Source organism: Dysgonomonas sp. 25 (assembly GCF_010501075.1).
GTDB lineage: Bacteria > Bacteroidota > Bacteroidia > Bacteroidales > Dysgonomonadaceae > Dysgonomonas.
Genome location: NZ_QVMN01000001.1, coordinates 57672 through 115342, shown reverse-complemented (window position 1 = coordinate 115342; position 57671 = coordinate 57672). Strand labels below are relative to the sequence as shown.

General features: G+C 40.3%; 53 protein-coding genes, 2 tRNA genes and 1 other RNA gene (2 of these 56 cut by a window edge). 21 read left to right on the top strand and 35 right to left on the bottom strand.

From position 1 onward, the window contains the following. The 6 genes from D0T66_RS00475 to D0T66_RS00450 form a co-directional block, all read right to left on the bottom strand. A protein-coding gene (locus tag D0T66_RS00475) for a phage tail sheath C-terminal domain-containing protein (RefSeq protein ID WP_163355068.1) crosses the window boundary here: on the bottom strand, positions 1-34 show its 5' portion. The gene continues 1451 nt to the left of window position 1, outside the view; the window shows 34 of its 1485 coding nt (coding positions 1-34); the start codon lies at positions 32-34; its stop codon lies beyond the left edge, outside the window. A 22-nt stretch (positions 35-56) separates the two neighbouring features. Further along, positions 57-761, bottom strand: coding sequence for a hypothetical protein (locus D0T66_RS00470; protein WP_163355067.1), 705 nt, complete (start codon positions 759-761; stop codon positions 57-59). Further along, complete coding sequence (locus D0T66_RS00465) at positions 758-1078, bottom strand: Pvc16 family protein (RefSeq protein ID WP_163355066.1); 321 nt, start codon at positions 1076-1078, stop codon at positions 758-760. Before D0T66_RS00465 ends, D0T66_RS00470 begins: the two co-directional genes overlap by 4 nt. 101 nt (positions 1079-1179) lie before the next feature. Next, positions 1180-1569, bottom strand: coding sequence for a hypothetical protein (locus D0T66_RS00460; RefSeq protein WP_163355065.1), 390 nt, complete (start codon positions 1567-1569; stop codon positions 1180-1182). 272 nt (positions 1570-1841) lie between these two features. Beyond that, on the bottom strand, positions 1842-2870 hold the full coding sequence (locus tag D0T66_RS00455; protein ID WP_163355064.1) for a YafY family protein: 1029 nt from the start codon (positions 2868-2870) through the stop codon (positions 1842-1844). A 4-nt stretch (positions 2871-2874) separates the two neighbouring features. Continuing rightward, on the bottom strand, positions 2875-3804 hold the full coding sequence (locus D0T66_RS00450; protein ID WP_163355063.1) for a hypothetical protein: 930 nt from the start codon (positions 3802-3804) through the stop codon (positions 2875-2877). A gap of 232 nt (positions 3805-4036) precedes the next feature. On the opposite strand from D0T66_RS00450, the gene D0T66_RS00445 reads away from it, so the two are divergent. The 5 genes from D0T66_RS00445 to D0T66_RS00425 all read left to right on the top strand — a co-directional run bounded on the left by D0T66_RS00445 (position 4037) and on the right by D0T66_RS00425 (position 9263). Then, positions 4037-4768 (top strand): slipin family protein, encoded by a 732-nt coding sequence (locus D0T66_RS00445; RefSeq protein ID WP_163355062.1) that lies wholly within the window; start codon positions 4037-4039, stop codon positions 4766-4768. A gap of 6 nt (positions 4769-4774) precedes the next feature. Continuing rightward, positions 4775-6082 (top strand): RtcB family protein, encoded by a 1308-nt coding sequence (locus tag D0T66_RS00440; protein WP_163355061.1) that lies wholly within the window; start codon positions 4775-4777, stop codon positions 6080-6082. A 142-nt stretch (positions 6083-6224) separates the two neighbouring features. After that, positions 6225-7295 carry a hypothetical protein gene (locus D0T66_RS00435; RefSeq protein ID WP_163355060.1) on the top strand — a complete coding sequence of 357 codons (1071 nt, stop codon included), beginning with the start codon at positions 6225-6227 and terminating at the stop codon, positions 7293-7295. 382 nt (positions 7296-7677) lie between these two features. Then, on the top strand, positions 7678-8004 hold the full coding sequence (locus D0T66_RS00430; protein ID WP_163355059.1) for a helix-turn-helix domain-containing protein: 327 nt from the start codon (positions 7678-7680) through the stop codon (positions 8002-8004). Next, positions 8001-9263 (top strand): type II toxin-antitoxin system HipA family toxin, encoded by a 1263-nt coding sequence (locus D0T66_RS00425; protein WP_163355058.1) that lies wholly within the window; start codon positions 8001-8003, stop codon positions 9261-9263. The genes D0T66_RS00430 and D0T66_RS00425 overlap by 4 nt, the downstream gene beginning before the upstream one ends. 37 nt (positions 9264-9300) lie before the next feature. Here D0T66_RS00425 and D0T66_RS00420 read toward each other — a convergent pair whose 3' ends face one another. Together D0T66_RS00420 and D0T66_RS00415 are read right to left on the bottom strand one after the other, a co-directional pair. After that, a complete protein-coding gene (locus D0T66_RS00420) occupies positions 9301-10323 on the bottom strand; it encodes a YafY family protein (RefSeq protein ID WP_163355057.1) in 1023 nt (340 codons plus the stop codon). A gap of 19 nt (positions 10324-10342) precedes the next feature. Then, complete coding sequence (locus D0T66_RS00415) at positions 10343-11200, bottom strand: nitroreductase family protein (RefSeq protein WP_163355505.1); 858 nt, start codon at positions 11198-11200, stop codon at positions 10343-10345. A 121-nt stretch (positions 11201-11321) separates the two neighbouring features. Here D0T66_RS00415 and D0T66_RS00410 point away from each other — a divergent pair, with 121 nt between their 5' ends. From D0T66_RS00410 to D0T66_RS00400, 3 genes are read left to right on the top strand one after another with little or no spacing between them, the layout of a single operon-like run. Next, complete coding sequence (locus D0T66_RS00410; RefSeq protein ID WP_163355056.1) at positions 11322-12071, top strand: nucleotidyltransferase domain-containing protein; 750 nt, start codon at positions 11322-11324, stop codon at positions 12069-12071. Beyond that, positions 12068-13192, top strand: coding sequence for a DNA polymerase beta superfamily protein (locus tag D0T66_RS00405; RefSeq protein ID WP_163355055.1), 1125 nt, complete (start codon positions 12068-12070; stop codon positions 13190-13192). The genes D0T66_RS00410 and D0T66_RS00405 overlap by 4 nt, the downstream gene beginning before the upstream one ends. 58 nt (positions 13193-13250) lie before the next feature. Next, complete coding sequence (locus D0T66_RS00400; protein WP_163355054.1) at positions 13251-13931, top strand: recombinase family protein; 681 nt, start codon at positions 13251-13253, stop codon at positions 13929-13931. 1 nt (position 13932) lies between these two features. On the opposite strand, the gene D0T66_RS00395 is transcribed toward D0T66_RS00400, so the two are convergent. The 6 genes from D0T66_RS00395 to dnaB all read right to left on the bottom strand — a co-directional run bounded on the left by D0T66_RS00395 (position 13933) and on the right by dnaB (position 18843). Beyond that, positions 13933-15537, bottom strand: a complete 1605-nt coding sequence (locus tag D0T66_RS00395; RefSeq protein ID WP_163355053.1) for an IS66 family transposase — start codon at positions 15535-15537, stop codon at positions 13933-13935. 51 nt (positions 15538-15588) lie between these two features. Next, complete coding sequence (tnpB, locus tag D0T66_RS00390; RefSeq protein WP_370520749.1) at positions 15589-15951, bottom strand: IS66 family insertion sequence element accessory protein TnpB; 363 nt, start codon at positions 15949-15951, stop codon at positions 15589-15591. Then, complete coding sequence (locus D0T66_RS00385; protein ID WP_163355052.1) at positions 15944-16324, bottom strand: hypothetical protein; 381 nt, start codon at positions 16322-16324, stop codon at positions 15944-15946. Before D0T66_RS00385 ends, tnpB begins: the two co-directional genes overlap by 8 nt. Positions 16325-16377: 53 nt before the next feature. Further along, complete coding sequence (locus D0T66_RS16410; RefSeq protein ID WP_163355051.1) at positions 16378-16608, bottom strand: Arm DNA-binding domain-containing protein; 231 nt, start codon at positions 16606-16608, stop codon at positions 16378-16380. A 262-nt stretch (positions 16609-16870) separates the two neighbouring features. After that, positions 16871-17267, bottom strand: a transfer-messenger RNA (tmRNA) gene (gene ssrA, locus D0T66_RS00375). Positions 17268-17322: 55 nt separating this feature from the next. Beyond that, entirely contained in the window at positions 17323-18843 is a 1521-nt protein-coding gene (gene dnaB, locus D0T66_RS00370; protein WP_163355050.1) for a replicative DNA helicase, read from the bottom strand. 157 nt (positions 18844-19000) lie between these two features. On the opposite strand from dnaB, the gene queG reads away from it, so the two are divergent. The 5 genes from queG to pheT all read left to right on the top strand — a co-directional run bounded on the left by queG (position 19001) and on the right by pheT (position 24087). Beyond that, a complete protein-coding gene (gene queG, locus D0T66_RS00365) occupies positions 19001-19945 on the top strand; it encodes a tRNA epoxyqueuosine(34) reductase QueG (RefSeq protein WP_163355049.1) in 945 nt (314 codons plus the stop codon). A 797-nt stretch (positions 19946-20742) separates the two neighbouring features. Then, positions 20743-21282, top strand: coding sequence for a hypothetical protein (locus tag D0T66_RS00360; RefSeq protein ID WP_163355048.1), 540 nt, complete (start codon positions 20743-20745; stop codon positions 21280-21282). Positions 21283-21392: 110 nt separating this feature from the next. Next, positions 21393-21465, top strand: a tRNA-Gly gene (locus D0T66_RS00355). A 10-nt stretch (positions 21466-21475) separates the two neighbouring features. Further along, a tRNA-Leu gene (locus D0T66_RS00350) sits at positions 21476-21558 on the top strand. Positions 21559-21627: 69 nt separating this feature from the next. Then, a complete protein-coding gene (pheT, locus tag D0T66_RS00345; protein ID WP_163355047.1) occupies positions 21628-24087 on the top strand; it encodes a phenylalanine--tRNA ligase subunit beta in 2460 nt (819 codons plus the stop codon). A 74-nt stretch (positions 24088-24161) separates the two neighbouring features. Here pheT and D0T66_RS00340 read toward each other — a convergent pair whose 3' ends face one another. From D0T66_RS00340 to D0T66_RS00325, 4 genes are read right to left on the bottom strand one after another with little or no spacing between them, the layout of a single operon-like run. Beyond that, complete coding sequence (locus D0T66_RS00340; protein WP_163355046.1) at positions 24162-24554, bottom strand: hypothetical protein; 393 nt, start codon at positions 24552-24554, stop codon at positions 24162-24164. A gap of 39 nt (positions 24555-24593) precedes the next feature. Then, on the bottom strand, positions 24594-25292 hold the full coding sequence (locus D0T66_RS00335) for a hypothetical protein (RefSeq protein WP_163355045.1): 699 nt from the start codon (positions 25290-25292) through the stop codon (positions 24594-24596). Positions 25293-25295: 3 nt separating this feature from the next. Further along, positions 25296-26138, bottom strand: coding sequence for a lipoyl synthase (gene lipA, locus D0T66_RS00330; protein ID WP_163355044.1), 843 nt, complete (start codon positions 26136-26138; stop codon positions 25296-25298). A gap of 10 nt (positions 26139-26148) precedes the next feature. Further along, positions 26149-28308 (bottom strand): S9 family peptidase, encoded by a 2160-nt coding sequence (locus D0T66_RS00325; protein WP_163355043.1) that lies wholly within the window; start codon positions 28306-28308, stop codon positions 26149-26151. A 304-nt stretch (positions 28309-28612) separates the two neighbouring features. Here D0T66_RS00325 and D0T66_RS00320 point away from each other — a divergent pair, with 304 nt between their 5' ends. Beyond that, positions 28613-30100: a hypothetical protein gene (locus D0T66_RS00320; RefSeq protein ID WP_163355042.1), complete on the top strand. Its 1488-nt coding sequence runs from the start codon at positions 28613-28615 to the stop codon at positions 30098-30100. Positions 30101-30146: 46 nt separating this feature from the next. Then, positions 30147-30581: a hypothetical protein gene (locus D0T66_RS00315; protein WP_163355041.1), complete on the top strand. Its 435-nt coding sequence runs from the start codon at positions 30147-30149 to the stop codon at positions 30579-30581. 63 nt (positions 30582-30644) lie between these two features. Here D0T66_RS00315 and D0T66_RS00310 read toward each other — a convergent pair whose 3' ends face one another. The 6 genes from D0T66_RS00310 to D0T66_RS00285 form a co-directional block, all read right to left on the bottom strand. Beyond that, positions 30645-31127, bottom strand: a complete 483-nt coding sequence (locus tag D0T66_RS00310; RefSeq protein ID WP_163355040.1) for a DUF4252 domain-containing protein — start codon at positions 31125-31127, stop codon at positions 30645-30647. A gap of 3 nt (positions 31128-31130) precedes the next feature. Continuing rightward, positions 31131-31688, bottom strand: a complete 558-nt coding sequence (locus D0T66_RS00305) for a hypothetical protein (protein WP_163355039.1) — start codon at positions 31686-31688, stop codon at positions 31131-31133. After that, complete coding sequence (locus D0T66_RS00300) at positions 31685-32197, bottom strand: RNA polymerase sigma factor (RefSeq protein ID WP_163355038.1); 513 nt, start codon at positions 32195-32197, stop codon at positions 31685-31687. Before D0T66_RS00300 ends, D0T66_RS00305 begins: the two co-directional genes overlap by 4 nt. A gap of 12 nt (positions 32198-32209) precedes the next feature. Then, the gene (locus D0T66_RS00295; protein ID WP_163355037.1) at positions 32210-32677 is read right to left on the bottom strand and encodes a DUF4252 domain-containing protein; all 468 of its coding nucleotides are present in this window, start codon (positions 32675-32677) and stop codon (positions 32210-32212) included. A gap of 91 nt (positions 32678-32768) precedes the next feature. After that, positions 32769-33254, bottom strand: a complete 486-nt coding sequence (locus D0T66_RS00290) for a DUF4252 domain-containing protein (protein WP_163355036.1) — start codon at positions 33252-33254, stop codon at positions 32769-32771. A 227-nt stretch (positions 33255-33481) separates the two neighbouring features. Further along, complete coding sequence (locus D0T66_RS00285; protein WP_163355035.1) at positions 33482-34117, bottom strand: biopolymer transporter ExbD; 636 nt, start codon at positions 34115-34117, stop codon at positions 33482-33484. A gap of 188 nt (positions 34118-34305) precedes the next feature. Here D0T66_RS00285 and D0T66_RS00280 point away from each other — a divergent pair, with 188 nt between their 5' ends. From D0T66_RS00280 to D0T66_RS00265, 4 genes are all read left to right on the top strand, one after another. After that, the gene (locus D0T66_RS00280; protein WP_163355034.1) at positions 34306-35004 is read left to right on the top strand and encodes a DNA alkylation repair protein; all 699 of its coding nucleotides are present in this window, start codon (positions 34306-34308) and stop codon (positions 35002-35004) included. A gap of 5 nt (positions 35005-35009) precedes the next feature. Further along, entirely contained in the window at positions 35010-36230 is a 1221-nt protein-coding gene (locus tag D0T66_RS00275) for a pitrilysin family protein (RefSeq protein WP_163355033.1), read from the top strand. Between the two features lie 38 nt (positions 36231-36268). After that, positions 36269-36967 carry a porin family protein gene (locus D0T66_RS00270; RefSeq protein ID WP_163355032.1) on the top strand — a complete coding sequence of 233 codons (699 nt, stop codon included), beginning with the start codon at positions 36269-36271 and terminating at the stop codon, positions 36965-36967. Positions 36968-37070: 103 nt separating this feature from the next. Next, positions 37071-37382, top strand: coding sequence for a hypothetical protein (locus D0T66_RS00265; RefSeq protein ID WP_163354982.1), 312 nt, complete (start codon positions 37071-37073; stop codon positions 37380-37382). Between the two features lie 69 nt (positions 37383-37451). On the opposite strand, the gene D0T66_RS00260 is transcribed toward D0T66_RS00265, so the two are convergent. Together D0T66_RS00260 and D0T66_RS00255 are read right to left on the bottom strand one after the other, a co-directional pair. After that, positions 37452-39029: a flotillin family protein gene (locus D0T66_RS00260; protein ID WP_370520756.1), complete on the bottom strand. Its 1578-nt coding sequence runs from the start codon at positions 39027-39029 to the stop codon at positions 37452-37454. A gap of 46 nt (positions 39030-39075) precedes the next feature. Beyond that, a complete protein-coding gene (locus D0T66_RS00255; protein ID WP_163355030.1) occupies positions 39076-39651 on the bottom strand; it encodes an NfeD family protein in 576 nt (191 codons plus the stop codon). A 159-nt stretch (positions 39652-39810) separates the two neighbouring features. Between D0T66_RS00255 and rnpA the strand changes: the two genes are divergently transcribed. Both rnpA and yidD read left to right on the top strand, forming a co-directional pair. Continuing rightward, complete coding sequence (gene rnpA / locus D0T66_RS00250; RefSeq protein ID WP_163355029.1) at positions 39811-40209, top strand: ribonuclease P protein component; 399 nt, start codon at positions 39811-39813, stop codon at positions 40207-40209. Continuing rightward, complete coding sequence (yidD, locus tag D0T66_RS00245; RefSeq protein ID WP_163355028.1) at positions 40206-40427, top strand: membrane protein insertion efficiency factor YidD; 222 nt, start codon at positions 40206-40208, stop codon at positions 40425-40427. Before rnpA ends, yidD begins: the two co-directional genes overlap by 4 nt. Before the next feature lie 361 nt (positions 40428-40788). Here yidD and D0T66_RS00240 read toward each other — a convergent pair whose 3' ends face one another. The 9 genes from D0T66_RS00240 to D0T66_RS00200 form a co-directional block, all read right to left on the bottom strand. Continuing rightward, on the bottom strand, positions 40789-43452 hold the full coding sequence (locus D0T66_RS00240; protein ID WP_163355027.1) for an AsmA family protein: 2664 nt from the start codon (positions 43450-43452) through the stop codon (positions 40789-40791). Positions 43453-43715: 263 nt separating this feature from the next. Next, positions 43716-45911, bottom strand: coding sequence for an alpha-galactosidase (locus D0T66_RS00235; RefSeq protein ID WP_163355026.1), 2196 nt, complete (start codon positions 45909-45911; stop codon positions 43716-43718). 27 nt (positions 45912-45938) lie between these two features. Then, positions 45939-47837 (bottom strand): beta-galactosidase family protein, encoded by a 1899-nt coding sequence (locus tag D0T66_RS00230; RefSeq protein ID WP_163355025.1) that lies wholly within the window; start codon positions 47835-47837, stop codon positions 45939-45941. Positions 47838-47870: 33 nt separating this feature from the next. Further along, positions 47871-49310: an MFS transporter gene (locus tag D0T66_RS00225; protein WP_163355501.1), complete on the bottom strand. Its 1440-nt coding sequence runs from the start codon at positions 49308-49310 to the stop codon at positions 47871-47873. 8 nt (positions 49311-49318) lie between these two features. After that, positions 49319-50533 (bottom strand): glycosidase, encoded by a 1215-nt coding sequence (locus D0T66_RS00220; protein WP_163355024.1) that lies wholly within the window; start codon positions 50531-50533, stop codon positions 49319-49321. Between the two features lie 130 nt (positions 50534-50663). Further along, positions 50664-51845, bottom strand: coding sequence for a pilus assembly protein N-terminal domain-containing protein (locus tag D0T66_RS00215; protein WP_163355023.1), 1182 nt, complete (start codon positions 51843-51845; stop codon positions 50664-50666). A 12-nt stretch (positions 51846-51857) separates the two neighbouring features. Next, positions 51858-53372, bottom strand: a complete 1515-nt coding sequence (locus D0T66_RS00210; protein ID WP_163355022.1) for a glycosyl hydrolase — start codon at positions 53370-53372, stop codon at positions 51858-51860. 62 nt (positions 53373-53434) lie between these two features. Next, on the bottom strand, positions 53435-55069 hold the full coding sequence (locus tag D0T66_RS00205) for a RagB/SusD family nutrient uptake outer membrane protein (RefSeq protein WP_163355021.1): 1635 nt from the start codon (positions 55067-55069) through the stop codon (positions 53435-53437). Between the two features lie 39 nt (positions 55070-55108). Next, on the bottom strand, positions 55109-57671 hold the 3' portion of the coding sequence (locus D0T66_RS00200) for a TonB-dependent receptor (RefSeq protein WP_163355020.1). Its footprint extends 494 nt past the window's final position; the window shows 2563 of its 3057 coding nt (coding positions 495-3057); its start codon lies off the right edge, out of view; the stop codon is at positions 55109-55111.

The window sequence follows — 57671 nt, the reverse complement described above, 5'->3', positions numbered from 1 at the left end:
CAATATACACTCCGGGTGTTTTCATTGTACTCATGACTTAATTTTAAGTTATTGATTTATATATAATAATATGTCGTGACTGTATCAGAGGGACTTGAGATTGATGTTTCGTCCGGTCGTGGAAATGGGAGATTATTAGACAGAATACGCTCTCCATCGCTCCTTATTTCAACCAGTTGAAACATATAATTTCCATAGGCTTTTTTCATTTTCAATTTATCAATCGAAGTGATACGAAATCCTTTTCCTAATGATAAATCTTCCAAGACCTTGGGTTCTGTAAACTTTATTTGCTGCCGTTTTTCCTCCACTCTGATTTGTATATTATCTTTTTGATATCTGTTTATAATTACATATTCCAAATACTTTGATTTTGAATTGAATGATACATGAATATCCGGCATACTCTGTTGAATAGGGATAATCAATTCGATCCATTTATTTATTTCAGAACTACTTTTCAGTTCGTAGTTATTTGTTTGCAGATTATCTTCAATAATATCCGTGACATAGTAAAGAGTCATATCCTCCGGCCTCAATTCGAAATGTAGATTAACTGTATCTTCATTTTCTATCTCTAAAGATTTAACAAAGAATATCCATTGATTGACATTCATTCTCCGACAAAGAATATCATATTGTTTAAATAAGGAAGTTGTTTCATGTAATATATGCAATTGTACAGGGCAAGGTTCTGTTCCATAGTATTCATGCTCTATAGTTAATGAAAACCAGATTCTATATTTTTCAGAACTGCTCATATCGTTATATCTTTTCTGTTAATCACTCTTCGAAGCTGTTTTACTTCTTCGGAATTCACTTTCAACGTTCTTATTTCACATAAGATAGGCGGATAGTAACTACCTCCCATGAAGCTCCATAGATTTGATGATTCATTGAAAGATAAGTTTACAGGCTCTATGGAAAAACTTATGGATGATTGTGGGATGCCTATCGTATTATTGGATTGCCCTACATTGCTCAATGGTTGTATACAAACAATATCCTCATTCAGGTTGAATGTTGTTTTCAAAAAATCTGACAACAATGACGACAAATATGATAGTATTGTATACATTAAGTCTTTTTTATGTCAATTTTGGACTTGACAGTTTTTGAATCTTTTGTTTATGGATATTAAACTTAATACCATATAACGAAATTTTATTTCGCCATTAATTAAATTTCGGTTGTGGATATTTTTATTTTATCTATGATGTCTCTCAACAAGAAGTGATCGTCTTGGGATAATTTACCTTTCGTTAATATCAACAATCGTTGCAAAAAAAGTAGTTCTTTAGAGGAAAAGTGTAATGGAAATAATTGATAATCACGATCTGTATAATAATAAGCTTTTACTCGTTGATTATATTCTATCGGAGCAAAGTACCCAAGAAATGAATCATTTTTCATTGCGAATATATCCATTTGAATAGTACGTTGAGTAATATTACATCTCAAACGTCGTTGGCAAGTAGAAACAATATCCATGGTTTTCACATACTCATTTCTATGTAACAGACTGTCAATAAGGCAATATCGAGCTAAAGCATATTTATTTTGGGCCATTTGATAATTAGTTTAAGGTATTTTTACAATCTATAACTAACAAAAAGAAGGAGCTATAAATTTGGTCTAATACTATTTTCTGTATTTATCAAAAATAGTTCTTTTTAAATCAAATATCATATTTTTTATATTAAATATGCTTTGAAACAGATTTTATTATGAAAAAGCCCAATACTGATATACTAACAAAAGAAGATATTAAAAAAATATCTCCATGATTGTTAGCAATTCCAATTAATAGAAAAGGTTCTCTATTAGCTAATAATATAGATTTATATATCACTATCCTTCCCTATACAATACCTTTCCTTCGCCAACCTAAACTTCCAAGCCATGAAGTCTACAAGTGATTGTGGGGAAAGGATTTTGATGGTATCGGCATATCCGAAGAATTCACGTTGCAGTTCTTGGTTAATGACTACATGTAATTCGAATGTTTTGGAGCCATCTTCATGTTCTTTGATTAATGTTTGGCTCTTGTGAAAGGGTTTGGTTTGGACATAGGGGGCATTTGGTGCGTCTACCCAAAATCGGATGGTTTCGGCTTTCATGCCTATGTTTTTGGTGACTCCGACCAGGTCATCAAAGAAGGTTTGGGGGTCGAAAAGAGCGTTTTCGATATATTTTTCTTTTTCGGCTATTTCTATATGGTGTATTCTATCTAGTGCGAGGTTTATCAGGTTGCCTTTTCTTCTTCCAAATACGAACCAGCGGTTGCGATATTCCTTTAGCAAATAAGGATAAAATAAAAAAGTGCTGGCAGAACGAGCTTTGAATGAACGGTATTTTAAGTTTAAGACTTGTTTGTTGACAATGGCATGGTAAATAGTATCGAGATAGTCTAATCCTTTCAGGCTTTCATTCTTTTCGAAATCAATAACAGGTATTGTTTTTTGCTTGGCTGAGGTGACATGGTCTTCTAAGCGGCTGACTATATCTCCCATGCCTGAAAAGTAAGAGAATCCTTTAAATTGGCGAAGGACTTCTACTGCTTCGGACATGGTTTTGAGGTCTTGTTCGGATAAGGGGGTGTTGGTTATGCTGTAATCTTCGTCTTCGTATTTGTAATATTTATTGTCATATACTACGATGGGGGCATTATAGCCTAATTTTTCGCTGCGCATCATCTGGATGTCCATTTGGACGGTGCGTTTGCTGATGCCTTTGTCTATGCCTTCGTATTCGTAGAGGGCATCGGAGCAGGCGTCTATGAGGTCGTCGAGGGTCCATTGTCGGTATTTGTTGCGCAGACAGGTGTCTATGGTTTTATATCGTATTAGGGCGTTGCGGTTAACGGGCATGGTATCAATTATTAGGGGTTACAAATTTTTCGCCATCAAATTTTGATTTGAAAACGACGGCCGGATTTTGTTCGTCTTTCTGCGAATCATATTCTACTGAAAAATAGGTATAATTATGTTCTTTCAGATAGGTTTCATATGTTTCATCTTCATCCTTGTAAGGTAGAAAATCAATATAAATGGAAAGTATATTTTCTTCATCATCGAAGGTTATATCGCTATTGCACAGATAAAAGGCATATTTGCCATTAAATACAGGCTTGAATTGAGCTGTATCTTTACTGAAATCTATTGCAAAAACGGAATAGCCCCGACATATTCCTGATCCGGGAGAAGCACCGATACAGAGGTATAGTTCATTTTTTAATTGGTGAAATTCGTAAAAATAGGTTTCTGCTTCTATATTATATATCAAGGGTTTGTCTTTTGTATGTTTTATTATGATTGAATGAGGTATCCAGCCTGCTGATCCGCCGCAATGGTAGCCTACAATCAGTGTTTCGAACTGATTATTTTCAGTTTTTACGTGTTCTATCAACGGAAAGTCTTCTATTTTGAAGTTTGTAAATCCTTCTGATTTGAGATATTTTGTTATATCTGTGGCAACTACGCTTGATAAGCTATCCGGATCAAAATCTGCCCAATTGCCTTCATAAAGGGTTTGTGGGTAATGTGATAATAGCTCTAATTTTTTATTTATGGAGTCTTTGAAGGCTTCATAGCTATTCTGCGCATAGCTATTAGAAAAGCTCATTAGTACGAAAAAAAATAGAAAGATAATCTTCTTCATAGTCATTCTTTTTTCAAAAATAGCAAAAATATTTTTATCTACGCAAAAACATTGCGCATCCACTATCTTTCTTTGTGTAATAATTAATAACTGCTCTTGTTTTGAAAGAGAAACTTGCAAATAAAACAAGGCATTGCAGAGCAAGTTTCAAGAGGTTCGAATCCTCGGTGCTATTGGGAAGCATCTCCTTTATTTAGGTGGCATCAGATTGTAACTCTGACAAGAAGAAAAGAAAAACAGAACAAATTGTTCAAATCAGGCTGAAGCTTGTAAATCGGAGGATACCGTAAGATAATATTCTTACTCAATTAAATTTCCCTTCTGCCTGATGTTTTTCTTTTTGAATTAAGAAACAAGACTAAAAATAGATATGATTATGGGAATTTTCAGAAAAACATTTCAAGTAAAAGCAAATACCGAAGGATATTTGTTTAGAAAAAATGTATTTGAAGGTAAGCTTGAAGCCGGAATACATAAGATTCGTGATTGGGGCAATGAAGTTGAAGTTGTGACACTTCCATTGACAAGCAAATTATTGAATATCGTCAATCAGGAAGTACTTACAAAAGATAATATTGCTTTTAGGTTTTCTTTCTATCTTATATACAAGATTGCGGAAGGAGAAAAGTTTTTGAAACATTTTACGCTCGACCGTCCTATGAATTTTATAATAAACGAAGCCGAACAACATATTTGGACAATAGCTCAACTTCATGCTAAAAACATAATTGCAAATTATGATAGCGAAGAGTTAAACGAAAAACGTTCTGAATTGAGCGGATTGAGGAAAGAAGAACTCAACAGGCAGTTTGCTGAATATGGTATTGAAATAGAAGAATTGGAAGTGAAAGACTTAACTTTTCCTAAGTCGATACAAGATTTGTTTTCGAAACATTTGGAAGCCAAGATACGTGCCAAATCTGATTTGGAAAATGCAAGAACAGCTGTTGCTACTGCCCGAACACTGAAAAATGCTTCGGAATTGATGAAGGGTGATGAGAATATTCGCTTTTTTCAACTATTGGAAACTATATCTAAAATCGCAGAAAAAGGAAAACATACTTTCATGATTGGGGATTTAAACCAGATTGCCCAAATTAAAAAATAGACAACTATGATAGAATTAAAAGGAAAATATAACCAAGACTGTAAAATATTCTTGGAAGAAGTTGAAGAAGGAGCTATTGAGTTAGTCCAAAACATACTGAATCATGAAATATCGGAAGGGGTACAAGTTCGTATCATGCCTGATACCCATGTCGGGAAAGGAATTGTTATCGGCTTCACCATGCCGATGACTACTATGGTAAACCCTAACTATATTGGAGTAGACATTGGCTGTTCTGTTACAAGCTATAAATTAAATAAGCGTTTTGAGAGTGAAGATTTGCCTCGAATCGATAAAGTAATCCGAAAAGCAGTTCCGATGGGCCATGCTATCCGAAAGGGTAAGGATTTCAATTATTGGTGGGTGGATGAATATTTTCAGATAGTCACTCAGAATGTGAATAACTTTCAAAATGAATGGAATAAGCGTTTCTCCGATAATAAAGAAGCAATAATTATTGATAGAGAGTACATCGTTGAGCTTTGTAAGAAAATCGGTACAGGGGAACGAATGTTTTATAATTCGGTTGGTTCGCTTGGCGGGGGAAATCATTTTATCGAAATCGGGGAATCGGCAAAGGATGGTTCTCATTACCTGACTATTCATTCGGGTTCACGAAACTTCGGATTAAAGGTTTGCAACTACCATGCAAAAAAGATGACTGCTGCCAAATTCAGGCCGCAGGAGTATCACGACGAATTTAAGTATATCACACAAAATACTATTCCAACATCCGATATTCCGATAAAGTTGGAGGAGTTGAATGAGCGTTATGGTGTTGGTAAAAAGGAACTGTTATTGAAAGATGACGATATGTATGAATATCTTGTGGATATGGTGATTGCCCAAACTTATGCGGAGTTTAATCATCGGGCTATGGCTCATTCTATATTTGTGGGGTTGCGAGATGTGGAAGCTGTTGATATGGTTCATTCTATGCATAATTTCATTGATACGCGCGATTGGATTATCCGCAAAGGGGCAATACGTGCTTATAAGGGTGAAAGGATGATTATTCCGTTCAATATGCGTGACGGGTTGTTGATTTGTGAGGGAAAAAGCAATGCGGATTGGAATTGTTCTGCTCCACACGGCGCGGGAAGAATATTGGCTCGTAATCAGGCTTTCAAGACGCTGGATATGGATGTGTTCAAGAGTGAGATGGAGGGGATTTATTCTACTTCGGTGTGTAAGTCTACACTGGATGAAGCTCCTATGGCATATAAAGACAAAGATGTGATTATAAACGCTATTCAGGATACAGCTACCATTCTTGATACTGTAAAACCGATATTGAATATTAAAGCGAATTAGGTATTTACAGAGAGGGTTCAGAAAATAAAAACACATATTTTTTGAACCCTTTTTCTGATATGATAACTTTCAAAACTTGAGATCTCCAATTTTTATATATCTTTGACTACATACTGTGTAAAAACACTAAAAATGGAACAATATGAAAAAGATAATATTGTCAATCATACTCCTATCTTGTTTTCTTTTTGCCAATGCCACAGAACAAGTTCCGGATCAATTACTGCTTAACGATAAAAAACTTTCCCTATATACAGGCTGGGGACATCCATCTCCATTAGAGACTTACTTTCAACAAAAGGATATCAAATCACCATTTGCTATGCTTAGTACTGCCAATTACAGAGGACATATCGCAACATGGGAAATCAAGGATAACAAGTTTTTTCTTAAAGAAATAAAGGTTAGAAATGATGTATATAAACCTGAAAAATACGATATAAAATCCAAATCGGATACAACTATTCTGGACGGGAAAGTTTTTGCGGATTGGTTCTGTGGTGTTTTACAATGTTTTACTGATAAAGATTCCTATTATTTCTATATCAGATATGGAGAGGTTATTGACGAACAAGTTATCACAAAGAAGGATTATAAGAAGATACAAAATATTACGGAAAAAGATACAACTAATCATGAGTTGATGCGCAAATATTCAATGCTTTATCTTAATCAGAATTACATTGCTTATTATTTCAGACTATCAAGTGAGGACCAAATAACCAACGGGGATAAAAGCGGGCGCTTTATTACCCGACAAGGATTCAGTCCTATTTTGGGACATTTTGGAAATGATCATATGAAATGGCCTTATAACTGGGAGAATTTTGAGAAAAGTGGTGCTCCCAATTGTAAATGGATTATCGATGAGAATAAAGTATATCTGACAAGTGTTGGCTTACGGACTGGTACCGGTTTCTATGAAGTTAACCGATTTGATATACCATTAGATGAATTATTTTCATCAGAGTCTGACACTAACAGAATTTATGCAAATTGGTTAACAGGAATCTATATGATACAACATGGAGAAGAAAAGGAAGACACTCTCCTTCCTGGCTTTACCGAGTTTAAGATAGACAGTATAACTTATATGAAGATTATTGCAGGATTGATAGTTGAAGAATATACTGTCTCTGCTGATTATTTAAGGAATGGTATTCCGGAAGACGCTGAATCCGGATTAAAAAAGATGTTGGAAGAACTACAATAAAATGAGAATTATCTCATTTTTGGAATTGAAGCCTCTTTTGTGATACGAACTCTTGTCCTAAAAACAAAAATCCCTGTAAACGTCTAATTTACAGGGATAATCTACATTTTTCTTTTTCTATCAGTGGAGCTGGAGGGAACGATACCCTAAATATATCCAACTGATATTCAAATCATTGAATTATACCATTATTAGGCTGTCAGCGATTTTGCCCTTGCATTATTTCAACGTATCGCTTCTTTATTCGTATCCATAAAGATACAAAATTAATACCTAAACGAAAACTAAACGCATAATACATAGTAAATATAAAATAACAATCCCACAATAACGTTTCATATATTAAACAAAATATGTATATTTGCATTAAATATGAATCGTAATGAAAAAGACAAATGCGATATTGTTACCCAAACTTGTACAGCTCTTAGCCGGTATGGGCGAAAATATAAAGCTGGCCCGTTTGCGGAGAAAGCTGACTGCTGAGCAAGTTTCCGAACGCGCAGGGATATCCCGTTCTACGCTTTGGCAGGTGGAAAAAGGGGAATCAAGTGTTTCAATGGGCATTTATGCTCAAGTGCTATTTGTGCTTGGATTAGAAAAAGATTTGTCTCAAATTGCATCAAATGACATATTAGGACGTAAATTACAAGATGCAGAGTTACTTGTTGGCAAACGTGCTCCAAAGAATAAAAAATCGACACAATGAAGAACCAGAAGAAAGAGATATTTGTTTATGCTGATTGGCTTGAGTTAAATGGGCCTCAGTTAATGGGTAAATTGATTGTAGATTACTTAAGAGGTAAAGAGATTTTTTCTTTTGAATATAATAACGATTGGCTAAATTCAGGTAATGTTCAAATGTTAGATCCTGATTTAGCACTTTTCTCAGGAATGCAATATTTGAGAGATGAAAAATCAAATTTTGGATTATTTCTTGATTCATCTCCTGATAGATGGGGGCGAGTTCTAATGAAACGACGTGAAGCAATACTAGCTAAGGCTGAAAAAAGACCGGTAAACCCTCTTTTTGAATCGGATTTTTTACTCGGCGTATATGATTTACACCGAATGGGTGCTTTGCGTTTCAAGATAGATGAAGATGGTATGTTCTTAGACGACAATAAGGATTATTCTGCCCCTCCCTGGACTTCAATACGGGAATTGGAACATGCCAGCCTTGAGTTAGAGAAGAATATAGAAAAAGATAATCCCGAAATATTAAGATGGTTGAATATGCTAATGGCTCCGGGCTCTTCATTAGGAGGTGCCAGACCAAAGGCTAGTATTCAAAATACAGATGGCTCCCTTTGGATTGCAAAATTTCCAAGCAATAACGATGATAAAAATACAGGGGCTTGGGAAATGGTCGCAAGTGAATTAGCTAGAAAATCCGGAATTAATATGGCCGAAAGTGTTGTAAAAAAATACAACAGTAAATACCACACCTATTTGACAAAGCGTTTTGACAGGACAAATGAAGGGAAAAGAATTCATTTTGCATCTGCTATGACCTTGCTCGGATATACTGATGGAGCTGATTCTCAAGATGGAGTAAGTTATCTTGAGTTAGTTGAATTTATTATTCAGCATGGAGCTAATGTAAAAGAAGATTTGATTGAACTATTTAAGCGTATTGTCTTTTCAATAGCTGTGAGCAATACGGACGACCACCTAAGAAATCATGGGTTTATTTTGACAAAATCAGGCTGGGTATTATCTCCGGCCTATGATATCAACCCCAATCCTTATGGGACAGGATTGAAACTCAATATATCGGAAGATGATAATTCGTTGGATTTTGATTTGGTATTGAGCGTTGCAAAGTATTTCAGATTATCGAATGAGGAAGCAGAAAAAATAATTACAACTATAAAAGGAATCGTTTCCAATTGGAAAGATGTTGCAATAAAATATCAAATACCAAATTCGGGACAAGATATGATGAAATCCGCATTTAGATACTGATAGGGTGATTCATTAATTTCATCTATATTAATGAAGCTTATTGTTCTATATCCTTTTCATACCTTTCCTTTGCCAGCCTAAACTTCCAAGCCATGAAGTCTACGAGTGATTGTGGGGAAAGGATCTTGATGGTATCAGCATATCCGAAGAATTCACGTTGCAGTTCTTGATTGATAACTACATGTAATTCGAATGTTTTGGAGCCGTCCTTGTGTTCTTCAATTAATGTCTGGCTCTTGTGAAAGGGTTTGGTTTGGACATAGGGGGCGTTTGGTGCGTCTACCCAAAATCGGACGGTTTCGGCTTTCATGCCTATATTTTTGGTGACTCCGACTAGGTCATCGAAGAAGGTTTGGGGGTCGAAAAGGTGGTTTTCGATATATTTTTCTTTTTCGGCTATTTCTATATGGTGTATTCTATCTAGTGCGAGGTTTATCAGGTTGCCTTTTCTTTGTCCGAATACAAACCAGCGGTTGCGATATTCTTTCAAGAGGTATGGGTAAAAGATAAAGGTGTTGGCTGATCGGGCTTTGAAGGAGCGGTATTTTATGTTCAGGGTTTGTTGGTTTACAATGGCGTGGTAAATAGTATCGAGATAGTCTAATCCTTTCAGGCTTTCATTCTTTTCGAAGTCAATAACGGGTATTGTTTTTTGCTTGGCTGAGGTGACGTGGTCTTCTAAGCGGCTGACTATATCTCCCATGCCTGAGAAGTAGGAGAATCCTTTAAATTGGCGAAGGACTTCTACTGCTTCGGACATGGTTTTGAGGTCTTGTTCGGATAAGGGGGTATTGGTTATGCTGTAATCTTCGTCTTCGTATTTGTAATATTTATTGTCATATACTACGATGGGGGCATTGTAGCCTAATTTTTCGCTTCGCATCATCTGGATGTCCATTTGGACGGTGCGTTTGCTGATACCTTTGTCTATGCCTTCGTATTCGTAGAGGGCATCGGAGCAGGCGTCTATGAGGTCTTCGAGTGTCCATTGTCTGTATTTGTTACGCAGGCAGGTGTCTATGGTTTTATATCTTATCAGGGCATTGCGGTTGACGGGCATGGTATTACATTTAGTATGTTTAAAATACTGTAAGGTTTAATTCTTTACGGTCTGTATATTTCGGAAATTTGAAAGCGGGCATAGATAAAGCCATTCCTGCATGTATAGTGCCTTCGATATTTAATAATTTTGCTAATTTTCTTTTCTTATCCATATCAATGGCAATACATACATATCCTGTATAAAACTGTGATACTCCTAAACTTTCTGCCATAAGTGAAGCGTTTTGATAGGCTAAGTTAGCATCTTGTCTCCCGAAGTTACTTGTACTTGGTGTATGGATAAGTAAAACAGCTTTTGCCCCTCTTAATATAGCATCTGTTCCACTCCTATGTTTTGAGATAACGGCATTTAATTGAGGAACAGCTTCTTTTGCTCCCGGAACTATCAGATTAATGAAAGGGTTGATAAATGGATTCGTTATCTTTTTTACTGTAGCTTCGAATGTATTTATTGTTATCTCTGCTATTTGTTTTAATAATTCAGGGTTTGTAACGAGGGTAAAACTCACTTCTTGTCCGTTGCTTGCTGTTGGAGCAAGATGTGCCGCATCTACAATCTGATGTAGATATTCTTTGGGAACCGGTGATGAAAGGAATGCCCTGTTGGAGCGTCTGGCTCTACATAGTTCCATTACCTGATCGGGAGTTGGCAGTATATCTCTGTTCAGAGTATGTACTTTGTGTACAGGGAATTCTGAATGAATAACCGAATCGGTAGGACATATTGCTACACAGTGTCCACAGGCTATACATGTTTGAATATTTCTTAGTCCTATTTCATCTTTTGGGCTTTCTTGTGTCAGAATATAGGCAGGACATACTTTTACACATTTACCGCATTTTATACAGGTCTCTTTGTCAATATCTATTGTTATCATTCCGATCTTAGTTTTTAGTCAATCTTATATTATTTTTCAAAAGTATGAAAAATAATTTCAATTACGCAAAAAAGCTGCGCAACACATATATTTCTTTGTAGCATTAAACAAAAGAATTATGAAAGAGATAATACAAGATAAACTAACAGAAATAGAGAAAGAGCATGGAATAAAGATACTTTATTCGTGCGAATCGGGCAGTCGTGCATGGGGATTCCCTTCGCCTGACAGCGATTACGATGTACGGTTCATATATAAACGTAGCTTTGATGAACATTTGACTATACAAAGTAGAAAAGAGCATCTATCTTTTCCGATAAACGATGAATTGGATATATATGGCTGGGATATATCGAAAGTATTGCAATTGATAACTAAATCGAACACAACTCCTTTCGAGTGGTTGCAATCGCCTGTCATATACAGAGATGATAAAAAGTTTAAGGACGAATTATGGCAATTCTGCCAAAGTTATTTTTGTCCGAGAAGCAATATACATCATTATCTGGGTATAGCAAAGGGTGCATTGGGAACGATACAAGATGAAGACATCAAGATAAAAAAAATGTTTTATGTGCTTCGTCCTTTGCTTGCGGCTTTATGGTGTGTAGAACGCAAGGCAATAGCGCCTATGAGCATATATCCTCTGATGGATTTATTATCTGATGACTTACGTGAAAAGGTTTTATCTTTGATAGATTTGAAATCAACAGCTTCCGAAAGTTATTTGATAAAGATAGATGCAAATTTAAAGGAATGGATAGATAGGACTTATGATTATTGCCTAATATCATCACAAGATATGGAACGAAAATCTTTTGATAAAGAAAAGGCTGATATATTTTTTAGAAAAATGATATTGAAATGACTATACAAGAAATAAAGGATAAAGGATTACTACTTTTCGAATGTATAAGCGGCAGCAAAGCATATGGATTGAATACTCCTCAATCGGATACAGACTTGAAAGGTGTATTTTATCTGCCTAAAGAGCAATTTTATGGATTGGAATATATCCCTCAGGTGAGTAATGAAACTAATGATGAGGTTTATTATGAATTGGGACGTTTTGTTGAGCTGCTTTGCAAAAACAATCCGAATATATTGGAATTACTGGCTTCGCCCGATGAATGTATATTGTACAAGCATCCATTGATGGATAAGCTACTACATATAGATATATTCCTGTCAAAATTATGTAAAGATACTTTTGCAGGATATGCTTTGACGCAGATACGAAAAGCAAGGGGTTATAAAAAGAAGGTGGTAAACCCTATAGAAAAGGAACGTAAAAGCGTTTTGGACTTTTGTTATATCATGGATAACTTTCAATCTGTTCCTGTAAAGGAATGGCTTGATAAGAACGGATTAAAACAAGAATTATGCGGATTGAGTTCTATTCCTCATGCCAAAGGTATGTATGCTCTATTCTATGATGTGGATAATAAATTTGGCTATCATGGTATAGCTGTGAAAGATACCGCAAATGAGGTTTCGTTATCCTCTATACCTAAAGGTGAACAGGCAGTAGCTTATTTATTTTGGAATATGGAAGCTTATTCATTGTATTGCAAGGAGTATAAGGAGTATTGGGATTGGGTAGCGGAACGGAATGATGTACGTTATCAGACTAATTTGAATCATGGAAAGAATTATGATTCAAAGAATATGATGCATACGATACGTCTTTTGCAGGTTGCTGAGGAAATATTGCGTGATGGGAGATTGAATGTAAAGCGTCCAAACAGAAAAGAATTGCTGAATATAAAATCGGGCAATATGGATTATGATGATTTGTTGGCTATGGCTGATAGGTTAATGGAAAATATAGAATCGTATTATTTGACATCTTCATTGCCTGATGCTCCCGATAAGGAAAGGGCAGAAAAAGTATTGGTAAAAATGAGGGAGGAGTTATATGAATTGTATAGTAAGCATTCGGTCTCGGTCATCTTTTACAAGATTTATATAGGTTTTACCTTTGCATAGGTGAGAGTTAACGGTAATTTAACGAGCAATCAGTTTATGCAAATTTGACATCAATTGTATGAAAACCTATATATCATATCTTCGTCAAAGTACTATAAAACAACAGATCAGCGGACTTGGTATTGAAGCTCAGCGAGAGATTATAAATACATACGTGAAGGATAACTCAAAAATTCTCAAAGAGTATTTAGAAACGGAAACAGGTAAAAATAATCATCGTCCTAAATTAGCAGAAGCATTAGAACAATGTAGACAAACCGGTTCTATTCTAATTTGTGCCAAATTGGATCGTCTCTCCCGCAATGTAGCATTTACCAGTCGGCTGTTAGAAAGCGATGTTGAGATTGTTTTCTGCGATTTTCCCAAAGCCAATCGATTAATCCTGCATATCATTAGTTCAATTGCAGAGTATGAAGCCAACCTGATCTCTGAGCGTACCAAACAATCATTGAGGGCAAAGAAAGATAAGGGCATAAAGTTGGGCAAACCAGAGAATCTGTTAAATAATCATGCACGGGCAATAGCTAATAGTATCAAAACTAATAAAGCAAAAGCTTTAGCTAATGAAAATAACAAACGCGCCTTGGCTCTTATTATAATGATGAAAAAGGAGAACAAAACTTATTTGCAGATTACTTATGCACTCAACCGACAGGGATTCAAGACCAGTAGAGGGTATCGTTTCACGACCTCTCAAGTATGGCGATTATATAAACGACATATGGATATGCTTAAATGATTTAATTTTCGGATCGATTAATCAAAGACTGTGGTCTCCACTTTCCGGGAAGCAGTTCATCGAGTTCTTGTATGGAGTGGTCTTGTATTCTATTTAGTACATCTGTTAGCCAAAGACTCGGGTTTATCCCGCATATTTTGCATGTACCCAGTAAAGAGTAGATCATAGCAGTTCTTTCAGCAGATTGGTGATTTGAACAAAATAAATAGTTCTTGCGTCCTAATGCCAAAGGCCTTACCGCATTTTCAGCCAGATTATTGTCAATACGATACCTTCCGTCAAGCACATAACGGGCTAATCGCTGATATATACCATAAGTGTACGACATTGCTTTGCCAATCTTGGAAGATGGTAATACCTGAGGATAGTTTTTATCGATCCATTTCTCAAAATCACGTAGGATAGGATAAGCCTTTTCCTTACGCAATGCCTCTATTTGCCCCTTAGTAAAATTATTATCTGTGGCTCTTTGTTCCAATTGATAAAGCTTGCCGATTTGCTCAAGTGCATATTCAGCCCGTGGGGGATCATTGCCTAATGCCTGTTCAAATTTTCTGCGGGCATGCGCCCAGCACCCCAATAAGAGAACATCCTGTTTCTTTTCATATATATCATAGGCTCCATAACCATCGCTTTGCACTGTTCCTTTAAAATCTTTGAGTAAATCGACAACTACATATTGTGCTCGGGAACCTTTGTCGTAGTGAAAAAATAATTGCTCGTTTTCAGGAGAGCGTACCACCCAATGATAGCCCTTACGGGTAGCTCCGGGTTTATCTTTATCCAATACCGGAATCGTAGTCTCATCCACTTGGATATAATCACTACCCAGAACATTTTTTTTCAACTGCTTATAAAGTGGCTCTAATAAATTAATGGATGAAGCACTCCAGTCATTTACTGTCGATGCGGCTAAATGGACTCCGCTTCGTTTAAACATCTCCAGTTGACGATAGTAAGGTTGATGATCTTGGTATTTACTAATCAATAGGTTTGCCAGTAAGGATGCTCCGGCATTACTTCTTGGCAGAGGTAAAGATGGGAGTTCCGCCATAATAATACCGATCCCTCCGGGTAAAGCATATTTTTTACGGATAATCTCACGCACATAAAGTTGTCCGGGGATGTATTCTAAAATCTCGGTTACTTCCTGACCTATGCATTTAGCCCCTTCAGGTAAAGAGCACGGTTCAATCACTTCGCGGCGACGTTCTAAATGTTCGGGTAGAGGTTTGCGTACAGGGTGCCTTTTCACAGGAAGACCGCCGCTATCTCGGGCGGATAAGTTCCTTTTAGCAACCCCATTCAAATAGTTTTTTTCTTCTTCAAGTTGGACTAAGCCATAAAAATCAAGGCTTAACTGATTAGGATCTTCTTTTATATAACGTTCCGAGGAACGCCCAAATAAAGTCCGGCGCAGATAAAGTAATTCATCTCCAAGTTTTGTTAATTTGGTTTGCAATCCGTCAATATCGGATTGTAGTTTATCTACATTAGATTGCAACTGGTTGTTATCAGATCGCAGGAATGTATTTTTAAGCTCTAACTCCCGGTTTCGAAGGAGGGCTTCTTGTAATTTCCGTTCCAATTCCTGCATCTTTTCCATATGTTAAAGATACGCAAAATGGAGGATGTACACAAGCTTTAAAGCCTTTATTTATGCGGTTTTATGTGGAATATTATATCTCTTTTTACGAATAATTCGATTTAATGAAACACCTTCTACCATAAGCACTAAATCACACCAAGATAAGTGATAATGCCCTGTTGATTGATTCAGTTTAGGGATACTTATCCGTCCATGCTCCAAACGCTTATGATATAAAACAAGGCCTCCTCTTTCCCAATGTAAAAGCTTTATACGAGTACGGGATCTATTGATAAATACAAAGACTTCCCCACTCAAAGGATCACGGCCCATTGTATTCCTGACTATACCACATAAACGATCAAAGCCACCTCGCATATCTACTGCTACCGAACACAGGTAGTAGGTAAGAGAATCGTTCAGATTAAACACTGTTTACTAATATAATTTGATTAAGTCTACCAGTTGGGGCTGTATTCTTGGAATATACGCGAAGTGTAACTCCATTGGGATATGTAATCTCTATAGTAAAACTTTCTTCAGGCTCTACTAAATTTGCCTCCTCTGGTGGGGTTACTGTTATCGGGTGAAATGTTGTCGGTTCAAATTCTTCCTCTGCCAGCATATTATGCTCTTCCATATAACGCTTACGCCATGAATAGAACTGATTATCACTCCAACCTACTTGCCTATAAAAATCACATGGCATTAATCCACTTTTAAAATATTGCTCTATTATCGGATAGGCCTGACGTTTAGATAGCCTGGTACCAGGAAGTTGTCTCGTTTGTTTTTTCTTTTGCATAAACTGATTGCTCGTTAAATTACCGTTAACTCTCACCTATGCAAAGGTAAAACCTATATAAATCTTGTAAAAGATGACCGAGACCGAATGCTTACAATAGATTTACGGTCTTTGCCAATAGCTTTTTCTGTGGAAGAGTTCCAAACATCAGGATTAACTGTCAAGTTAATGGAGACCTCGATTCGTACTTTGTTAACCGTTACCTTTAATTGTACAGGTACTTCTCCATTTTTTGTAACTCTACTCCTTTTCACAAAAAACAAAATTTTAAATGTTCTTTTCATACTTTAAAACAGTTAAATTGTTAATAATAAAAGTACGAACAAGAAGCAAATACATCCAAACAATGGGATTCTATTTCTGTGATTTACAATAAAATACATCATTTATCGCTGACAAATCGCTGACAAAAGATTCGAAAATAAACTGTCAGCGATTTTGCACGTAAAAATGGGTAGAAATCGCTATTTTTAACCACCGGCTTAAAAACAAAAATCCCTGTAAACGTCTAATTTACAGGGATAATCTACATTTTTCTTTTTCTATCAGTGGAGCTGGAGGGATTCGAACCCTCGTCCAAACAAGGAACTAACCTGCTTTCTACATGCTTATCTTCGCCTTTGGTTGTCGGGAACAGGCAAGACCGAAGCCACCAACCTGAACCTTAGCTTCTTTATTTCAGATAGAAGCCGAAGCATCCCCTATCCTATCTCCGATTTACCTACACCACTGAACCGGTACGCTTCGAAGCCACAGCTTCCGAGTGATGTCTTGTCCATGTCCTTGACACGGATTAAGCTATATCTACTATAATTCGATTAAGCAGCAAGAGCGTAATTATTTTCGCCAGTTAAAATTTTGACGTCTGAGATTATAGTGCCAGCCGACTACGCACTGCATGCTTACAAATCACTTCATCTCGCTGTCAAAACCAGTCAACCCCAAAAGTGTTCGTCTAAGATACAAAGATAGCAATTTTATAAGAAAAACACGTAAATTTAGAAAGGAACTTCGCTGTTTCCGCCTCCCTGCTGATTAGGAACAATCTGAAAATCGGCATTAGGAGAGATACTGCTAATACTGGATGTAAACTGTCCACCCATCCCGAAATCGTCTTCTTTATTCTGGAAGCGGGCAAATTCATTCTTGAATCGTAACTGCACATCCCCCGTAGCACCATTACGGTGCTTGGCGATAATAATTTCGGCAAGACCAATCAAGGAGTTACCTTTTTCGTCCTCGAATATCTTGTAATATTCCGGCCGGTGAATAAAGCACACCATATCGGCATCCTGCTCGATAGCACCCGACTCACGGAGGTCGGAAAGTTGAGGACGCTTACCTTCGTTTCCTGTACGGGCTTCTACCCCACGATTCAACTGCGAAAGGGCAATAATCGGAATGTTCAACTCCTTTGCCAATCCTTTCAACGAGCGGGATATGGTACTTACCTCCTGCTCGCGGCTACCAAAATTCATACCACTGGCATTCATCAACTGCAAATAGTCGATTATAATCATCCTCACGCCATGCTCGCGCACCAATCGACGTGCTTTTGTACGGAGTTCGAAGACCGAGAGACTCGGCGTATCGTCAATGAAAAGCGGCGCATCGTACAATTCCTTTATTTTGAAGTCCAGCTGCTCCCACTCATACGGGGCAAGCTGTCCGTTTTTGATTTTCTCTCCCGGAATCTCGCAAGTATTCACTATCAAACGATTGACTAACTGCACATTCGACATCTCCAACGAGAACAAAGCGATGGGATAGTTGAACGAGACAGCCATATTCTTCGCCATAGAGAGGACGAAAGCCGTCTTACCCATGGCCGGACGGGCAGCGATAATAATCAGGTCGGAATTCTGCCAACCCGACGTTATCTTATCCAAGTCTGTAAAGCCGGTCTGCAAGCCACTTAACCCTTCGGGGCGGTTAGCCGCAATTTCGAGTAAGTTGAGCGCCTCTTTTATGACAGGGTTAATCTGCGTAACATCCTTTTTTACATTCCGTTGCGAAATTTCGAACAACTTACTTTCAGCCTCCTGCATCAAATCGTCGACGTCTGTTGTTTCGTCAAATGCTTTAGAGGTTATCCCCGACGAAAAAGAAATCAATTCGCGGGCAAGATATTTCTGGGCAATAATACGCGCGTGAAATTCGATATGCGCTGCCGAAGCCACCTTATCCGTAAGCTCGGCAATATATGTCGCACCTCCAACCTTCTCCAGTTCTCCCTCTTTCTTGAGCTCCTCCATCACAGTGAGCATATCCACCGGAGCCTGGCGCAAAGCCAAACTAACAATAGCCCGATAGATTGTCTGATGGGCATTGTCGTAAAAACTTTCAGGCTTCAGAATATCACTGACGAGCGAATACGCATCCTTCTCGAGCATGAGGGCTCCTAACACTGCACTCTCGAGATCGCGCACCTGAGGCTGCATTTTACCGATGTCACTTATAATGGGAGTTGCTTCTTTCGGTTTAGTTCTTCGCTTGTTCTGACTGTTATTTTCGGCCATTCTTGTAAATCCTTATTATAATTCTTTATAAAGTTAGGCAAAGATAATGCAAATAAGTTTCGGTTTGGGCTTTAGTTTTAAACATTGTATTAACAAGGGATTTGGGTAATCTGGTAAAATAGCATACTTTTGTTTCCTATTGATTCGCCTATTCAGCATGCCGGATAAGAGAGAAATATCGCAAAAAATAAAAGATTTAGCAGCGGAAATCGGATTCGATGCCTGCGGAATATGTTCTGCCGGAGAAGTCGATTCTGCAACAAAAAGCTACCTAAAAAAATGGTTAGACGAATCATATCAGGCGGATATGCATTATATGGAGAACCATTGGGAAAAGCGCTGCAACCCGGCCAAGTTGGTAGAGGGTACAAAATCGGTTGTATGCCTTGCGATCAATTATTATCCCGCCCGCAAACAACCGTCGGAGCATCCTCAGTTTGCTTATTATGCTTACGGCAAGGATTATCACGATGTGATGAAAGCCAACATGCAGGAACTTTTCGACAAGATAAAAGTATTTATCCCGAACCTCGAAGGACGTATGTTCTGCGACACGGCACCTCTCCTCGAGCGTTATTGGGCAGCTAAAGCGGGGATAGGTTTTATCGGTAAAAACTCTCTATTAATTATTCCGCACAAGGGTTCTTATTTCTTCTTAGGCGAACTGTTGTTGAATATCGAATTGGCGTATGACGAGCCGTTGGGTATATCGTGTGGCAATTGCAACAGATGCATCGAAAGTTGCCCGACACAGGCTATTGTTTCGCCTTATGTGGTAGATTCCAATAAATGCATTTCGTATCAAACGATTGAAAATAAAGGGAGTATCAGCCGTTCTATTATTCCTAACCTGCAAAACCGGCTATATGGCTGCGATATATGCCAGCAGGCCTGTCCGTGGAACAGGTTCGCCCTACCCCACACCGTTGCGGAGTTTGAACCGTCGGATGCTTTTCTGTCTTTATCTACTGAAAAGCTCGAAAGCCTTTCGGTGGAGGAATATCGTACTATTTTCAAGGGTTCAGCAGTTAAGCGGGCAAAATACGAGGGATTGAAACGAAATCTGGAAGCTATAAAGCAATCGCTGAAAAATGTGAATTAATCGTTATAGGATAGTTGCATGTTTATCAATATTTATTTGAAAAGTTACAAGGTACTTCGCCCTATGGGCAGTTACAAGTTACAAGAAAAAGTAACTCGATAAAAAACGTCGAAAATGAGTAGAGATATGTTACTTTTTCTGTCAAGCTTTCTCAATAATGAATTGAGATACCTCGTATTCACTCGGTATGACAAGCGTAGTGCCCTTCGTGGTTAAGTAATTATTAAGTTGACAGGTAAACAAGTAGACGAGTTTATTAGTTACGAGTTTACAAGAAATAAGTATACAATTGTTACTTTTTTGTCACTTCGAACGAATGTGAGAAGTCTTTTCCCAATTGCGAGGTGAGATGCTTCACTTCGTTCAGCATGACAGGGACGAATAAGCCTCCCCTTAGGGGAGGTTGGAGGGGCTAAAAGTAACTCGATAAAAAACGTCGAAAATGAGTAGAGATATGTTACTTTTTCTGTCACTTCGAATGAACGTGAGAAGTCTCTGGTCTAAAGTACGAAAGAGATACCTCAGAAAACTTCGGTATGACAAAAAAGCCTCCCCTTAGGGAGGTTGGAAGAGCTAAAAGTAACTTGACAAGAAAACGTCGTTTACTTGTACCGGTTTTCAAAACACGACACACTGATAACCAGACAAATAAACTCAAAAATACGTTAAAAAAGGTAACTAAAAGTAATACAAAAAAGCGACACATTTGTGTACTTTTAGGGGGAGTATAAAAGTCAATGCACATAAGTAATAAAATGCCCGATAAAACGTTTAAATAAAGGAAGAATAACCAAGAAATGAAAAAATCGATTTATATCATATTACTATTAGCCGGAATACTCATCCCGTCGTGTAGTGACAACGATCCCGACTACGTTATACCCGCAACGCCTGTCAGCTTCAGAATCAATCTGTCTACGACAGACAACCATCTGAACAGTCCCGGAAATGTAGGTATCTATATTCCCAAAAATAAAATGTTCGAATATAATCAATCGCTCAACGGCGTAACAATAGCTAAAGTTTATGGTACACCACGGGCAGGAGGGGCAAACGAGTACTATGGCTACTCGGGTGTATTGATTTTCAACACAGGGATACAGACAAGCAGCAGTGGTTTAGTTGCTTACGACCTTTGTTGCTCCTACGAGCAACAGGTAGAGACACGCGTGGTACCAACAAACGACTATAGAGCGAAATGCCCGAAATGTAATTCGGTATTCAATCTCTACGAGGACGGCAAAGCAATGAGCGGACCGGCCACAACAAAAGGAAAGAAGCTCCAACTTTATAGAGTATTTACTTCTGCGAATAATGAATTTTACATTCGGAATTAAATTTTGACCAATATCTTTTGTAATAAGCAAAAACATTTTTACATTTGCAGTCGCTTAACGGGAAAAGCAAGGTGTTGCAGTAGTTTTCCTTGACAGTGTAAGTAAATAATGCGAAAGTAGCTCAGTTGGTAGAGCACGACCTTGCCAAGGTCGGGGTCGCGGGTTCGAATCCCGTCTTTCGCTCACTTAGGCTGCTCGGATGGTGGAATGGTAGACACGCAAGACTTAAAATCTTGTGACCATTAGGTTGTGCGGGTTCAAGTCCCGCTCCGAGTACTAAACTGAAAATCAAGCGACTACAATCAAAAGGTAGTCGCTTTTTTTGAATTTAAATAGTATAACGCAATGAATGTATCTTACAATTGGCTAAAGGATTACGTTAATTTTGACTTCACCCCGGCAGAGCTGGCTGCAGCTTTGACTTCAATCGGGCTCGAAACGGGAACAGTAGAAGAGGTAGAAGCTATCAAAGGCGGTCTCGAAGGCTTGGTAGTCGGCGAAGTGCTTACTTGTGTCGACCATCCTAATTCGGATCATTTGCATATCACTACGGTCAATCTGGGTGACGGCGAACCCGTACAAATCGTCTGCGGAGCTGCGAATGTAGCTGCCAGACAGAAAGTAATCGTAGCCACTGTAGGAGCGAAACTCTACCAAGGAGAAGAATCGTTCACCATCAAGAAATCCAAGATACGGGGCGAAGAGTCTTTCGGGATGATCTGCGCCGAAGACGAAATAGGCATCGGAACAAGTCACGATGGCATTATCGTTTTGCCTGCCGATGCTAAAGTCGGTACTCCGGCAAAGGAATACTACAACATCAAAAGCGATTATGTATTGGAAGTAGACATCACGCCTAACCGCGTGGATGCCGCTTCGCATTATGGTGTAGCGCGTGATCTTGCTGCTTATCTGAAACAGAACGGACAGAATATCGAGCTGAAAAAGCCAAGTGTAGATAGTTTCAAAACTGAAGCCAAAGACGGATATATCCAAGTCAAAGTAGAAAATACAGAGGCTTGCCCACGTTATGCTGGCCTTACAATCAAAGGCGTATCGGTGAAAGAAAGCCCTGAATGGCTGAAAGAGCGTCTGACCGTTGTGGGCTTACGCCCTATCAACAACGTAGTGGACATTACGAACTACGTATTGCACGAATTAGGCCATCCGCTTCATGCTTTTGATGCCCAATATATTACAGGCGGAGAAATAATTGTTAAGACATTGCCCGGAGGGACTAAGTTTGTCACGCTGGACGAAGTAGAACGTACTTTGAGCGACAAAGACCTGATGATATGCAACGACCGCGAAGGGATGTGTATCGGAGGGGTATTTGGCGGACTGAAATCGGGTGTTACGGAGGAGACGAAGGACGTCTTCCTCGAGTGTGCCTATTTCAACCCGACATGGATACGCAAAACCGCACGCCGACACGGTATCAATACCGATTCTTCGTTCCGTTTCGAGCGAGGAGCAGACCCCAATGATACGCTATATGTGCTGAAACGTACGGCTCTCTTTATACAGGAAGTTGCAGGAGGTACAATCACAGGCGATATACAGGATGTATACCCTACTCCAATCGAAAATGCTATTGTCGAATTGAGTTACGACAAAGTTGATAGCCTGGTAGGCAAAACACTCGGACAGGAAACAGTAGATAATATCCTCAAAAATCTTGAGGTGGAGATTGTTAGTAAGTCCGGAAATACGCTCACATTATCAGTCCCTACCTATCGGGTGGATGTGAAAAAAGATGTGGATGTTATCGAAGACATTTTGCGTATCTATGGCTACAACAATGTGGAGATAAGCGAAAGCGTACATTCCAATCTTTCGTACAAAACATCGACAGACCAAAGCTATGATTTACAGAATCTTATTTCGGAACAATTGACGGGATGCGGATTCAACGAGATAATGAATAACTCGCTCACCAAAGAGTCATACTATGCCGAATCGGAGGTATATCCGATAGCTAACTGTGTAAAGCTGCTTAACCCGCTCAGCTCCGATTTGAGTGTTATGCGGCAGACATTGCTATATGGCGGTTTGGAAAGCATTGCCCGTAACCGTAATCACAAGAATACGGACATCCGTTTCTACGAATTCGGAAACTGCTATCATTATGATGCGAGCAAACGCGTAGAAGGTGAAACACTCAACGAATACAGCGAAGAATATCACTTGGGTATCTGGGTGAGCGGCAACAGTGTCACAAACAGTTGGGCTGCTGCTGACGAAAAATCGTCGTTCTATCAGTTGAAAGCGTTTGTCGAAAACGTCCTGACGCGTCTGGGTATTTCACAGGATAAGTATACCTATAAGCAATTCAGTAATGAGTTATATAGCGCTGCCATTACCATCTCGACACGCAACCGCGAATTGGGTGTAATGGGCATTGTGAACAAAAAGAAGTTGAAAGCACAGGACATCAATGCCGAAGTGTATTTCGCCGAACTTAACTGGAATGCTGTAATGAAAGAAATCAGGAAGCACAGCATAACATTCAGCGAGATAGCCAAATTCCCATCCGTAAGCCGTGACTTAGCCTTGCTGCTCGACAAGAAAGTGTTGTTCGAGGAAATTGAGGCTATTGCACTCAAATCGGAACGTAAGCTATTAAAGTCAGTTAAGTTGTTCGATGTTTACGAGGGTAAGAATTTGCCGGAGGGTAAGAAGTCGTATGCGGTTAACTTTATCTTGCAGGATGAAGAGAAAACGCTGAATGACAAGCAGATTGATGCTATTATGAAGAAAATCCAGACTTCATTGGAAAATGAGCTGGGTGCGCAATTGAGATAAGTTACAAAGGATTGACTTTGACCTGATAAAATCCTCCTTTATTTCCATAGAGGGGGATTTCTTATTAGACCGGCTCAATAGGAATAGGAATTGGAATGGTAGGCGGTGTATATGAGGCAGAAAGCTACAATAGCCGACAGAGGTGTCATCGTGTATTTCTCTTTCTTGCTGAATGAAAACAGGTTCATAATGGTATTCAGGCACAAGTATCCTCCGAAGCCATAGGCGGCATACCTGAAAAAAGGTGCACTTACATCCAAATCTAAGATTCCACCTAACGATAAAATTAAAACAGCAGCAAAGGTAAGTATAACCGCTGCTATCCCGCTGAAAACACGCATCTTGGGCGGAAAGGCTTTATATTTGCCACCCATCGCGTACTCCCCTAATGGAAAGCCCAATGTCAACAATATCTGGAAGAGTACAAGAAGGAGCATACATATCCCTCCTATCCAAGCTGTTATCATCCGATTCTAATTGAGCTTATTTATATTTATATTCATATATCAGTCAAATCTGGAGAAGGCATAGTAGTAGTCCTTCACCGTCTGTTGCTCTTTGTCCAATCCGGCTTCCTCTGCGGCTCGCAAGGCATCTTCTTTCACTGTGAACTTTTCTATCTTATAAGGATGGAAATGAATGACCGCATAGGTCGTATCCGTATCGAAATGACTACAGACAGTAGCATACAGCGCATCACGGTTAAACGAAAATGCTGTTATTCCATGTAGTAGCTGCTTGCTCTTATTGGAATCTATCAAGACCTTCACACCCGTTTCGTCCTCTATGACAGCTTCTTCCAAATCGTCAATCGCCGTCAACGAATAAGGATAAATCAACGGCATGCGGTAATAGTCTCTGAATCCGGCATAGGTATAATATTCGCCAGAGATGGTTACTCCCTGCGGTTGCATATTTACGAGCTTACGCATTTGGAGGGAATTCATCGAATGAGTGGAAGAAAGAGCATCGGAGAAGAACTCAACGACATCATCGTTTTCGATATTCTTAATTGTATAGACTGTCTTATAAAGGATGTATCCGGCTGTGAGTAACGAAAATACGAACATTGCTCCCGCCGCCAGAAGGCATTTGTTACGTGATGATTTGTTCTTCCGCTTGACTATCGCCAGTATCAAAGAAACAAGCATCATAATCAATAATGCTATCAGAAAAGCAGTGAGCAGGAATCCCTTAATCAGCATATTCTACAAGCAATTTTCGGCATGATAGGAGGAACGCACGAGCGGCCCGCTCTCTACATAATCAAAGCCTTTACCGTATGCAATCGATTTCAATTCGTCAAACGATTCGGGCGTAATGTATTCGACCACCGGCAGGTGTTTCCGAGATGGTTGAAGATACTGCCCAATGGTCAGTACTTTGCATCCGACCGACAACAAATCGTCCATCAGTCCGAGGATTTCCTCTTTCGTCTCCCCCAACCCGAGCATAATACCCGACTTGGCTTTCCGCCCGCTGACCGCAATATATTTCAACACCGACAGGCTGACATCGTATTTAGCGGCGCTGCGCACCTGCGGCGTCAGCCGACGCACAGTTTCCATGTTATGGGCTATCACATCAGGTAGCGCCTGACATATCATATCTACCAGCTCGCGCCTGCCCAGAAAATCGGGTATCAGCACCTCAACGGTAATAGCAGGGTTTAGTTCCTTTATCTTATGGATTGTTTCTACCCAATGATTTGCCCCAAAGTCCGGCAAATCGTCTCGGTCGACCGAAGTCACCACGGCATGCTTCAGTTTCATCAGTTGGATAGAGCGGGCTACATTCTCCGGCTCATCCGGATTAAGCGGCAAAGGCTTACCCGTCTTGGTATTGCAGAACTTACACGAACGTGTACAAACATCACCTGCTATCATAAACGTAGCCGTTCCGCGCTCCCAGCATTCGCCCATATTCGGGCAGCGTCCACTGGAGCAAATCGTATGCAGGCAATGTGATTCTACAATATGCTTGGTCTGGGTGAAGCGTTCGTTTCCTCCCAACCTTATCTTGAGCCAGTCCGGTTTCTTAACGTGAGCCATTCGTATGGGATTACATATTCGTTTTCAGGAAGTTCGTCACTTTCAGGAAGAGGTAGTTGCGGTTGGCCGCTCCACGAATCGAATGGTCTTTGTCGGGGAAAACAAACATATCGAAATGCTTGTCGGCATTGATTAATGCCTTGGCATATTCCATCGAATTCTGGAAATGCACATTATCATCTGCCGAACCGTGTATCAACAACAAGTTTCCTTGCAGGTTGCGTGCCAATGTCTTTGGCGAACCGTCTACGTAGCCGTCCATGTTCTGTTGCGGAGTGCGCATAAAACGCTCGGCATATACCGAATCGTAATAGCGCCAGTCGGTAACGGGTGCGATAGCAATACCGGCTTTGAATATGCCATTGCCACGGCTCATACTCATCAGCACGTTGTAGCCACCATAACTCCATCCCCAGATAGCAATTTTATCCTTGTCGACATATGATTGGGACGCAAAATAGCGTGCTGCCGCAATCTGGTCGTCCGATTCTATTATCCCCAGATTCTGGTAAGTACATTTGCGGAAATCCTGTCCGCGGGCACCTGTTCCGCGTCCATCTACACAGGCAACGATAAAGCCTTGCGTAGTGAGGTAGTCTGTCCAGTCTGCCTTATATCTATCCTGTACCTCTTGCGAGTTTGGCCCGCTATATTGTATCATCACCAACGGGTATTTGCGCGAAGGATTGAAATCGACAGGCTTCATCACATAAGCATTCAAGTCCGTAATGCCGTCGGCAGCCTTCACTGTTATAAATTCCTTCACCGGGAGCTTTACGGATGCCAATCGCTCTTTCAAAGGAGCATTATCCTGTAACACCCTCAATTGCTTACCTGTTGCGTCATGCACCGTAGAAAGTGTAGGCGTGGTAGCATTAGAATAGGAATTGATATAATGCTTTCCGTTCTTGCTGAATTGAGCTGTATTAAAGCCCCTTTGAGTAGACAATTTTGTCTTTGTACCCTTTTTCAGTTCTACTTTATAAATGGCTCTGGTCAGCGGACTTTCTTCTGCCGCCTGATAATACACAAAGCCTTTTTCTTCGTCTATAGCCAACAAGTCGGTCACATCATAATTGCCTGATGTCAACTGCTTTTGCTGAACGCCATTGTTGTCATATAAGTAGATATGGCTGTAGCCGCTCTTCTCGCTGACATAGGTAAACTGGTTGCCAAAGAAGTGAATAGTATTCAACAACTCCGAATCGATATAGCGCTCGTTATCTTCCCGCAATATCTGACGGGCAACTGTGGAACGGGCATTGGCATAATACATGGCAAATACATTCTGCTCGCGGTTGAGTGTCATCACGGCCAACTCGTCTCCTTCGGGAAGGAATTGTATGCGCGGGATGTATTCTATTCCCTGTTCGGGCATTTTCATCTTGCGTGTAGTCATCGAGTTGATATCGAATACCTGCACCGAAACGGTCGAGTTCTTCTCCCCTGCTTTTGGATATTTGAATGTCTGCACAGGTGGATATAGCTGTCCCAAATAGAGCTGCATCTGATAGAACGGAACTTCCGATTCGTCGAATCTCACAAACGCCAACAGGTTATTATCAGCCGAGAAATCGATTAGAGCCGTCGTGCCGAATTCTTCTTCGTACACCCAGTCCGTTGCCCCATTGATGATTTTACCATAGGCACCGTCTTTAGTCACCTGCGATTCGCTTTCATAATCAAATTTTGCCAGCCAGATATTATTATCCAGCACATAGGCTGCCATACGTCCATCGCGCGAGAAGGTCGGAACCATCTGTTTGCCTTTGTTCTCAGTCAACTTCCGCACATGGTTGCGACGGATATCGTAGTAATAATATTGCGCTTTGAATGAATGGCGGTAGATAGATTCGGCCTCGTTATATACAAGCAAACGATATTCATCGGGGCTCATAATAAAGCCTTGGAACGAATCGAAGCTACATTCGCGGGCTGTTTTCGCGTCGAATACAGTTTCTACAGGCAGTCCTGTTTTATAAGAATATTTGATAATCTTGGTATTCTTATCCGCAGCCTGATAATAGTGCTCTCCGTCTGCAGAGGAAACGACTTCGGGAGCACCATAGGCATAATATTTTCCGGCGGTTATGTCTTTTAACTCTAAGTTCTGGGCATGCAGACCAACCAACAACAGCCCACCGAGTAATAAAGCAAATATCTTTTTCATTGTTATGTAATTCTTTTTGGCAAATATAGTCTATTTATGTGAATATAAGCGGATATTGGCAAAACAAAGAAAGCAAAAAATATAGAAAAATGATATGTATACTTATTTTTTTCATTATCCGATTAAACCTATTAAGATTTTTTTAGTCATATATATAAAATTGATAATAAAACAAAATGATTAACATCCTAAATCACACACATCAATAGTTTATATTGTCAATTTGTAAAGAGAATCGATTTTCACTATATATACATGTGCACATTAAGAATAGATTTATTAACTCTTAAAAAAAATAAGAGCCATGAGACAGATATTATATTTTGCATGTATACTATGCCTGGTTCTGTCACAATCAGGTTGTAAAGGAGAAAGAGAGAATGAACAAGCAGAAGAAGACAAACCGTTGTCTATAGAGGTTTCTGAAGAAAGCCTCAATGATTCTTCGGCAATAGTAATAAATGATAGCTTAAAAAATTCTACAATTCATAATTCGCCTTTAACGAAAATCAAGAAAGAAGTCAAGAATGATAGCATATCCAAGTTGAATGGAAAACTCAATACGTCCGTAGCAAACAATATCCCGGCATTATTAAATATGCCTGTTCTGGCTTTCGACGATAATTCCAATAATTATCAAGAATACGAAGGAGAGGAATATTACGCCGGTTATTCGCCGGTTTATAGCAACAATTATTATAATGACAGCTACTATTATGATAATTATTACTACGACAACTACTATTACGACAATTATGATTATGATTATTATAGTCCTTCTTACTACTACGAAGACTACTATTATAGTCCGATAGTAGTACCCCCATATAACTCTAAACCAAAACCGCCTTATAAACCGGGGAAACCCGAGAGGCCACATAAACCGGAAAAGCCGGGAGGAGAACGCCCTTCGAATCCCAAGCCGGAAAAGCCTGCTGATATAAGGGATTCCGGCAGAGGAAACAATAGACCTATCTCGCGCCCTCCCAACAACGGAGAAGTACGGACTTCAGAGCGGGATAATAATACTTCGCGTCCGGAAAACGCACCGGCAATACGCCCTACGGATAGAAATCCTAAAGAGAATAATGATAAAAACAGGACTGAAAGGGATGAGAACAGAAACTCCCAGATAGGAAATACTACAACATCCCCTACTCGTTCAAGTTCCAGAAATACTGCTTCAGATACAGACAATAAAGAAGCTGAAAATCGCAAGCAGCGTGAAAATCAGGAACGCAGAGACAGGGAGCAACGAGAAGAAAGAGAAAAACAAGATAGAGAACGTAAAGAAGCGGAAAACCGCAGAAATCGTGAAGCTCAAGACCGTAGAGAGAGGGAACAACGAGAAACGAGAGAGAAACAAGATAGAGAAAGTAGAGAAGCGGAAAGTCGCAGACAGCGCGAAGATCAAGAACGCAGAGACAGGGAACAACGAGAAGAAAGAGAGAAACAAGACAGAGAACGTAGAGAAGCGGAAAGCCGCAGACAACGCGAAGATCAAGAACGCAGAGACAGGGAGCAACGAGAAGAAAGAGAGAAACAAGACAGAGAACGCAGAGAAGCGGAAAGCCGCAGACAGCGCGAAGATCAAGAACGCAGAGAGAGGGAACAACGAGAAACGAGAGAAAGACAAGACAGAGAACGCAGAGAAGCGGAAAGCCGTCGTTCGTCATCCTCTTCTTCCAGTTCTTCTTATGGAAGTAGTTCTTCGAGCAGCAGTTCCAGCTCACCATCATCCTCATCTTCCAGTAGTGGACGATCTTCGAGTCGCGGTTCGGGTAGACGATGAATAAAGAATATGAAAGTAATTAATTATTAACTAAATATTTTAGGCCATGAAAAAGATATTATTTATCCTATTAACAGCTATCACACTCGTTTCTTGCACAGGTGAAGATGGAAGAGACGGTAGAGATGCTAATTTCTTTACAAAAACAGTCACCATCAAAAGCGAAGATTGGGTTCTTTCCGGCACACCGGGATCGTTAAGTTCTAATTACTATGCAGATGTACATATTCCCGAACTGACCTATAGTGTATATGATTACGGAGCAGTAGTAGCTTATCTGATAGTTGATGATGATGTAAAGAATGTAATGCCATTCGTTTTGCACAAAGGAATATGGACTGGCACTGAAGCTGTATTATGGACGCAAACCTATGACTATGAAATCGAGCCTAATTGGATGAGATTTTACGTCACCTACTCCGATTTTGACACTTATCAGAAACCCGACACTGAAAGTTTTCAGATAGTCCTCATGTGGTAGAGAGCATAAACAAAGCAGGTTAGTCCTAACCGAACTAACCTGCTTATATTTTATTCGAAATTACTATTTCTTTTTACCGTCCTTATTTTCGGACATGACCATCTGAATATCTTCCATCGTGAAGTTGCCTAATATACGCATGATGGTACATTCATTCGGTTGGGCTGTCACCATCAGAAACTCTTTGATATTTTGCCCGTCGGCCATTATCAGGAAATCGACATTCTCATCGCCATCCTTCACAGTCATCAGGCTTTCATAAGTTTTGCCTTTCATCAATGATGCAGCTTCTTTTTTCATCATCGCAACTGCCGATGGATTTTCGGATGTGTATATCTCCAATTTATCGAGTTTTCCTATCAGGTTGCTGATATTGGCATCACCGAGATCCATGCTTGGGGCAAGCCGCAAAATACTCTTCGAAATATAAACGGATGTTATCTCCTTGTTATTCGAGAATCTTTCGAAAAGCTTGTTATCCTGCGCATACATTCCTATAGCCGAGAAGAAGAGTATGCATGTGATTATAATCGTTTTAAGTTTCATTTTCTATTTTGTTTTAAGGGTATTCAACGTATTGTTTACAACATTATTCGCTTTGGTTATGTCATTATTCACTTCCGTAACCTGCGACAATCCTTTATTCAGTTTATTCGAAATCAGTAACAATGCTTTTTCAGCCTCCATGTATGCCTCATCCGGATCGCTGTAGGTATCCTGATAAGCCATTTGCGGCAGATCGGCATCCTGTGGCTTGTTTACAAAGAACATCACTGAAATGAGGATAGCAGCACAAGCGGCGGCTACCGAGAACCAAGCCAATATATTACTTTTCTTTTTAGAGGCTACAAGTTGCAGTTTAGGTTTCTCCTCCCCTGCCTCACTTGCGGCGAGATCGTCGATAAGAGCTTCCAGTTTGGCATCCAATCCTATGGCCGGAGGAACTTCTTCCCCATCGTATATCTGCATAAAGATATAAGCCTCGTCTGCCAATTCGGGAGCAACAGCATCGCTACCGAAATAATCGAGTAACAGCTGCTCATCCGATGGAGATATTTCTCCCTCGTAATAGGCTTCTAATAATTGTTTTATATCTTCTGTTTTCATCCTGCACATAGTTTTAAATATTGCTCCCGTACGGTTTTTCTTGCTCTCGAGAGTATGACCCGTACATTCGTCGTACTCAATCCCATCATCGTCTCTATCTCTTCGGTGGAATAACCATCCCAATCCTTGTACATAATCACTAATCGTTGCTGCTCGGGCAGTTTCTTTATCAGTTCTCTGATATAGTTGGCCTCATCCCGCATCTCTATGCTATTCGGCAGGTATATATCTTCATTATTTTCATGAGCTTTCATCGTTGGGATATATTCTTCTTTTCGTTTAGCATTAGGACTTCGTAAGAAGTCGAGGCAAAGATTTTTCAACATGGTAATGGCAAACGCTTCGGGGCTATTCAAATCAGTCAACTGGTCTCGTTTTTCCCAGAGTTTGATGTAAGTGTCCTGAACAATATCCTGGGCATTTGCCTCATTCTGTACAATACGGAACGCTATCCGGTAGAGTTTCTGATGATATGGGAGAAATTTTTGTTTGAAAATTTCTGCATCCATCAAACAGCGAAATTAAGGTTTTTCGGAATGTTCTTCCAGAAATTCATCGATTGCATCTTTGCTAAAGTTTCCTTTTAGCTCTACAATTACAATATCGGCATCATCTATAGCAAAGAAATATAATCCTTCTACCGTATCATTTGTTGTCTTCAACATAATATGTACAGTTTCGCCTTCATCATTTATACGCATAAGTGTTTCGTAACCATCCGCTTCTTCGAGGTCATTAAACAATGCCTTGTATTTTAGGGCGATATCCTGCGAGAACTCCTCAAGCGTAATAACGTTTATAGCTTCCAGCTCGCGAAGTATAACCGACTGTTCAGCTTCCGCATTTTTGGGGAAATCCTCTTTGCTTATGCTTTGCTTTTCTACGCCTTTTTCTTCCTTCAATTGTGATATTATTTTCTCGGGATGAATGGCAAAAGCCGACAGTGCTACTGCAAATAATAAGACAAAGGATGTAATTAATTTTTTCATGCTTTTATTGTTCTGATGTTACGTTCGATGATTATTCCTGCAAAGGATGAGGAGCGCTTTGCGCACTCCTGCATCCATTCAAGGAACGAAATTAATCATTTTTGCTATATTTCTCGATAAGTTCCTGTATATCTTTCTCTTTTATGTTGCCAAGCAATTTGACTACAGCAATATCCGAATCGTCTACACAAAAGATATACATGCCCTTCACCTTATCTTTTTCGGTTTTCAACATGATGCGCACCTTAGAATCAGCATCGTTGACCTGCACAATAGTTTCGTACCCACCTTCGTCTTTTATGCTATTTATCAGTGAAACATAATTATTTTTCTGGCTTTCGGAACAACCATCTACTGCCAAAACGTGAATCGATTTGATTCCCTTGACCAATGGCATAGCTTCGCCGGCTTCTTTCTCCATAAAAGGCTTGGCTATCGCCATCAAGAAACCTCCTATTTTGACATTGGTTGCATTGCTTTCCTTCGAAAGCTGGGCGATTAGCTTATCCGGATTGTTGGCTCCGGCTGACATAACTACTGCAAATAACAAAACTAAACTTATAACTACCTTTTTCATGATCTTATTTTTTTATTGTTTATTAATTCTTTTTTCAAGTATCTGCGAGGTACCTTATTATCGCTTTCAAAAATAAGACGAGGCAGGCCGGATTTTCGTTACAAGAATTTTCATTTTTTTTGCACACATTTCATAAACAACTAAAATACAATACATTACAAAACAAAAAAACTCCTACCAGCAAAGTAGGAGCTTTTGAACTGAAAGAGTTTTTTATAATAATTTAGTTACATCTGTGCCGTGAGACCTCCTTTCGTTTTTAGGTTTTCCAATAAGAATTTATCTCCTTCTGCCAAATCAACAACCATATACTTGCCAACACCGCATATCTGCATTTCGTCGAGCACATCCACCAGATTCGCATAATGGGCATTTTCGGTCGGCTTGATCAGGACAGTTATACTTTCTTTCGATTTCTTCAGTTTAGCCATTTCCTCTTTGAAGTGACTCTCTGATATTTGTTTCGAACGAACTTGTTTTCTTAAATCATTCACTTGTTTGAACAATACATTATTCTTTTCAAGCAAAATAGGACGTATGTCTTTGTAATTAGCTTCGACCAATGAATTATAATCTTCATAGTTTGGTACGCCATGATAGTAATACACCTTATTATCTTCACCCAGAATCAATGTTATTGTCTTAGAGCCAACCACTTCGGGCGGATTATCATCCTTTTGGTCTGATGGCATTACAATATCCATTGCCTGCGGAACGGCCAACGTTGTACAAAACATAAAGAATGTAATCAGGAGCATCAACATATCCACCATCGGGGTGAAATCGACACGCAATGTCTTTTGTTGTGGTTTATTTCTTTTTCCTCCTTTTTTTCTGCCGGTATCTGTATTTATATTAGCCATAACGTTTAGAATTTAGATAGGTTAAACATCTTCTTTTACCTTATAGAGCATTTTTTCGGATAATTCCATAAGCAGTGAAAAATATTTTTACCATTTATCGGAAAAGATGTTGTACTTTTGCATCTCTCCGCCGGAGTTATTTTATCTATATATCAGGTAAATAGGTGAAATATAGAAATATACAGGAAATGACAGTAAAAGAAATATATAAAGAACTCGAAGCCCTCTCCACCCCCGAAAAAAAGGAATTTTTGCCCTACTTTTTCAAAACAGGGAAAGGACAATATGGAGAAGGCGATAAATTTATCGGTGTAGTCGTTCCCGATACGCGCAAAATTGCCAAGAAATACAAGGCAATGCCGTTTGAAGAAGTTACACAGCTTTTGGAGAACGAGTATCACGAATGTCGCCTGTGTGCCCTGCTGATATTGGTCGAACGATTCAAAAAAGCCAGCGAGGCGGAGAGGAAAGAGATTGTAGACTTCTATCTGGCACACACGCATCGCATCAACAATTGGGATTTGGTCGATTTAAGCGCCAAAGATATTGTAGGCGAATATCTTGTCGACAAAGACCGCTCCGTATTATATAAACTGGTCAAAAGCAGCTTGCTGTGGGATCAGCGAATCGCTGTGGTATGTACCTATGCTTTCATCCGCCGCGGCAACTTAAAGGATATTTTCGCTCTCAGTGAATTATTACTCGACCATAAGCACGATTTGATGCATAAGGCTACCGGCTGGATGCTCCGCGAAGCAGGCAAAAAGGATATAGAGCAATTACGGAAATTCCTCGACAAGCACCACCAAATAATGCCGCGTACCATGCTGCGCTACGCAATAGAAAAACTGTCGCCCGAAGAAAGGGCGCATTATATGAAGAAATAATATAAATGGATTATCAAATATATACCCTTCCTAACGGACTTCGCATCATTCACAAGCCCGACGTAAGCAATGTCTCCTACTGCGGCCTTTTTGTAAATGCTGGTACACGCGACGAGCATGCCGACGAATACGGGATGGCACACTTCGTCGAGCATATGCTCTTCAAAGGAACCACCAAGCGGAAATACCACCACATTATCAACCGTATGGAAAGTGTGGGCGGTGATCTGAATGCCTATACCAACAAAGAAGAAACGGTTATCTATACCACATTCCTCGAACCGCATTTCGAACGGGCATTGGAATTACTGTCCGATTTGGTTTTCCATTCCGAATTTCCGCAAAAGGAAATGGATAAAGAAATAGAAGTCGTCATAGACGAAATACATTCGTACGAAGACAGCCCTTCGGAATTGATTTACGACGAATTCGAGAACCTTGTCTTTGCCGGTTCGCAGCTCGGACATAATATATTGGGCAATGCGAAGCAGATTAAGAAATTAACGTCGCCTAAAGTCAAAGCGTTTGTCAATAGGCTATATCACCCTAATAACATCGTTTTCTTCTCGAATGGCAAGACCGATTTCAAAAAGATCGTCCGGTTAGCGGAAAAGTATTTATCTGGCATCCCTCAGGCAGAAACTGCTCAAAGCAGAATCGATGCTGAAACAGTCTTGCCGGAACATCTTCTTATTAAGAAGAAGACTTCGCAAATACATGCTATCATCGGCGGTAGAGGTTATGAAATAAAGAATCCGAAAAGAAAAGCTTTCCACCTGTTGAATAATATTCTGGGAGGCCCGGGAATGAACAGCCGCTTGAATATCGAACTTCGGGAAAAGCATGGCTATGTATATAATGTCGAATCATCGGCAACCACTTATACCGATACAGGACTTTTTACGGTCTATTTCGGGACAGACAAACGCAATAAAGACAAATGTATTGAGTTGATATATAAAGAGCTGAAAAAGCTGCGGGATACACAACTGACAACCTCGCAGCTGAATGCTGCCAAGAAGCAGTTGATAGGACAGATCGGAATATCGAGCGACAACCGGGAAAATATAACCTTGTCGATGGGTAAAACGTTTTTCCATTATGGCCGGATCGACTCGTTCGAAGAAACATTTGCTAAAATAGAAGCGGTAACAGCCAAGGATATACGGGAAGTAGCAAACGAAATTTTCGACGAAAAGAGCCTATTTAGCTTGATATATCATTAATTATTGTAATTTTGTAGTACTCTTACAAATCGCATTGAATGAAAGCTATATATAAAATAATTATTCTCGTTTCACTCTTGTCACTCTCCATCGGGGCAACTGCCCAGATAGGGGCTAAGAAAAAATTCTTCCTCGACTTTCGTATAGGGGCAAACTCCTCCGAAATGGATATAAAAGACCAGAATTATGGCAAGAAGGTAAAACCGGGATATCATTTTGCTGTAGTAGGAGCATACAAGTTTTATGACAACATACAATTCCAGTCGGGGATTCATGTAACCAAAAAGGGTATGAAACGCCGGACGGTAGAGCCCTTTGAAGATTTAGGGGGAACTTACCGCGAGGTGAAAGCTATAACGACTACCACAGATGCCAATTACATCATGATGCCGTTGATGCTCGGTTGGGAAAGCGATTACAATAAAACATGGCTTTTCAATGTGAATGCCGGGGTATATGGCGCTTGGGGATTTTCCGGCGAAACTAAAGAGCGAGGCACACAGACGATCTATTTCGCAGGCGAATCATCTGTAGATAAATACTCTGAAAAGTATGACACCTTCACCTCCGAAAACCTCAAGAAGACCGATTACGGGCTGATAGGCAGCGTGGGTGTAGTATATGATATCTACACGCTCAACCTCACTTACGAATACGGCTTGTACAACATCTCTCAAAAAAGCGACATAGAACTTCGCAACCGAAACCTCACCCTATCCATCGGTTTTAGATTTTAGCCACATTTATTAAGCATTTTTATTTCTATTCCTCTAATCAATATTTACGATTGGATGTTATACCTATATAAATAAGCATCTAATTAAACAGGAGGAAAAGAATATGGAAAATTTAATCAAAAGATTAGAAAAGGAAGCCGGATTGACCCAAGAGCAGGCCATTAAAGCCATTATCACTATAAAAGATTTCATGGACAAAGAGAACATGAAAGTCGACTGGGGTAAATTTGTTAAAGACAAATATGAAGATCTCACGCAAATGCTCAAGGATATACCGAACAAGGTAAATGAGAAAGCCCAACCGTATACAGAAAAAATATCAGAAGCCATCGACTCGGCCGTAAGTAAAGCGCGTAAAAGCGCTCACGACATAAGTCAAAAAGCAGCCGAGTTCTTCGAAGAGAAAAAGCATTAATCAACGAATGTATTTAAACAAAAATGTTCCGGCTTTTCAGTCGGAACATTTTCTATTTAGCGTTATCTATTATTTAGACTCATCACTTGTAGGCTTCTTCTTTTCAGCCTTTTTCTCCTTTTCCTCTACAGGCTTCAATGGAATAGTAACCTTTTCGTCATCATTCATTGCTTCACCTTTCAGGAAGTTAGGAAGATTCATTCCCGCCATATTGAACAATTCATTCAACGGTGGAACAGATTTCATCAAACCCGACAAGAAATTGGCTGTCGATGTCTGACCATTAGAAGAACCACCATTTGCAGAATCCCAAACAGTAATCTTATCGATTTTAAGGTTCTTGATAGCTTCAACCTGCGTTCTAACCAATTCAGGCAACTTCTCGATGAGCAACAACTGGTATGCAGCAGTCGTATCACCATGAGCGGCATTAACCACATCTTTGTAACCCGAAGCCTGTTTAGTCAATATTTCGTAGAGACCTTTCGCCTCTGCTTCCATCTTAGCATATATCGCATCAGCCTCTCCTCGTGCTTGCTCACGTGTACGCTCGGCAACCGCCTGTGCTTCGATGATGGCTTTTTGCTTCTCAATTTCGGCAGGAACGACAACGTTGGCAATCTGCGTAGAACGTTCTCTTTCCGAACGCGCTAATTCGGCTTTTTGTTCAGCCTGATAAGCTTCTTCCAATGCTTTCGCCTGTTGTACCTTTTCAGAAGATACAGCTACACGCAAAGCTTCCGCTTCTTTCTCACGTCTTGTAGCATCCGATTTGGCAATGGTAATTTTCGCCTCATTCTCCCCTTCAACTGCTATCGCATTCGCTTCCGAAGTCTTCACACGGGTATCTCTTTCAGCCTCTGCCTTACCGATGGATTCGTCTCTTATGGCTCCGGCAATGCTTACTTCTCTGTCTTTCTGTGTAATGGCAATCTTCACGTCACGGTCACGGTTAGTTTCCGCAATCTTCACATCACGCTCACGGTCAGCCATAGCCTTACCGGTTTCCCCCATTTTTTCTTGTTCAGCCACACTTACCTTCGCCTCATTGATAGCTTTGGCAGCAGCTTCCTTACCGAGGGCATCGATATAACCCGATTCGTCGTTGATATCGGTAACGTTCACGTTTATCAGCTTCAAACCGATTTTGCGAAGTTCCGTATCGACGTTCTTAGAGATATTGTCGAGGAATTTGTCGCGGTCGGAGTTGATTTCCTCAATCATCATGGTTGCGATAACAAGACGCAACTGTCCGAAAAGGATATCCTTCGCCAATTCCTGAATCTGAGCAGTAGTCAAACCGAGCAAACGCTCAGCGGCATTGTTCATGTTCTCTTTCTCTGTCGAAATAGCAATCGTAAAACGACATGGTACATCCACACGGATGTTTTGCTTACTCAATGCGCTGGTCAGGTTAGCCTCGATTGAGATAGGCTTCAAATCCAGATAAGCAAAGTCTTGTATTACCGGCCAGATAAACGAACCTCCCCCGTGAATACAACGGGCGGATGCGCCTCCGGTCTTACCATATACAACAAGTATCTTATCCGACGGACAACGCTTGTAGCGTGCCGCGAGAGCAGCAATCAACGCGCAAACAACAACGGCCGCTACAATGATAATAATAATAGGATTATCTAAAAACATCTCCATAACAGAATAACAGATTAAAAAATTAATATTATGTGTTTACTTATTTTTCTAAAGCCTGAACTATCAATATTCCATCTTCCAGACCGATTACCTTAATCAAGGTGCCTACTGTCAGATTTTCTTCATTGGATGTTATTGCACTCAATTCGCGTGTAGAACCTTTTACACTGACAAATACCTTCCCTTTCCCGTTTTTATTGGCAGGTACAGTTGTATATACATCTCCGGTTTTGCCTACTGCATCTTCTATCTTAAACGAGTTGTCCTCTGCTAACCGCATAAAAGACCGCATGATGAAAAAGAAAATACCGACAAAAACAAGTCCTATTACCGTGGCTACAACACCTAATAAAATCTTATTATCGAAAGTTCCATACATCGACGCCCCTGTCCATCCCATACCAAGCAGGAAGTTTATCAGGTTACGCAACGAGAATAATTGGAAAGGTGCTTCCACTCCGTCCAGATTCCCATCAAAATCGGCATCTACTCCACCATCGGCGTCTGCTCCGACAAAAGTCATAACAGTCTGAATGATAAAAATAACACTCGCCCCAATTGCTATATACCAATATATCTGTTGTGCGGTGTCCATATTGGCAAAAAATTCTTTCATGTGCTACGGTATTAAAATTAATTAATGCATTACTACAAATCTAATAAAAATTCTGATATTTTAATTAGTTTTTAGACAGATATTATACAAAAAAACAGCAATAATTCAAAGATTCGATTTTTAGATGTACCTTTGTCTTGAATAAAGGTTTTATAACGAATGACTTCCGAAAAAACAATTATCCAACATACTTTCCCGAAAAATGAGAAACTTTGTGGGGAGAAGCGTATCGAAAGGCTTTTTCGCGAAGGAGAGTCGTTTATAGCTTATCCTTTGCGGGTTGTTTTCTGTATAGATAAATCGCAGGAGGAGGATTTGCAAAAGGTATCAGTATTGGTTAGTGTACCGAAAAGGAAATTCAAACGTGCCGTTAAGCGTAACCTGCTTAAACGCCGGATACGGGAAGCATACCGGTTGAATAAGCACCGGTTGACCATCGGCAAGCAGGTAGATGTAGCATTCACCTATGTCAGCGACGAATTATTCGCCTATGCAGAGATAGAGAAAGCGATGCAAAAAGCACTCCATCTGTTAACGGAAAAATTGAGTAACCGATGAAGAAAATACTGACATATATCCTGCTCATCCCTATTTACTTCTACCGAGGAGCTATCTCGCCCCTGCTTCCGCCAGCCTGCCGGTATACGCCGACTTGTTCGCAGTATGCCATAGAAGCGCTGAAAAAGCATGGTCCGTTTAAGGGTTTCTGGCTGGCGCTGAAACGTATTCTTCGCTGCCATCCGTGGGGTGGCGACGGTTACGATCCCGTACCATAAAGAGCAATAAAGATTAATGAAAGGGCATTACACGCAACTATATGAAAAGATAGACCGGATACTTTGGTATAACTGGGATCCGATTGGAGTAAATAACACGGAAAGTATCAGAGATGAATATTCATCGTATGTACCGTACATTGTAAAATTGAAAATGGAAGGTGCAGATGCCATAAAAATTGCAAATCATTTATATCAATTAGAGACTACAAGTATGGGTATGGGTGGTTGTATGGAACGTTGTAAAGAAATTGCCTGTAAGATTGTAGCACTATAAATCTGATTATACCAAAGCCCCAATAAAATAGAAACAGGATGAATCATTCGACTCATCCTGCATTATATTTAAGCATGCTGACGCTTAGTTCTGCGTTTCGCCGGCACTTTCTAATTCTACCGCTTTCTTTTCGGCTTCATCAATCAATTTCTGTCCTTGCTTTTCAGCCTCTTTAACCAGCTTTTCGCCGGCAACTTTGGCAGCTGCCTGTTTCAATTTGTTGTCACCTGCACTCTCAATCAATTTGTCCGATTGCTCCTTAGCAGCCTCCACCAGTTTGTCCGAGGCCTTCTTAGCTTCGTCTCTTAGTTTCTGTGCTTGTTCTGTTTTGGCTTCACCAAGCTTTTCCTGCACAGAGCTTCCTAATATTTTCTCCGCTGCCGTACCTACTGCATTCGATACAAGGCTCTTAGTATCTATACCCACTTTAGGGCTTGTGAATGTTCCACCAATCGTGAGAGGCACATCTTTCAGATAATCATTAGATAATCCTTTCGGTAAAGTAAGCGTACCTTTGTAGTCGATTGTCTGATCCAATCCTGTCGTTCCTTCCAGCTTCATTGCACCCGAATCTCCAAAGCTAAAGGAGAACGGTTTAGTTGCAATTCTGCCGTCATTTACAGTAAACGGAATATTCAGGTTCTTCGGTGCAATTGTTTTCAGGCTTTCATTCTTCGTCACTTCGGCCAGTTTATCCAATACACCTACATTTTCTATTTTCACATTATTCGTTAACAAGCCTCCGTTAGCAGAAAGGTGAGACAAGATTTGCTCTACGCTTCCCATCATCGTATTGAACGAAAGGTTCATCGAATAAGTACCTTGCATACTCTCGAATATAGGAGCTAACTTCTGGATAGTCTCCACCGACTTGAATGTTTCGGCAAAAGAAACTGAATTCAGGTTAAGCGAGAAGTCGGCTTTGGCATTTTTACCGTCCGATGTATCATATTTACCTGTAATCTTAGCCGAACCGCCCAGCGCATTCGCAGCTACATTGTTCAGGCTCAGAATACCGTTATTGATATTCATAGCCCCCACGAGGTTGGTAATATTTATCTTTTCGTATATCACCTGCTTGAGGTTAGCATTGAGGGCGAAGTTTATATTCTTCGGCAGCAATAGCGGCTCGTCCGAAGTGGAGGTTGTATCTTCAGCAGTTTCTTCTTCACTGCCCATCAAATCGTTCAGGTTCAAATAATTCGAATTCAAATTCAACTGACCTTTCAACGTCTCGTCTTTCAAGGCATAAGCGATAAAGTTTTCGAGACGGCCATTAGCTGACAAATCGTTCTTTCCTATCTTGACATTCAGCGATGGAAGATCCACATACTTAGGCGTAAATTCGAGTTTCGCATCATTTACCTGTACATCAGGCATATCGTTCGATTTCAACAACATATTATTCAACGCCAGATGACCGCTTGCCGAAATCTTTTCATACTGTTCTTTCTCGATATATGACATAGCCGTAGCCAGCTTCATATCGGCAGTAATTTTACCATTCAGTTCCATGCCCTCTTCAAATGGATATACATCTTTCACAATACCCAAATCGATAGCTCCATTGGCATGAGCGGCAATATTAGGGTCGCTCATCGGTGTCGTAATTTTCACACCTCCCGCAAATGGATTATTGCCTCCGAGGTTGAACGTGAACTTGCTGACATCCACAATCATATTGTCCAGCGAACCTTGCTTGCTGTTGTTGACATCCACATTGATATTGATATTCGTCACAGACTTAGGCAAAGACGGGTATTGGAACATAGCATCGGCTACCTTGATTTTCACATCAAAGGCCGGATAAATCTCATCTTGCATCAAACCTTTCACCCAAGCATCGAGCGATGCCGTACCGGATGTTTTCACGTCTTTGAAATCCGCCGTATACATTGCCGGAACTAAGGATAATATCTCCTTGAATTGCGTATCAGGTGCATTCAATTTCAGATCGAAATCGATGCCTTCATAGTCCTCGCCAATCATAGCAACCGAACCATCGATTGAAGCGGCCAATTCGTTCAGTTTCAATGTACTTTCTATAAAGGAGAATTTCATATTATCCAAATCAGCTTTGACAGAAGCATCTGCCGTAGCTTTCACTTTGCTCAAATAAGGAACGCCATCCATCGCAAAGGTTATCGCATCTATTACGGAGTTGGTATTGATGGTCGTTTCGCTTGCCGAAAAATCGCCCGAAACAGTACCATTCCAACCGATAAGCGACACTTTCATATTACTCGAATCGTTCTGATAGACAACATCCGAATTTTTGATTGTAATCTTCTTCAAGCTCAAATTGAAAGGAGTATCAGAGGATTCTTCTTCTGTGGCTGTTTCGGTCGAATCCGTTTTCATTATTTCGAAATAGTTAGCCCGTCCGTCAGGAAGGACTTTTGCATACAACGAAACGTTATCCAAATCTATCTTCGAAATCTTATAATTATCCCCGAAAAGGCTGAATAAATCGATTGTCACGCTCAACGATTTGGCCTGCAACAAGGTATCTTTCTCAAAATCATCTATTCCCGCAACCGAAACACCATCGAGTGACAATGTAGCATCCGGAAAGTTCGAAAACAAATTCAACCCGAAGTCGCTGATTTCAACTTTTGCGTTCAGGTTGTCATTTGCTGCATTCACCACAGCTTCTTTAATTTTACCTTTAAAAAGTATTGGCACGAGAATCATCAGCAATATGATGACTCCAAGCACAATACCTACAATTTTAAGTACTTTTTTCATACAAATAGTTAATTAGTTTTTATTTCTTTTTTCAGCTTATTATAACAGCTAAAGTTTGTTTTCTTATAATCAACGCTCAAACAAGGCCGAAAGTTAGGCAAATTAGTATTTATTAGAGCCTATTTATAGTTTTTTTTAACTAATAAATCTTTTGTAGCAGTATAAACTAAAAACATTACTTCTTTGAGCATTCTAAAAGAACAATCCCTGCAAATTACACATTTACAGGGATTATTTATAGATATTTTGGGCTATCCGTACCTTTATTGTGCCGTAAGCTCAATAACTTTACTATTCATTCTTGACGAAGTGAAAGCATCGAGGCCGATTTTCATCAGGTAGTCTCCCGTATATATATTTCCGTTTTCTGATAAACGGGAGGATGCTCCCGGCATCAGGTTTATCTCTTCTACTTTATACTTCTTCGTCGGATCAAGGCCCTGAAGCTTTATTGGATATCGTTTGTCTCCAAACAACGGGAAGATATCATAAGCATATACTACCGCCTTATTTTTATTCTGGCTGACATGCATTACAGAAGTATGTTCGCTTTCGTATGGAGAAACCAAGCGATAGAAGTTACCGTTCAGAATTACGTCTTTCAATGAGTTATAATTCTTCACAGCTTGTTTACAGAATTCTCTTTCGTCATCAGACAACTCTTTGAGGCTGATATCAAAACCTAACTTACACATCATCGCTACATCCGTACGGAATTTGATACTTGCCGATTTATTCCAGCTGGTTACATGAGCTGCCATAGACTTAATAGGGAAGAACTGCGAAAAGTTCCATTGTATATACAAACGGTCTACAGGATCGGTATTGTCACTACACCAGAATTCGCTGAAATATTTCAATCCTTCGTAATCGCAGCGGCCTCCCCCACCCGAGCACATCATCATTTCCACATGCGGATATTTATTTGTTACCCGTTCCAGGATGTTGTATAATCCACGTACATGGTTTATATACAGATGATTTTGTTTTTCTTTCAGATAAGGAGAATAGATATTTGTTATCGGGCTGTTGCAATCCCATTTCAGATAAGCAATATCGGGGTTCTCTTTCAGTATTTTATCTACGACGCCGAACGCATAGTCCTGTACCTGCGGATTACTGAGGTCTAATACCAATTGATTACGGTAATAATAAAGTTCTCTGTTAGGAAGATGTATCGCCCATTCGGGATGTTTTTCGAACAATTCACTCTTTGGATTGACCATTTCCGGTTCTACCCAAAGGCCAAATTTCACTCCGGCATTCTTAGCAGCTTTCACCAATCCGGGTATGCCATTAGGCAATTTACTATGCATCACTTCCCAGTCTCCTAACCCCGCTTGGTCGTTTGCTCTCGGATATTTATTGCCAAACCAGCCATCGTCAAGCAAGAACATCTCTACGCCAAGCTCTTTGGCTTCATACATTAACTCGCCCAATATCTTTTCGTCAAAATTGAATGCTGTCGACTCCCAGTTATTGAGTAATGTGAGGCGATCACCTTTTCCGTCTTTCAGCTGATAATTCATTGCCCATTGATGCAAGTTCCGGCTGGCTTTGCCAACACCATTATAGCTCAATGTATAAATAAATTCGGGTGTTTTGAACACTTCATTCGGTTTCAGCTCGTAAGTAGATGCATACGGATTAATGCCCGAAATAACACGTAGATTATTCACATTGTCTACCTCGAAAGTAAAACGGAAATTACCTGTCCAGCCGATAGTCCCAGCCAATACTTTTCCCTGGTTTTCCTGCACTTCCTGACCTAAACCTAACTGGAAAAAAGGATAGGCATGCATTGCTGCACGCGAACCCAACTTGGTATCTATCGTTTTCTTCCCGAATCGGAGTTCCTGTGTACTCAATTGTGCTTCTTTAGCCCAATCGCCACTATATTCGTTCAGATAATATTGAGGACTTTCGAAATATAGCATAGCCGATGCATATTGGCTTATCTTTACAGGCTTCTTTTCATTATGCTTTATCTCTGTCCATGATTTAATAACATTTTCTTTGGCAAAAGACATGTAGTGAATGGTTACTTCTACAGGATATACATTATCTGCCATTCTGATTATAGTCTCTTTCGCATTTCCATCGATATTTTTCACTTCATGCGACTTATAATAGAGTATCGATGTCATATTGCCATCATTGTGCTGTACAGCAAATGCCGGCTCAAAAAAATCTTCAGCTCCCGATGCCGGATATACTTCCCAACCACGCGGAGTTACAGAGCCATCGGAAGCCGGATGGGCAATATAATGGGGTAGTAATTGTACATCCGATTCATTCAGGAGCTTTTCGCCCAGATATGCCTGATATAGCCGATTGTTAGGCGCTGTTTTCAGGATTAAATCTGTTTCGTCGGTCGAAATTCTAATAACAGTTTGTTGCGCATTCATATTCAACCATGACGCAATAAACAATAGAAATAAAATTGAGATATTTTTCATTACAATATGCTTTATTAAAAATTAGGGTTACTCAGTTGTCGATAGCTTTTTAAGCGTTGTCAATACAGGGATTTTTGTTGTATTCACGGATGAATGAGGCTTATCATGTTGTTGTTCGAATATGATTATTTCATTCTCTCCCTCATTTAGCCAGCATCCGGGGATGTATAATGTTTGTTGCGGACCAAGTGACCAATAACGTCCGATGTTTTTTCCATTTATAAATACAATGCCTTTGCCCCAATCTTCCATGTCGAGAAATGTATCTCCTGTCTCCGAAAGATTAAACGAGGCTTTATACAAGGCTGGACGCCCGATCAATGAAAGAGCAACCGTTTCGGTATTATCATAAACGCAATTTTTATTCATTTCTTCAAAATCGGGAGCTTTATCCATTGGGAATTGAATCATTTCCCATCCGCCTTCTATCACCATATCATTTATTGTAACAGGACTGATAATACCTTTGGTATTGCGGACAATCTCAGTACCATAATTGATTCTTCCCATGTTTTCCACAAAAATCTCCAGCGTACTATTAAAAGGAATATCAATATCCATCGTATAGTTATTGAAATACCGGTTCAGCTCTCCGGCTTTTTCTCCATCTGCATAAACCAATGCATAATCCCGTAATCCTTTAACTTCTAATGTTCCGCTTATCGGTTGGTTAAAATGTTTCCGATATAAAACGTATCCATAACCTTGATTTAGCTGTTCGAATGTCAAAGGTTTATCGCTCTGCACTTTCGGCAGATTTTCCGTATCCAATATGGCTATCTTATCTAATTCTATTGCAGCTATCTCTATCACAGGCATTGCCTCCGGCGCATCAGGCAAAGGATAATCGACGTATTGCTGGATTACATTACGGATAGAATCGAATTTCGGGGTAACCCATCCGGCTTCGCTAACGGGAGCATCGTAGTCATAGCTCGTCAGATCCGGCTGAATACCATGTGTCTTATCATTATTGGCTCCGCTGGTAAAACCAAAATTAGTTCCGCCATGCGCCATATAGTAGTTGAATGACACATTATTCTGCAAATATTTTTCTGTTTGCCGGGCGGTACTTGTAGCGCTTACCTGAGGATGAGGCTCAAGCCAGTGAGCCAGCCAGCCCGAATAGAACTCAGCTACCATATAAGGCCCTTCTCCTCCGTTATATTCGTCTACAACTTTCTTTAGATTATCAATATTACTTTCGCCATTTGCTGTAGGCAAAGCCCCCGGTACTGAGCCACCTTCGAAAAGCCAGCTTCCGTCCGAGGTAAACATAGGAGCATCAAATCCCGCATCTTTCAATTGTTGCACAATCTTTGCATTGTATCTACGGTGTTCCTCCAATGGAATATCCTTGCGTTGAGAGACATAAGAACCGAATTCGTTCTCTGCTTGCACCATAATAATAGGCCCTCCCTTTGTTATCTGCAAATCGCCCACTTCTTGATATAACCTATCGATATATAATTGAGTATATTTCAGAAATTGCTCGTTATCGCGCCTCAGCTCAAGCCCTTCGACGTTCTGAAGCCACCAAGGGTATCCACCGAACTCCCATTCGGCACAAACATAAGGTCCGGGGCGAAGAATGACCATTAAGCCTTCTTCTCCGGCTATCCTGATATATTCCGCTAAATTTTTATCTCCTTCAAAATCCCACTCTCCGGGTTCAGGTTCGTGTATATTCCAAAACACATAGGTAGCAACAGCATTCAACCCCATGGCTTTCAGCATTTGCATACGATGACGCCAATATTGATGAGGTATACGCGGATAATGCATCTCTCCTGACAGAACCCTGACGGGCTTGCCATCGGATACAAAATCTCCATTCTTTATTTCGAAAGAATGTTGCTGTGCCTGCACCGAAAGAGGAACTATAAATAATAGCATTAAGAAGATTGCACAAATTTTCTTAGTCATTTCGCTTATTTTAATTTGATTATAATCAACGATTTAGTCTTTTTTCATTCTCCGTTTCTCCAATTCGGCTGTTACTTCTTTCACTTTCTTCTCGGTCAGCGGATAGAATGCCATGCCTATAAAGGCCAGAATACAACAAACTGCCGGTATTATACTTATCATCAGGCGTTCGCCGAAAACAGTCTCGAGACTTTGTCTGGCAATCTCGGGATTGTATTTGAACAAGAATAGTATCCAACCCGTAAGCGCAGAGCCTAAAGCCCAACCCAGTTTCTGAGACATCGACGAAGACGAGAATATCAGTCCTGACGTCCGGCGGTTCGTTTTTAACTCCTGAAAATCAACTATATCAGAGAACATACTCCACAGTAAAGGTAATACATATCCCGCACACAATGATATCAATATTTGCAACAACAATATCCATTCCAGTTGATTCGGGATAAAGAAGAACACAATACTAAGAGCAGCAGCCAATATCATGGCAATCATATAGGTTTTCCGTTTTCCATATCTGGCTGACAAAGTAGGGGCAAGCACGACGCCAACAAGATTGGCGGCTTGTCCTACCAGAAAATAAATGGTAGTCATATCCCACCCTGTGAACGGCATTTTATATGCCACTTGCACATAATCGCGGAAATAATAAATAGCTACCCCATCGCGGACGGCATTGAACAATAAGGCTGCCAGTCCTGTAGCGACCAATATCCACCATGGCGCATTGCGAAAGAGATTCTTTAAATCCTGTTTTACGGAGGTGTTCTCTATTTCGTTTACGGGTTCTACACGCTCGCGCGTCCATTTAAAACAGATAAAAAACAACACAGTACAGATGATTCCGATAGTAGCTACCCCTAATGTCCAACCGATGGGTGAGGTGCTGACTGTAGTTTCGGCAACTTTCTCTATCGTTTCCTGAATCTGTATTCCATCTGCACCGAAAGCTTTTGCATATCCATCAATCAGCGGTTGCAACAACATAAAAGCAATAAAACTACCGATAAAGGCAAAAGACATCCGGTATGAAGAAAGTACATTACGTTCCTGTGGATCGGGAGACATTACACCCAACAATGATGCATATGGCACATTGATAAGGGAGTAGACAATCATCATCAACGAATAGGTGATATAGGCGTATACCAATTTGCCTGTTGCATCAAAGTCCGGCACAAAGAATGTTATCACCCCCATTACCGAAAAAGGAATGGCAAACCACATGATATAGGGGCGGTATTTGCCCCATCGTGTTTTGGTGCGATCGGAAAGGATGCCTACAAACAAGTCGAAGAAAGAATCCCATACGCGTGCCACGAGAAACATCGTTCCGGCAGCAGCAGCCGTTATGCCGAAGACATCTGTGTAGAAAAACAACGAATACATCCCGAATATCTTCCAGAACATAGACGATGCCATATCGCCAAAGCCATATCCGATTTTTTCTTTTAAGGTGACTTTATTGGTATTCATCATATTTATTACGTTGTACTATTTAGCATTTCATAAGCTACAGATGGAGCCTCTTTTGATTTCAGGTTTTTATCGATTAGTGCTGTCAGTCTCTGCACCGACGTAGCAGAACGGTAACCGTCAGGTGGTGTATTGAAACAATAATCGAGCAAGCGATCTATGGAAGATACAGCAACATGCATCCGCGTATCGCACGATGCATAGTAAAGATATACCGTGCCATCGTCATCAGCTATCCAACCATTGGTAAACAAGACGTTCGATACATCTCCTGTCCGCTCTTCTCCCGATGGAGCCATCAAATGCCCTGCCGGTTCGGCGATGAGTTTATCAGGCTGTTCCAAGTCGGTTACGTAAAGATACAAAACATATCTTAATCCGGCAGCACACATCCGAACACCATGTGCCAAATGTAACCATCCTTTAGGTGTTTTTATAGGATGCGGGCCTTCGCCGTTTTTCAATTCCTTGATTGTATGATAGCGGCGGAAATTAATGATTTTTTCATCCTTTACTTCCGCTTTTTTAATATCATCTATCAGTGCCCAGCCAATGCCACCACCACTTCCGGCAACGATAAAATCGTCTTGCGGACGTGTATATAGGGCATATTTGCCCTGCACAAATTCGGGGTGAAGTACGACATTACGCTGTTGGCTTTTTGTCCGCAAATCAGGGAGACGCTCCCAATGGATGAGATCCTTGGTGCGGGCAATCCCTGCCGATGCCACAGCGGAAGACATATCTCCGGCAGGTGCATTGGGGTCTTTCCGCTCGGAACAGAATATGCCGTACACCCATCCGTCCTCATGTGCGGTGAGGCGCATATCATATACATTGATATCCGGATTGTCTGTCTCGGGCATTACAAGCGGATAGTCCCAAAAGCGGAAATTATCTATTCCGTTAGGACTTTCGGCTATGGCGAAAAAAGATTTACGGTCATTTCCTTCTACCCGTACAACCATCAAATATTTTCCGTTCCATTTTATGGCTCCTGCATTGAAGGTTCCATTTATTCCGAAACGTTCCATAAAATATGGATTCGTTTCCGGCGACATATCATACCTCCAAAAGACAGGAGTATGGGCTGCCGTCAGTATCGGGTTTTTGTATCGTTCGAATATGCCGTTTCCTGATAGCACCGGTTCGTTCCTTAGTGCTACCAACCGTTCATATTCTGCCGTTACTACTTTAAGACGTTCTTTAAAAATTTCACTCATCTATTCTATCTAATTATGCTGATTGATACAAGTGATCTTATTCATTTCTACTTAAAAAGCATAGCTCCCTCAATTACAGAGATATAACTCTTTCTTCGGGGAGCTATTTCTTTCATCCTAAAAACCAACTCTAAGTTGTCTTCTTTGTGACAATATACGATCTCAACGATTTACCTTCTGTCATAAAACTAACCCAGTACCATCCATTATCCACCTTATCGATGCGTAAGTCTGTTACAGGTTTCAAAGAAGATTCATCTATTCTGTTCGAACTAATCCTGAACCAGAATGCATTATCCTTAGAACCTACCGTAAGATCGCCGGAGAAACGGACTCCAAAACCACTGGCATAGCTTGATGTTTTGGAACTTTTTGCATAAATCTGAGATAGGTTAAATTCAGGCGAATGAGCAATATCCCCAGCTCCGGTAGCTGTTTGAGTAGGAGTATTTTCATCTACAAAATACCTATATTTCTGAAGGTCGTTCAGGTAAGGATCATCGATAAACATTACCCGAATACTCACAGAATTGTCTTCCGCATCCTTGATAGTAAAGGTAGCATTGGATTTACCATAACGGTTCCCTCTTATGAATGCTTTTGTTCCGGTAAGGGTCACATTCAGATAGTACGTAGAACTTGCAGAAATAGAGTATCCTCCATTACCGTCCAATATGTCTACTTCTAATGTTTCGCCTAAAACTAAAAAAGGAACATCTTCTGTCTGACTGATTACCAGCGGTTTTCTCACTTTCACTTCGATTGTAGCGGTTTTGCCTTTGGCATCGACTACTTCGATATCAGCTGTTCCTCTGGCTACCCCTTCGATAGATATATTTCCATCCTCATCTATTGTCGCTTTCGCTATCGATTCGTCCGACGAAGTGATTGTATACTCTCCATTGCCGGAATAAACTCCTGCTGAAGCCGTTTCGCCTGTAACAACACGTACTTCGCTCTTATCCAATAGCAATTCTTCTAACTTTTTCACGACAATTTGTGCCTGTGTCGTTTTCTTAGCCCAGTCGGTAATAGTCAACTCCGTCTTACCGGATTCAAGTCCTGTTATCCGGATAGTATTACTATTGTCGAGAGCTACTGTTGCAACTCTGTCATTAGATAAAGTAAGTTTGTAGTTGCCATTACCTTGTACTATGTGGATATTCCCTTCGGTAGAATTATCGAGGTCGATAGTCAAGAGTTCGGTATCTAATACCAAATCCGAATATTTCTTATCATCATCGCTATCGCAGCTCATAAATGATGTTCCAATCAATATGAACCCTATAAGGTATATTATATTTCTTTTCATGTTAAATTGTTTTTATTCTGTTGTTTTCAATTTTCCTGTAATAGTAACCACACTATATGAAGGTACTGTAACCGAGCGCAAGCCACTCAATGATGGATTCAATTTTTTGCGATACCATTTTTTGCTGTCATCAGATGTATAAGACACCATGTTTTGGTATTCTTCCCCTTCTACCTCCAGTAATGCGCTAAATGATTCGCTCTGAGAATAATTGACTAAAACGATTGTGTATGTATTATCTTTCACATATGCTGACATATGAAGGTCTGCCGGAATCGGATCTTCAAGCGTTGGTATTGCTTCCACATCTACACGATGGCTTCCTACCGGTATATAGCGGCTAAAATGTCCCAAAGTATAATAGCGGTTTACTTTGTAATATCCACTGCTCGGATACGAGTCATCATTGAATTGAAGCAAGTTTTCACCTGTACTTGAACAACTACGGCCACCTGCCCACCAAAGAAATGCATTCGTATTGGCCACCGTAAAGTAAGTATTAATAGTCTTAGCCCATTTCATGGCATCATTCCAGCTCTCGTCTCGTCTTCTATCATCGCTCACTTCAGTTTGCCAGATAGGAACACCTTCATTTTCATATCTTGGGCAAGGAATAATATTCTCGTCAGTAGTGCTATAACCATGTGCCGCTGCAATAACATTATCATCTACAAGATCCGGTTGGTTATCCAACATTTTATTTAGGTATGTTACACCATTTTTCCACCACGGATGCTCACCCAATATAAGTTTGACATCGCCGAAACCGTTTTGATCCATAGTCGGTCTCAGGTAGTTATGGCAGAAGTTAGCTAAATCAGCTTCTGTCCATCTACAACCACCCCATCCTGTTCCTCCTGTCAGAGGTTCGTTCGTTGGCGAAATAGCATAGATATCCATATCGAATTTTCCGGTATAGGCTTTCATAAAATCAACAAGATAATCCGCTATTTCCGGGAATTTTGTATTATTTACACTTGACCCTGATTTCCATTGAGTAGGAGGACTCCAGGTAGAAAATATAAATTTCACATTTTTATATTTCCTCAGCATATGATCGGTGATCCACATTTGCGCCAACTGGTTAGTCTGGCTACCCTGATTGTCAGTGTACCAAGTATTGAGCAGGCTCGGATGGTCGGGTTGCATATTATATTCACGATCCATACCAAAAGTTGTAATATCGGTATAATGTTCGTATACCGCACCACGGCAGATATTCAGGCGTAGCCCGTTCTCCCCGAAAAGATCTTCTATCATCGTTTCGCGGTCGAAACGCAAATATGTTACATTCGCCCATCCGGCAAAGCTACATCCAAATCCATCTATCACCTGATGCTTATGGCTATCTCCGGGTAGAAGCTTTATGACGGCTGTTGTCGTTGGCTCCGAAGATATTCCATCATCTTCGTCATTCTCTTCCACCGGATCGGGGATGTTTACATCCCCATGACTCAGGCTCCCGTCATTGCAGGAGTAAGCCCAGCAAATACATGCTAATAGCAGTATAGTATATATCTTTTTCATGTTCATTATTATATTTGGTTATTATTTATTTATGGCATCGTCTTATACGATAACTATCTATGTTAATTTGTCCATAATGGATTTTGAACCATTCCTTTATTATCTCTCAATTCGCTTACAGGAATAGGATAATACAGGTGCTTTTCTTTAAAATTCTCAGCGCCCTGTTTTGAATTATTCCTGAATATTTGTTGAATTTCAGCGTATGAGTACCAGCGCTTCAGGTCATCGAAACGATGTCCTTCACCAAAGAACTCCAATAGGTTCTGGTGTTCTATTTCGGCCATCAATTGAGCTTGAGTAAATGTTTTAGCTGCTAATCCCGCACGTTCGCGAATCAGTCCTAAGGCATAATTTGCTCCACCCACATCATTTGTTTTGGCACAAGCTTCGGCATAAAGCAACAACACTTCGGCAAAGCGTAATACTCTGACATTGTTAGATTTTCCTTCTATATTCTTCATATTATCTGCACTCGCGTCATTTACGTAATATGCCGTATATTTTTTCAACAAGAACTTCCCTGGTGTACCGTTCACATTGAAAGCCGGTGCTCCTCCTGCCATTTTAGCCGCATTGCCAGTCCAAAGGTCGTCCATCGAATGGCTGTTTCCATACCACTTTTCGTTAGGCACTACATCGCCGTAAGTCTGCGGATCGAAGAAGAAAGATGCATACATGCGTTTATCGAATTTAGTGTCTGATCCTGAAGGGCGAAGCTCCTGTACAAATTGAGATACCACATAGGTAGAAGGCATCAATTTCGCCCATCCGTTTGAGGCTACAGGCCCAATAAACTGAGGTATAGAACTACCCAGTTTGATACCGTCTTCGTTACCCCATGTATCCGAACCATCGGAGCTGTATTGCAGTTCGAACAACGATTCTTTGTTATTTTCGTAAACATTGGTAAAATTGTCGGCATAATTCGCCATTAATCCGTAGGTATAAGGCGCGCTAAGCAAAGGTTCCAACACATCTTTAGCTTCTTGGTATTTATGTTGCGCGGCATAAGCTTTTCCGAGCATTGCAATTGCCGTACCTTTTTCTATACGTCCTCTTTCCGATTCAGGACGGGTAACAGGTAGTTCACCGGCAATAGCGGCTTTGAAATCAGATTCTATATGCAGCCACAAATTTTCTAACGATTCCGGAGCTTTTTCCGGGCTATCTTCGTTGGATGGGATTGTGCGTAAAGGCACTTGTCCGTAGTTTGTCACCAACAGATAATATTGGAATCCCCGGAGGCAATAGGCCTCACTCTTGATCATCGAACGTTCGTCGTCGCTAATCTTCGATGCCGGAATTTTGTCTATATTAGCCAGCAAAACATTGGCACGCTGTATTCCGGTATAAAGATAACCGTATGGATCGCGCCCGCTCGATGGTGAATTCTGGAATGTTGCAATCTGCCACATAGCGACTTCTTCACCTACTACAGTAAAGATATCATCACCACGGCTATTGAGGTTCAGCCATCCGTCAAAGGCTCCGTAATATCCGTCCATCTGGAATTTTATCGGCGAATAGGTTGCTGCCAGTGCACTTTCGGCATCTGCTTTATCTTTCCAGAAGTTATCCTCGGTGAAGTGATTATCGTCTTTCAGATCGAGGAAATCGGACTCACTGCACGCTGTTGACATGCAACAAAGCAGGAACAACGTACATATATATGCTAACCATTTATTTCTTTTCATATATATTATATCTTTTAAGTATATACTTTATGTTAAATATTATAATTTCACCTGAATGCCAAACGAGATAGTACGTTGCTGAGGATAGCGTCCTTCATCAACTCCCCGTGACAGAACACGATACGATACATTGAGATGTTCACTTTCGCCTAAGTCAGGTGAATAACCAGAGTATTTTGTCAAGGTGAAAAGATTTTCCATAGAAGTATAAACCCTGACATGTTCCAATTTTATAGACTTCAACCATTTTGCAGGTAAGCTATAACCAATATCCAATGTTTTGAGGCGTAAATACGATCCGTCTTCTAACCATCGGTCGGTGTATGCCCAACCGTTGTCTACTCCATCCACTTTCGAGAAACGAGGAATATTAGTATTCTGATTATCAGGCCTCCATGAATTAGCTAACCTTGTGCTATGGTTTCCGTTGTAATTGCTCGATTCGAGTACGTAGCGTGGATAGTTATATATATCGTTGCCAGTCATGCCATCAAAGAATAGGTTGAAATCTATCCCTTTCCAGTCACCGCCTAAACGAAGGCCGAAAGTCATATCAGGGAATGGGCTGCCTACCTCATGCTGGTCGTCGGTATTTATCACTCCGTCGCCATTATGATCTTTATAGCGTACATCCCCTACTTGCGCTCCGGGTTGAATTAGTTTTCCATTTTTATCCCGGTGATTATCAATTTCTTCCTGACTACGGAAAATACCATCTGTTTCGATAAGGTTAAAGAATCCTATCGGGTGACCTTTCGAAAACAAGGTGATACCTTGTTCTGCTGCTCCATGGGCTTTGTATCCAACAACGTTCAGGCTTCCATTGTCAAGAGTCACTTTTGTCACCTTATTTTTTCCTGTAGTAATATTACCACCAACATAATAATTGAACTCTTTTCCTATCTTTCCGCGATGATTGATAGCCAGCTCGATACCTGTATTACGTACCTGTCCTACATTCTGGATAGCATACCCTTCGATACCTGATGATGGAGCAAAAGGCACAGGAAGCAACACATCGTTGGTATTCTTTATATATGCATCGGCAGTTAGGCTCAAAGCTCCATTCCATAAGTTCAGATCAAGCCCCAAGTTGTAAGTTTCGGATTTTTCCCATTTCAGATTGGCTGGCGAAACAGGCCTTACATACGGTAATTGTCCGAACCATATTTTACCACCTTGCAGGTAATTCATATTATCAGCTACTACACCTTGTGTCGGGTAGAAAGGCTCCATTTCCTGGTTACCCAGTACCCCATAACTCAAACGCAATTTCAATTGGTCTACAGTATTTCTTAATGGCGAGAAGAAGCTTTCTTCGTGAATATTCCATCCTGCCGATACCGACGGGAAACATCCGAATTTATGTCCGTTTGCAAAACGGGATGAACCATCACGACGAATAGATGTCGATAAGAGGTAACGATTGTCGAATGAGTACATTACGCGAGCAAATTGCGAAATCAATGACAATTGATTAATGTAACTTGTCGCTTCTATCGAGCTTCCCGTTCCGGGCATAACTCCTATATATTCAGGTATATCGGAGTTTGAGCCTGTCATTCCCCAGAATTTATCTTTCTGTGCCGAATAACCTACCATAGCCGTGAGGTCATGCAAACCGAATGTACGTTCATAATTCAACGTGTTTTCTAATAACCACGATTGGTAATTTGAAGAGGCTTCAGCCAAATCCGGCCTTTCATTTTTACCATATGTCCCCAAATCATAAGCATGTGTATAATAACGTTGTTTGCCATAATTACGACGAACTCCTACACTAAATTTATATTTCAAGCCTTCGATAATTTCAGCCTGTGCATAAGCATTCATGAAGAACTCGGTATCTTGCGTACGGCGATCGAACAGATAGGCTTCTCCATATGGATTTGGTGAATTCAGATCTTTAGAAGTAGCATAACCATTCATATTAGTAGCATCAAATACAGGCAATACGGAAGGATATTGAAGAATACCCAAGGTAGAGGTTTCGCTAACATTTCCATGCCCTTTAGACATCCGTACAATCATTGTTTCGCCTATTGTCAAACGGTTATTTAACAACGAGAAATCGTTTTTCAGGCGGACATTATATGACTCATGATCCGTATTTCTTAGTATACCTTCTTTATTGAGGTAACCTGCCGAAAAATTATAGGTAGAAGTTGATGAACCTCCCGAGAGATTGATATTTGCTTTATATATCATAGCTGTGTTATACATCACATCCTGCCAGTCTGTTCCCTTACCTACAAAAGGTACTGCTCCGGCCTCGGCTCCGTAACCATCGGCAGGCAAATTATAGTAACGTGCAAAACGGCTGTATTCCTCTCCATTAAACACTTTCAGCTTCTTGTTCATGCTGCTGAATCCGGTAAAGATGTTCAAATCCAGTTTAGTAGGCGTTTCCTTACGGCCACTTTTGGTCGAAATAAGGATTACACCTCCGGCAGCACGAAAGCCATAGATTGCAGCAGATGCTGCATCTTTCAATATTTCTATCGATTCGATGTCGGTAGGGTCTACGATGCTGATATCGCCGATAGCACCATCGATTACGTAAAGTGGATCATTGTTAGACAATGAACTGATTCCCCTGACG

Bases quoted from the DNA above. Each gene is read 5' to 3' on its own strand.
- D0T66_RS00455 (WP_163355064.1), bottom strand. From the start codon at position 2,870: ATGCCCGTTAACCGCAACGCCCTAATACGATATAAAACCATAGACACC.
- D0T66_RS00360 (WP_163355048.1), top strand. From the start codon at position 20,743: ATGAAAAAATCGATTTATATCATATTACTATTAGCCGGAATACTCATC.
- D0T66_RS00240 (WP_163355027.1), bottom strand. From the start codon at position 43,452: ATGAAAAAAGTACTTAAAATTGTAGGTATTGTGCTTGGAGTCATCATA.
- D0T66_RS00210 (WP_163355022.1), bottom strand. From the start codon at position 53,372: ATGAAAAAGATATATACTATACTGCTATTAGCATGTATTTGCTGGGCT.
- D0T66_RS00270 (WP_163355032.1), top strand. From the start codon at position 36,269: ATGAAAGCTATATATAAAATAATTATTCTCGTTTCACTCTTGTCACTC.
- D0T66_RS00265 (WP_163354982.1), top strand. From the start codon at position 37,071: ATGGAAAATTTAATCAAAAGATTAGAAAAGGAAGCCGGATTGACCCAA.
- lipA (WP_163355044.1), bottom strand. From the start codon at position 26,138: ATGGCTCACGTTAAGAAACCGGACTGGCTCAAGATAAGGTTGGGAGGA.
- D0T66_RS16410 (WP_163355051.1), bottom strand. From the start codon at position 16,608: ATGAAAAGAACATTTAAAATTTTGTTTTTTGTGAAAAGGAGTAGAGTT.
- pheT (WP_163355047.1), top strand. From the start codon at position 21,628: ATGAATGTATCTTACAATTGGCTAAAGGATTACGTTAATTTTGACTTC.
- D0T66_RS00445 (WP_163355062.1), top strand. From the start codon at position 4,037: ATGGGAATTTTCAGAAAAACATTTCAAGTAAAAGCAAATACCGAAGGA.
- D0T66_RS00255 (WP_163355030.1), bottom strand. From the start codon at position 39,651: ATGAAAGAATTTTTTGCCAATATGGACACCGCACAACAGATATATTGG.
- D0T66_RS00300 (WP_163355038.1), bottom strand. From the start codon at position 32,197: ATGGATGCAGAAATTTTCAAACAAAAATTTCTCCCATATCATCAGAAA.
- D0T66_RS00205 (WP_163355021.1), bottom strand. From the start codon at position 55,069: ATGAAAAGAAATAAATGGTTAGCATATATATGTACGTTGTTCCTGCTT.
- D0T66_RS00395 (WP_163355053.1), bottom strand. From the start codon at position 15,537: ATGGAAAAGATGCAGGAATTGGAACGGAAATTACAAGAAGCCCTCCTT.
- D0T66_RS00290 (WP_163355036.1), bottom strand. From the start codon at position 33,254: ATGAAAAAGGTAGTTATAAGTTTAGTTTTGTTATTTGCAGTAGTTATG.
- D0T66_RS00410 (WP_163355056.1), top strand. From the start codon at position 11,322: ATGAAAGAGATAATACAAGATAAACTAACAGAAATAGAGAAAGAGCAT.
- D0T66_RS00460 (WP_163355065.1), bottom strand. From the start codon at position 1,569: ATGGCCCAAAATAAATATGCTTTAGCTCGATATTGCCTTATTGACAGT.
- D0T66_RS00315 (WP_163355041.1), top strand. From the start codon at position 30,147: ATGAAAAAGATATTATTTATCCTATTAACAGCTATCACACTCGTTTCT.
- D0T66_RS00425 (WP_163355058.1), top strand. From the start codon at position 8,001: ATGAAGAACCAGAAGAAAGAGATATTTGTTTATGCTGATTGGCTTGAG.
- D0T66_RS00465 (WP_163355066.1), bottom strand. From the start codon at position 1,078: ATGTATACAATACTATCATATTTGTCGTCATTGTTGTCAGATTTTTTG.
- D0T66_RS00280 (WP_163355034.1), top strand. From the start codon at position 34,306: ATGACAGTAAAAGAAATATATAAAGAACTCGAAGCCCTCTCCACCCCC.
- D0T66_RS00400 (WP_163355054.1), top strand. From the start codon at position 13,251: ATGAAAACCTATATATCATATCTTCGTCAAAGTACTATAAAACAACAG.
- D0T66_RS00310 (WP_163355040.1), bottom strand. From the start codon at position 31,127: ATGAAACTTAAAACGATTATAATCACATGCATACTCTTCTTCTCGGCT.
- D0T66_RS00285 (WP_163355035.1), bottom strand. From the start codon at position 34,117: ATGGCTAATATAAATACAGATACCGGCAGAAAAAAAGGAGGAAAAAGA.
- D0T66_RS00405 (WP_163355055.1), top strand. From the start codon at position 12,068: ATGACTATACAAGAAATAAAGGATAAAGGATTACTACTTTTCGAATGT.
- D0T66_RS00295 (WP_163355037.1), bottom strand. From the start codon at position 32,677: ATGAAAAAATTAATTACATCCTTTGTCTTATTATTTGCAGTAGCACTG.
- D0T66_RS00225 (WP_163355501.1), bottom strand. From the start codon at position 49,310: ATGAATACCAATAAAGTCACCTTAAAAGAAAAAATCGGATATGGCTTT.
- D0T66_RS00440 (WP_163355061.1), top strand. From the start codon at position 4,775: ATGATAGAATTAAAAGGAAAATATAACCAAGACTGTAAAATATTCTTG.
- D0T66_RS00470 (WP_163355067.1), bottom strand. From the start codon at position 761: ATGAGCAGTTCTGAAAAATATAGAATCTGGTTTTCATTAACTATAGAG.
- D0T66_RS00215 (WP_163355023.1), bottom strand. From the start codon at position 51,845: ATGAAAAGAAATATAATATACCTTATAGGGTTCATATTGATTGGAACA.
- yidD (WP_163355028.1), top strand. From the start codon at position 40,206: ATGAAGAAAATACTGACATATATCCTGCTCATCCCTATTTACTTCTAC.
- D0T66_RS00435 (WP_163355060.1), top strand. From the start codon at position 6,225: ATGAAAAAGATAATATTGTCAATCATACTCCTATCTTGTTTTCTTTTT.
- D0T66_RS00385 (WP_163355052.1), bottom strand. From the start codon at position 16,324: ATGCAAAAGAAAAAACAAACGAGACAACTTCCTGGTACCAGGCTATCT.
- D0T66_RS00430 (WP_163355059.1), top strand. From the start codon at position 7,678: ATGAAAAAGACAAATGCGATATTGTTACCCAAACTTGTACAGCTCTTA.
- D0T66_RS00335 (WP_163355045.1), bottom strand. From the start codon at position 25,292: ATGCTGATTAAGGGATTCCTGCTCACTGCTTTTCTGATAGCATTATTG.
- D0T66_RS00220 (WP_163355024.1), bottom strand. From the start codon at position 50,533: ATGAGTGAAATTTTTAAAGAACGTCTTAAAGTAGTAACGGCAGAATAT.
- D0T66_RS00420 (WP_163355057.1), bottom strand. From the start codon at position 10,323: ATGCCCGTCAACCGCAATGCCCTGATAAGATATAAAACCATAGACACC.
- queG (WP_163355049.1), top strand. From the start codon at position 19,001: ATGCCGGATAAGAGAGAAATATCGCAAAAAATAAAAGATTTAGCAGCG.
- dnaB (WP_163355050.1), bottom strand. From the start codon at position 18,843: ATGGCCGAAAATAACAGTCAGAACAAGCGAAGAACTAAACCGAAAGAA.
- D0T66_RS00275 (WP_163355033.1), top strand. From the start codon at position 35,010: ATGGATTATCAAATATATACCCTTCCTAACGGACTTCGCATCATTCAC.
- rnpA (WP_163355029.1), top strand. From the start codon at position 39,811: ATGACTTCCGAAAAAACAATTATCCAACATACTTTCCCGAAAAATGAG.
- D0T66_RS00230 (WP_163355025.1), bottom strand. From the start codon at position 47,837: ATGACTAAGAAAATTTGTGCAATCTTCTTAATGCTATTATTTATAGTT.
- D0T66_RS00305 (WP_163355039.1), bottom strand. From the start codon at position 31,688: ATGAAAACAGAAGATATAAAACAATTATTAGAAGCCTATTACGAGGGA.
- D0T66_RS00320 (WP_163355042.1), top strand. From the start codon at position 28,613: ATGAGACAGATATTATATTTTGCATGTATACTATGCCTGGTTCTGTCA.
- D0T66_RS00235 (WP_163355026.1), bottom strand. From the start codon at position 45,911: ATGAAAAATATCTCAATTTTATTTCTATTGTTTATTGCGTCATGGTTG.
- D0T66_RS00340 (WP_163355046.1), bottom strand. From the start codon at position 24,554: ATGATAACAGCTTGGATAGGAGGGATATGTATGCTCCTTCTTGTACTC.
- D0T66_RS00325 (WP_163355043.1), bottom strand. From the start codon at position 28,308: ATGAAAAAGATATTTGCTTTATTACTCGGTGGGCTGTTGTTGGTTGGT.
- D0T66_RS00260 (WP_370520756.1), bottom strand. From the start codon at position 39,029: ATGTTTTTAGATAATCCTATTATTATTATCATTGTAGCGGCCGTTGTT.